The sequence below is a fragment of the Flavobacteriales bacterium genome (assembly GCA_025210295.1).
Taxonomy (GTDB): Bacteria; Bacteroidota; Bacteroidia; order Flavobacteriales_D; family Parvicellaceae; genus S010-51.
This window is the reverse complement of sequence record JAOASC010000046.1, coordinates 288,357-346,027: the sequence shown is the minus strand read 5'-3', so window position 1 is coordinate 346,027 and position 57,671 is coordinate 288,357. Positions and strand designations below refer to the sequence as shown.

At 35.0% G+C, this 57,671-nt stretch carries 50 protein-coding genes, 1 tRNA gene and 1 pseudogene (2 of these 52 cut by a window edge); 27 read left to right on the top strand and 25 right to left on the bottom strand.

Going from position 1 to position 57,671, the window contains the following annotated elements; translation table 11 throughout:
• Positions 1–924 carry the 5' portion of a hypothetical protein gene (locus tag N4A35_15295; GenBank protein ID MCT4582778.1) on the bottom strand. 21 nt of this gene lie to the left of the window's left edge, so 924 of the gene's 945 nt are visible here — the first part of the coding sequence; its start codon is at positions 922–924; the stop codon falls past the left edge of the window.
• A gap of 259 nt (positions 925–1,183) precedes the next feature.
• Between N4A35_15295 and N4A35_15290 the strand changes: the two genes are divergently transcribed.
• Both N4A35_15290 and N4A35_15285 read left to right on the top strand, forming a co-directional pair.
• Entirely contained in the window at positions 1,184–2,140 is a 957-nt protein-coding gene (locus N4A35_15290) for a hypothetical protein (GenBank protein MCT4582777.1), read from the top strand.
• A gap of 454 nt (positions 2,141–2,594) precedes the next feature.
• Complete coding sequence (locus tag N4A35_15285) at positions 2,595–3,839, top strand: site-specific integrase (protein ID MCT4582776.1); 1,245 nt, start codon at positions 2,595–2,597, stop codon at positions 3,837–3,839.
• Here N4A35_15285 and N4A35_15280 read toward each other — a convergent pair whose 3' ends face one another.
• The 12 genes from N4A35_15280 to N4A35_15225 all read right to left on the bottom strand — a co-directional run bounded on the left by N4A35_15280 (position 3,840) and on the right by N4A35_15225 (position 17,963).
• Entirely contained in the window at positions 3,840–4,115 is a 276-nt protein-coding gene (locus tag N4A35_15280; protein MCT4582775.1) for a hypothetical protein, read from the bottom strand.
• 82 nt (positions 4,116–4,197) lie between these two features.
• On the bottom strand, positions 4,198–4,539 hold the full coding sequence (locus N4A35_15275; GenBank protein MCT4582774.1) for a helix-turn-helix domain-containing protein: 342 nt from the start codon (positions 4,537–4,539) through the stop codon (positions 4,198–4,200).
• Between the two features lie 38 nt (positions 4,540–4,577).
• Entirely contained in the window at positions 4,578–5,459 is an 882-nt protein-coding gene (locus N4A35_15270) for a hypothetical protein (protein ID MCT4582773.1), read from the bottom strand.
• A gap of 4 nt (positions 5,460–5,463) precedes the next feature.
• Positions 5,464–7,548, bottom strand: a complete 2,085-nt coding sequence (locus tag N4A35_15265) for a hypothetical protein (GenBank protein ID MCT4582772.1) — start codon at positions 7,546–7,548, stop codon at positions 5,464–5,466.
• Positions 7,549–7,601: 53 nt separating this feature from the next.
• The gene (locus tag N4A35_15260; GenBank protein MCT4582771.1) at positions 7,602–10,631 is read right to left on the bottom strand and encodes a DEAD/DEAH box helicase family protein; all 3,030 of its coding nucleotides are present in this window, start codon (positions 10,629–10,631) and stop codon (positions 7,602–7,604) included.
• Position 10,632: 1 nt separating this feature from the next.
• A complete protein-coding gene (locus N4A35_15255) occupies positions 10,633–10,866 on the bottom strand; it encodes a hypothetical protein (protein ID MCT4582770.1) in 234 nt (77 codons plus the stop codon).
• Entirely contained in the window at positions 10,863–11,501 is a 639-nt protein-coding gene (locus N4A35_15250; GenBank protein ID MCT4582769.1) for a hypothetical protein, read from the bottom strand. Before N4A35_15250 ends, N4A35_15255 begins: the two co-directional genes overlap by 4 nt.
• Positions 11,502–11,512: 11 nt before the next feature.
• Complete coding sequence (locus N4A35_15245) at positions 11,513–13,561, bottom strand: ATP-binding protein (protein ID MCT4582768.1); 2,049 nt, start codon at positions 13,559–13,561, stop codon at positions 11,513–11,515.
• A gap of 2 nt (positions 13,562–13,563) precedes the next feature.
• Complete coding sequence (locus tag N4A35_15240; protein MCT4582767.1) at positions 13,564–14,838, bottom strand: restriction endonuclease subunit S; 1,275 nt, start codon at positions 14,836–14,838, stop codon at positions 13,564–13,566.
• The gene (locus tag N4A35_15235) at positions 14,835–16,037 is read right to left on the bottom strand and encodes a PD-(D/E)XK nuclease family protein (GenBank protein MCT4582766.1); all 1,203 of its coding nucleotides are present in this window, start codon (positions 16,035–16,037) and stop codon (positions 14,835–14,837) included. The genes N4A35_15240 and N4A35_15235 overlap by 4 nt, the downstream gene beginning before the upstream one ends.
• Entirely contained in the window at positions 16,037–17,755 is a 1,719-nt protein-coding gene (locus N4A35_15230; protein ID MCT4582765.1) for a type I restriction-modification system subunit M, read from the bottom strand. The genes N4A35_15235 and N4A35_15230 overlap by 1 nt, the downstream gene beginning before the upstream one ends.
• Positions 17,748–17,963, bottom strand: a complete 216-nt coding sequence (locus N4A35_15225) for a helix-turn-helix domain-containing protein (protein MCT4582764.1) — start codon at positions 17,961–17,963, stop codon at positions 17,748–17,750. The genes N4A35_15230 and N4A35_15225 overlap by 8 nt, the downstream gene beginning before the upstream one ends.
• 149 nt (positions 17,964–18,112) lie before the next feature.
• Between N4A35_15225 and N4A35_15220 the strand changes: the two genes are divergently transcribed.
• The 4 genes from N4A35_15220 to N4A35_15205 all read left to right on the top strand — a co-directional run bounded on the left by N4A35_15220 (position 18,113) and on the right by N4A35_15205 (position 20,485).
• Positions 18,113–18,610 carry a hypothetical protein gene (locus N4A35_15220; protein MCT4582763.1) on the top strand — a complete coding sequence of 166 codons (498 nt, stop codon included), beginning with the start codon at positions 18,113–18,115 and terminating at the stop codon, positions 18,608–18,610.
• 451 nt (positions 18,611–19,061) lie between these two features.
• Positions 19,062–19,424, top strand: a complete 363-nt coding sequence (locus tag N4A35_15215; GenBank protein MCT4582762.1) for a hypothetical protein — start codon at positions 19,062–19,064, stop codon at positions 19,422–19,424.
• A 4-nt stretch (positions 19,425–19,428) separates the two neighbouring features.
• Entirely contained in the window at positions 19,429–19,776 is a 348-nt protein-coding gene (locus N4A35_15210; protein MCT4582761.1) for a hypothetical protein, read from the top strand.
• 28 nt (positions 19,777–19,804) lie between these two features.
• A complete protein-coding gene (locus tag N4A35_15205) occupies positions 19,805–20,485 on the top strand; it encodes a hypothetical protein (protein MCT4582760.1) in 681 nt (226 codons plus the stop codon).
• On the opposite strand, the gene N4A35_15200 is transcribed toward N4A35_15205, so the two are convergent.
• The 8 genes from N4A35_15200 to N4A35_15165 form a co-directional block, all read right to left on the bottom strand.
• The gene (locus N4A35_15200; protein ID MCT4582759.1) at positions 20,486–20,941 is read right to left on the bottom strand and encodes a tyrosine-type recombinase/integrase; all 456 of its coding nucleotides are present in this window, start codon (positions 20,939–20,941) and stop codon (positions 20,486–20,488) included. It abuts the gene before it with no gap.
• Positions 20,942–21,200: 259 nt separating this feature from the next.
• Complete coding sequence (locus N4A35_15195) at positions 21,201–21,401, bottom strand: hypothetical protein (protein ID MCT4582758.1); 201 nt, start codon at positions 21,399–21,401, stop codon at positions 21,201–21,203.
• 184 nt (positions 21,402–21,585) lie between these two features.
• Entirely contained in the window at positions 21,586–21,867 is a 282-nt protein-coding gene (locus N4A35_15190; GenBank protein MCT4582757.1) for a hypothetical protein, read from the bottom strand.
• Between the two features lie 165 nt (positions 21,868–22,032).
• Positions 22,033–22,536, bottom strand: a complete 504-nt coding sequence (locus N4A35_15185; GenBank protein ID MCT4582756.1) for a hypothetical protein — start codon at positions 22,534–22,536, stop codon at positions 22,033–22,035.
• A complete protein-coding gene (locus N4A35_15180) occupies positions 22,518–22,835 on the bottom strand; it encodes a hypothetical protein (GenBank protein ID MCT4582755.1) in 318 nt (105 codons plus the stop codon). Before N4A35_15180 ends, N4A35_15185 begins: the two co-directional genes overlap by 19 nt.
• Positions 22,836–22,842: 7 nt before the next feature.
• Positions 22,843–23,382 carry a hypothetical protein gene (locus tag N4A35_15175; protein MCT4582754.1) on the bottom strand — a complete coding sequence of 180 codons (540 nt, stop codon included), beginning with the start codon at positions 23,380–23,382 and terminating at the stop codon, positions 22,843–22,845.
• Positions 23,382–23,573 carry a hypothetical protein gene (locus N4A35_15170; protein ID MCT4582753.1) on the bottom strand — a complete coding sequence of 64 codons (192 nt, stop codon included), beginning with the start codon at positions 23,571–23,573 and terminating at the stop codon, positions 23,382–23,384. Before N4A35_15170 ends, N4A35_15175 begins: the two co-directional genes overlap by 1 nt.
• A gap of 19 nt (positions 23,574–23,592) precedes the next feature.
• Positions 23,593–24,258, bottom strand: a complete 666-nt coding sequence (locus tag N4A35_15165; protein MCT4582752.1) for a hypothetical protein — start codon at positions 24,256–24,258, stop codon at positions 23,593–23,595.
• A 109-nt stretch (positions 24,259–24,367) separates the two neighbouring features.
• Between N4A35_15165 and N4A35_15160 the strand changes: the two genes are divergently transcribed.
• The 3 genes from N4A35_15160 (at position 24,368) to N4A35_15150 (ending at position 26,147) form a co-directional block, all read left to right on the top strand.
• On the top strand, positions 24,368–24,619 hold the full coding sequence (locus N4A35_15160) for a helix-turn-helix domain-containing protein (GenBank protein ID MCT4582751.1): 252 nt from the start codon (positions 24,368–24,370) through the stop codon (positions 24,617–24,619).
• A gap of 163 nt (positions 24,620–24,782) precedes the next feature.
• Positions 24,783–25,922, top strand: a complete 1,140-nt coding sequence (locus tag N4A35_15155; GenBank protein MCT4582750.1) for a hypothetical protein — start codon at positions 24,783–24,785, stop codon at positions 25,920–25,922.
• Between the two features lie 15 nt (positions 25,923–25,937).
• Positions 25,938–26,147, top strand: coding sequence for a hypothetical protein (locus N4A35_15150; GenBank protein ID MCT4582749.1), 210 nt, complete (start codon positions 25,938–25,940; stop codon positions 26,145–26,147).
• Positions 26,148–26,270: 123 nt separating this feature from the next.
• On the opposite strand, the gene N4A35_15145 is transcribed toward N4A35_15150, so the two are convergent.
• Positions 26,271–26,343, bottom strand: a tRNA-Gln gene (locus tag N4A35_15145).
• 210 nt (positions 26,344–26,553) lie between these two features.
• Between N4A35_15145 and N4A35_15140 the strand changes: the two genes are divergently transcribed.
• From N4A35_15140 to N4A35_15130, 3 genes are all read left to right on the top strand, one after another.
• The gene (locus N4A35_15140) at positions 26,554–30,321 is read left to right on the top strand and encodes a DUF2723 domain-containing protein (protein ID MCT4582748.1); all 3,768 of its coding nucleotides are present in this window, start codon (positions 26,554–26,556) and stop codon (positions 30,319–30,321) included.
• Between the two features lie 70 nt (positions 30,322–30,391).
• Positions 30,392–31,006, top strand: coding sequence for a polysaccharide deacetylase family protein (locus N4A35_15135; GenBank protein MCT4582747.1), 615 nt, complete (start codon positions 30,392–30,394; stop codon positions 31,004–31,006).
• Positions 30,996–32,015: an SDR family NAD(P)-dependent oxidoreductase gene (locus tag N4A35_15130; GenBank protein MCT4582746.1), complete on the top strand. Its 1,020-nt coding sequence runs from the start codon at positions 30,996–30,998 to the stop codon at positions 32,013–32,015. The genes N4A35_15135 and N4A35_15130 overlap by 11 nt, the downstream gene beginning before the upstream one ends.
• Here N4A35_15130 and N4A35_15125 read toward each other — a convergent pair.
• Genes N4A35_15125 through N4A35_15115 form a run of 3 tightly spaced genes read right to left on the bottom strand, consistent with a single transcriptional unit; the run spans position 31,998 to position 34,222 of the window.
• Positions 31,998–32,726 carry a PorT family protein gene (locus N4A35_15125; protein ID MCT4582745.1) on the bottom strand — a complete coding sequence of 243 codons (729 nt, stop codon included), beginning with the start codon at positions 32,724–32,726 and terminating at the stop codon, positions 31,998–32,000. The two genes, N4A35_15130 and N4A35_15125, sit on opposite strands and share 18 nt — an antisense overlap.
• Complete coding sequence (galE, locus tag N4A35_15120) at positions 32,719–33,729, bottom strand: UDP-glucose 4-epimerase GalE (protein ID MCT4582744.1); 1,011 nt, start codon at positions 33,727–33,729, stop codon at positions 32,719–32,721. The genes N4A35_15125 and galE overlap by 8 nt, the downstream gene beginning before the upstream one ends.
• Position 33,730: 1 nt before the next feature.
• Positions 33,731–34,222 (bottom strand): hypothetical protein, encoded by a 492-nt coding sequence (locus N4A35_15115; protein ID MCT4582743.1) that lies wholly within the window; start codon positions 34,220–34,222, stop codon positions 33,731–33,733.
• A gap of 268 nt (positions 34,223–34,490) precedes the next feature.
• On the opposite strand from N4A35_15115, the gene N4A35_15110 reads away from it, so the two are divergent.
• The 15 genes and pseudogenes from N4A35_15110 to N4A35_15040 form a co-directional block, all read left to right on the top strand.
• A complete protein-coding gene (locus N4A35_15110) occupies positions 34,491–35,831 on the top strand; it encodes a c-type cytochrome (GenBank protein ID MCT4582742.1) in 1,341 nt (446 codons plus the stop codon).
• A 30-nt stretch (positions 35,832–35,861) separates the two neighbouring features.
• On the top strand, positions 35,862–39,239 hold the full coding sequence (locus tag N4A35_15105) for a TAT-variant-translocated molybdopterin oxidoreductase (protein MCT4582741.1): 3,378 nt from the start codon (positions 35,862–35,864) through the stop codon (positions 39,237–39,239).
• 31 nt (positions 39,240–39,270) lie between these two features.
• Positions 39,271–40,632 (top strand): annotated as a pseudogene (gene nrfD, locus N4A35_15100) (polysulfide reductase NrfD).
• A 113-nt stretch (positions 40,633–40,745) separates the two neighbouring features.
• Complete coding sequence (locus tag N4A35_15095; protein ID MCT4582740.1) at positions 40,746–41,285, top strand: DUF3341 domain-containing protein; 540 nt, start codon at positions 40,746–40,748, stop codon at positions 41,283–41,285.
• Between the two features lie 30 nt (positions 41,286–41,315).
• On the top strand, positions 41,316–42,032 hold the full coding sequence (locus N4A35_15090) for a cytochrome c (GenBank protein MCT4582739.1): 717 nt from the start codon (positions 41,316–41,318) through the stop codon (positions 42,030–42,032).
• Positions 42,033–42,094: 62 nt separating this feature from the next.
• On the top strand, positions 42,095–43,663 hold the full coding sequence (locus N4A35_15085; GenBank protein ID MCT4582738.1) for a quinol:cytochrome C oxidoreductase: 1,569 nt from the start codon (positions 42,095–42,097) through the stop codon (positions 43,661–43,663).
• A gap of 143 nt (positions 43,664–43,806) precedes the next feature.
• Entirely contained in the window at positions 43,807–45,084 is a 1,278-nt protein-coding gene (locus N4A35_15080; protein MCT4582737.1) for a cytochrome c oxidase subunit II, read from the top strand.
• A 41-nt stretch (positions 45,085–45,125) separates the two neighbouring features.
• Positions 45,126–46,901, top strand: a complete 1,776-nt coding sequence (locus N4A35_15075) for a cbb3-type cytochrome c oxidase subunit I (GenBank protein ID MCT4582736.1) — start codon at positions 45,126–45,128, stop codon at positions 46,899–46,901.
• Positions 46,902–46,944: 43 nt separating this feature from the next.
• Entirely contained in the window at positions 46,945–47,565 is a 621-nt protein-coding gene (locus tag N4A35_15070) for a hypothetical protein (protein ID MCT4582735.1), read from the top strand.
• A gap of 21 nt (positions 47,566–47,586) precedes the next feature.
• Positions 47,587–48,606, top strand: a complete 1,020-nt coding sequence (gene ruvB / locus N4A35_15065) for a Holliday junction branch migration DNA helicase RuvB (GenBank protein MCT4582734.1) — start codon at positions 47,587–47,589, stop codon at positions 48,604–48,606.
• Positions 48,607–48,926: 320 nt separating this feature from the next.
• Complete coding sequence (locus N4A35_15060; GenBank protein ID MCT4582733.1) at positions 48,927–51,896, top strand: hypothetical protein; 2,970 nt, start codon at positions 48,927–48,929, stop codon at positions 51,894–51,896.
• 18 nt (positions 51,897–51,914) lie between these two features.
• Entirely contained in the window at positions 51,915–53,177 is a 1,263-nt protein-coding gene (locus N4A35_15055) for a gliding motility-associated C-terminal domain-containing protein (protein MCT4582732.1), read from the top strand.
• A 19-nt stretch (positions 53,178–53,196) separates the two neighbouring features.
• Complete coding sequence (locus tag N4A35_15050; protein MCT4582731.1) at positions 53,197–54,141, top strand: type IX secretion system membrane protein PorP/SprF; 945 nt, start codon at positions 53,197–53,199, stop codon at positions 54,139–54,141.
• A 33-nt stretch (positions 54,142–54,174) separates the two neighbouring features.
• Positions 54,175–56,376 carry an OmpA family protein gene (locus tag N4A35_15045; GenBank protein MCT4582730.1) on the top strand — a complete coding sequence of 734 codons (2,202 nt, stop codon included), beginning with the start codon at positions 54,175–54,177 and terminating at the stop codon, positions 56,374–56,376.
• Between the two features lie 72 nt (positions 56,377–56,448).
• Positions 56,449–57,671, top strand: partial view of a SpoIIE family protein phosphatase gene (locus tag N4A35_15040; GenBank protein ID MCT4582729.1) — the 5' portion only. It continues 793 nt past the right edge of the window; only the first 1,223 of its 2,016 coding nucleotides appear in the window; its start codon is at positions 56,449–56,451; its stop codon lies off the right edge, out of view.

Genomic DNA, 57,671 nt, shown 5'->3' with positions numbered 1-57,671 from the left:
TTTAGTAATGAGGTTTGTTTTGTTGAGTTCTTGGAATTTAGAATTAGATAATAAACCAATTTGTTTTCTTTTTTCTTTAAAATCATCTTGTTGGTATCTTTTGGGGTGATGTTTTAGTCCGTAATATCCCATGATTTCATGTTTGTTCTTCCCAAATTCGGCCTCAAAGTCACAAATAGTAGCAAAATGCTCGTTGTGGATGTGTCCATTGAATACCTCTTCTAATAAAATAAAGTCATAGGAGGAGTTGGGTTGACTATAGTGGTGAATAAAAAGAATAATTGGCATACCTGCTGAGAATTGAAAAGGATTAACTTTATGATGGTAGGTTGGGAGGTCAATTCCAATTAACTGCTCTCCAGGAAATCCATATTCTTTAGTAATTTCCATTATTCGATTGACTTGTTTTAGATTCGTTTTTTTCCATTTTCGATCAATTATAGGTCTAAATAAAAAGTTCCACCAATTATAATATTGCTTGCGTATTTCTTGGTCCAATGCAAACATCGTATTGATTTCATTGCGAATTTCTATGTTAATGCTAGCTTGGAATTCATTTTGGAAAAACAGGCTGTCTTTTTCTAGCCTTTCCCAGTGTTTTGTTGAGGTAGGGTTTTGCGTTTCTTGCTTGTTCCGAAAATAAGAGAATGGAACCCCTCTTCTTAGTGCTTGTTCCGCAAAATAAATCGTCAAAGAGTCTTCGCCAATAGCTAAAGCAATTTCAAAAGCATTAATGCAGTCTCGTGCGTATTCAAAATCAAATTCCTCAAAAGTTTCATAGTACAATAAGGCGGCATGTTGATAATTTGAATCAATGATTAAGCTTTTTGCGTGATTGATTTTTGAATAATATTCAAGGTAGTTTTGTCCAGGGATATAAAAGAGGTATATAAAGTAGACGATGATTGTAAGCAGTAGTTTCATAATGTGTTTTTAGCTGTCAGTTTTGGGGCTTGATCTCGAACGAATTACCTGAGGAAGCAACTTTACTATAAGGATCTTTGTTCAGTTCTTCTTTTATTTGATAAGATTTCTGCAAATATACATATTACACAGGCTTGTAAAGAATTAGCTATGGTTTGATAAAAAACCTTCCAACACTTTAAATGTAAAATAGTTGCTTTGTCTTGCTTTATGGCCTAATTTTAGGCGTTAACTATACTGTTGCTATAGTTGTAACTAAATGAACACTAATTTGAATCAAAAAAATACAATGGATATCATTATCTCAATTATTGGGTTTGGGAATGTAGGAAAACAAGTTTGTTCTAATTTATTGGATATAAAAGAACATAGGTTAATAATTAATGTGTTGGATATTTCTGATGCTGTAGAGGGAGCTGTTTTGGATCTCCAACATGCTTGTGAGTTAAATTCGTCCCATAAAATTTTATTGAATCAAAAAACGTTAATATCAAAATCTGAATTTGTCTTTCATTGTGCAGGGGCTTCCATACCTATTAATTCTAGTCGACTTGATGTGGTAAATGGAAGTATTTCAATAACAGAAGAGATTTTTAAGGCTCATCAATTTAATGAGGTTTGTAAGGTTATTGTAGTTAGTAATCCTGTAGAAATTATTACACATGTCACTCAAAAGCTCACCAATATCCCTAGTTGTAATGTCGTAGGAACGGGGACTTATTTAGATGCTGTGAGAATGAACTTTTATGCGAAAGAGAAGTTCTCTCAAGTTACTCAGGCTGATTTTGTATTGTTAGGTGAGCATGGAGCATCTGTTTATGTAAGTGAGCAACTTTCTAAGGTGAATGGAGGTGAGATTTCTTCCACCTTAAACGAACGTCAAATCAAAGAAGCTTTAGTGTTGACGAAAGGAGCTGCAAAAACAATTAAAGCAACTCAGGGAGCAACAATATATGGTGTTAGTTTGTGTGCAGTCGAATTGTTCAACGCTTTTTTAAAGGAGGAGTCTACATTTATTCCAGTCAGTATGCAGGTGCCACAATGGATGTGTGAGCAATTAAGCATAGAACCTATCTATTTGAGCTTGCCAGCAGCAATAAGTCGTAGGGGAGCATTTGTTAGCGAACAGTACCAGCTTGATGGTAAGGAGGTTAGTGGATTGGTAAAGTCTTACAGTAGTATTGTTCAGCATATTCCCGATGTGTATTTGGAGTAGACTTTTTATAAATGATTGAAATAGTGTTAAGAGCTTCAACATCCCCTCTGAATAAATTTAAAACTAAAAGAGTAGGTGACGATGAGTTAATTATTTCAGCTTATTAACACTGTTTTAATACAGGTTCGTGGACGGTCTCAATACTTTGAAAATAGAGTGTGTAATTATAGTGGGGCTGAGTAAAATTTAACCAATAAAAAAAGCTTACCAGAAATGATAAGCTTTTTTTCGTTGTCCCACTAGTACAAACGAAGTGAAACACTGTGAGACACTATGAGACTATTGGTTTCAAATTCAGTCTTTTGAACGAGTGTTTTCTATTCTGATTGTATCATAAAGTGTCTGTTGGTGTCATCAAAAACAGACAACAAATGCAGAAAAACAGACAACAAAAATTAAATCCAACTTTTTGCGAATTTGAAACTAGAAGTTGTAGAATATTAAATCTACAACTATGAAAATTCCAAACATTAGAATTTATCCTGCTAGGAAAAAAAGTAAGAAATCAGCTCTTGTTGCTAGAGCATATTTTAATGGTGAAACGTTTACAGATACTCTGGGTATCTCAATTACTCCAAGTGCGTGGATTGAGTCAAAAATGATGCTCAATAATCGAGACAAACTTGCATCCACGGTTAATGAAGAAGTGTTTAATTACAAGAGAAACCTTGAATCTATTGTTATTGAATTACAAAAGAAAAATCGACTAAGCGTTCAGAATGTAAAAAGAGCACTAAAGAAAGGTGTTGTCAAAGACAAGACGACAAAAAAATATGACTCTGATGATTATTTTCAGCTTGTCAAATATGAGTTGATTCCGAGTAAGAGAAAAATCAAGTCGAAAACAATTACTGCATACAATAGCACAAGTGTTCCATTAAAAGAATATGTCAAGTTCTATTATCCACATAATGACAATAATTTATCTATAATGGATATGAATAGCCCTGATTTCTATGATGAGTTTTTGGACTTCATGAAAAAAGGCATGAACTATGCCATTGGCACGATGGATAAACATATAAAAAACATAAAAATGGTATTAAGGTATGCATACAAGAAGGGGTATTTAACGACCAAAGAATTCGAAGACTTTGAACGATTAGATACCAAATCGGAACCTCTTTATTTAAGCATGGAAGAATTAAAAGAGATTGCAGACACTACGATGCCATCCGAGAGTCTAGAAAATGTGCAAGATTGGTTAATTATTAGCTGCTTCACAGGTTTGCGAATTTCAGACTTCATGAACTTACCGAAAGATTCAATTGACTTTAAAGACAATATGATTTCAACCGTAAATGAAAAAACTGGAGAATTTGTTAAAATCCCAATTCATATAAATGTGAAGAATATCTTCAAGAAAAGAAATTGGGAACTTCCACGTAAAATCAGCGACCAGAAATATAATCAGTATGCAAAAGAAGTATGTGAAATAGCTAAAATTAATACGAAGGTCTATACTTTAAGAAAGAACGGAAAAGAGTATTGTCCTAAATACAAATTAGTGAGTTCACATATTGGCAGAAGAAGTTTTGCTACCAACTGTTATATCAATAATTGGTTGGAGCCCGAAAAATTGAAGAAAGTAACAGGGCATTCTTCTGTAGAGATGTTAATGAAATACATTAGAATCGAAAAAACAATGGTAGCGAAAGAACTAGATTCGAAGTGGAATGATGCAAGGTTTATCTTTTAATCAATCAACTAGAATGGTGGTGATGTCAATTAAACGTTTACCACCTTTTGTTCTTTTGTACTTGATTGCTCCGGAGTTCATTAATCTGTAAAGAGTGCTTCTACTCATTTCGTATGTTTCCATAACATAGTTTATGTTTTTGTAATAGTCATGAGGGGAGATACTTCTTTTAAGCTCTTTAAGCTCATCAAGTACAGGTTGAAGCTCTTGTTTAACCTCTGCTTTAATTTCTTGTCTTAAATATCGCTCTAATGAATAATTATTTTGGTCTGACATTACTACTTATTTGTAGTTGTATTATTTTTTACATCAGAAGTTGATTTTATTTTCAGCTCACTTACTGAATTAAGTAAAACTCTCAGAGTTCCTTCTTTAAAAGATAGTCCGCTGCTTCTTGCTCAATTTCGTCCAGAGATTTAACTCTGTGCTTAAGTAACCATTCGTCTAATTCATTCCGTCTGAAGTAGTTTCTTTTTCCCGTTGGTTTATAAAACGGTACCTCACGGTTCATGGTCATTTTATATATAGTTGATTTTGATACTCCCAAGTAATTCATTGCTCCTTCGGTGTCCATGAAGTTCGGATAGATTTCATTTGGAGTGGATTTTGAATTTACGTTGGATAGTGATTTTTCAATAGTCTTCTTAATTAACGTTTCAAGCTCGGCAACAGACAGCTTGATGATTGTGTATTCATTCATGGTCTTTTGACCGAAATATACACCAGTTATAATTGTTATTAATTAAAGGCTAATTCTATTTCTTCTTTAATGAAGTCTTCTGCCAAATTACTTACACCTTCATCTTCTACGAAAAGGTGATTGCATACATGAATTAAATTTTCTTCAGTTAACGGTAGTGAATACTTACTGTTTAACAATGTTTTCATTAGCTCTTTACGATTAATCCGATGAAATTTTTTCAATACATCTTGGTTCCCGTTTAGGTATTCTTCTAAAGGTTTTGGAAGTTTGTCACCTCCCAATCGTACTCTGAATTGTGTTTTCAAAAGCCCTTCGACATTGCATTCTTTGTAATGTCTGTGAGACAGCTCATTAAATAACTGTAGCATCGAGAATTCACTCGTTTCTAAGGTAGCATAAATACCATTCAGATTTCGATTCAAGTCGTTGTGACCTTCCCAGTCTTGTTTACATTTATACCTTAAATCATGTTCAACTTCATGCCATCCTTCTGATAGTACTGTTCTTAGTTGAATTTCATACATTGTATCTATTACATCACTATCAGTGTCGATTATCGTAAGTACCTCAGACTTGTCGTTTTCCTCAAAATCAAATGTCAGATTACATCTGGTGGGCTGAAATTCGTATACCTCTTGGTTGTCTGTTGATTCATGGTTAAAGTTCGGTTTACTCTTAAGGTACTCGTAAACAACATCTACATCATCTTGAAAATATAAAGTGATTCTAATTCCAACTAAATCGGTCACTTTCTTGCCTTCTTCTTTGTAGTTCTTAGCTTCAATTTTTTTATTTATTGATAGTTGCGTTTTTACTCGGTAAAATAACCTGTACATTATTCCTGCTCTGTCCAATTCGTTTGAAATTGAATCAGAGATGTGACGGGCTATTGAGTCTAATCCTAATTCACTTTTCATAATCCTAGTTGCTTAAGTTTGTGTGTAACTGGATACCTGATTCCGTAAGGAATGCGTTATCACCATTCGACTTCAAGAACCCATTCTTTTTTAAGTTTTCAATTATTTTTATGGCATCAGACCTTTTGTCTGCGTCCATTTCTTTGATTAAGAAGGATATCTTCTTGTGTCTAGGTCTGTTTGAGTTCTTCTTAAAGAACTTAGATAAGACTATGCTTCTAAGAGGAGTTTCTTCATCGTTAGTGTCATCAACTTGACCTATTTTATTTATGAAACCAGAGTCATAGTCTTCACAACCTACTAGAAAGAATGTGTGGTCTCCATTTTCATTAATAATGTCACAATTATGAAATATACAATTTACAAAAGATGTATTATTGAAGGTGTTTGGGTCAAATAAGCATGATTCAAATGTGCAGTTTGCGAAAACACAAGTGTCGTATTGATTGTCTCTTAAAAAACTGATATGTGATATTGAAAAATCACTAAATGAAGCTTCTTTGAAGTCTGAAATAATTTCTTCTTTTAAAAGATACTCATTTATCAACCTTTCTTGCTTACTAAACCTTCCAATTTTCCCGAGTCTATTCCATAGTGAATCCTTGTTTTTCTTCGACTGGAATTGAAATGCTGTGGAAGCCAACTCGAACATATGAGTTGAAATTCTGTCGATTTTATTTTGCTCGAGCTCAATTATCCCTTTCCCTATAAATGTTCCAAATATAAAGTCATTTATGAACCCTATTTGGTCGCTGCTCCCCTTTCTGTCTAGCAAAGCATGATTAGAAAGAGTATTAGTCATTTCATCCAAGGTAGGTCTTTGGGCGGGCGGATAAAGTTTGCGTACACCTTCAAGTAAATCTTTGTTCTGCTCCTCAAGCAAGAACTTTATCCATTCTTTTGACTCGGAGGTAATATTGAGCTCCATCATGGCTATGGCAAGATTCTTAAATATTCGAAGCTGGTCATCTATTTGAATTCTTAACTCTTGTCGTTCTTGTTCTCTATCTAGTATGGAATTGAAATATCGATTTACTATTTCTTCAGGTTTTCTAATTACTTCTGCGAAGTTTTCTATGGATAAACTCCTCATAAATGCAAGTAGTACAGGGTTAGCAACGTCTTTTATTGGTATGCTATTTTGAGTGATTAGAGTTCTTTTTTCTTCCGTTAACCAATCTTCAATGCATGGAGGATTAATTAGAAATCTACTTACTCTAAAGTCATTCGGATTATTTTCTATCCATTCTTGAAACGAATCTCCTGCAAATATTGCTGTTTTCCTACCTGTTAGAATGATTTTAGCATTGTCAACTAACAACTCTCCGATTGTAGAGAGCATTGTCTCTACTTGCTCAAACTCATCTCCTCCCTTATCTTGCTCCTTACTCAATAATTCATCGAAACCATCAATGATTAATGGTATTTTACCTGTCTGAATTTCATGTATAACTAACTTTTCGTCAAGTAATGAATGAAATTCATTAATGATAACATCATTAAGAATATGTTTAAAGATTGCAGCCTTTCTATCTCTTGAAAGCTCTGTGAATATTGGGGCTAGTTTTTCTTTACTTATAGCAATATGATTTATCAGCTCATAAGATGTGCAGGTTTTCCCAAAACCCGCTGCAGCTTCAATTATTATGAGTTGAGCCCCCTTTTCATGTAGTTTATTTAGAACATTGTCGATGATGAATGTTTTCGATTTGAACTCTTCATTATCCACTATGTAAGATACTGGTACGTACTCGTATTTTACTTTTAACAGACTCGATTGATTCGCAGCAAATTTTTCATATTTATTACTAAGTCTTTCATTTAATTGAGTAGAATGAAAAAAAGATTCAAATAACAAATCTTCAGCATCCGAAGTATCATCGATTTTCACTTCACGACAAGCATACCCTGCTCTTGAGAGTTGCGAATGAATCATTTCAAAATCTTTCGTTTTCTTTTCAAAAACTATGTCTGCACCATAGTACACGCCTTTGTTCAAAGTGAAAACACGGATGTCGTTGTTCGATAGACTTTTCTTGAACTCATAACCATAGCGTTGATACAGTGAATCGATTTTTTGAATATTCATATCTCTATTTTATTAATTCTACTCCTAATAGTTGTTTTTGTATTTCTTTCCTATCATTTACTCAGTCTCTCGTAAACCTTCTTAAGCATGTAATTTTTTACTAATCCACCAAACTCTTTGTCATCCATCATCTTAGTGAAGATGTCTTGATTTTGGTCCATTCTTCCGATTAGTTTATCCAAGAAAACGTCTTCAAATCCGAATTTGAAATTCTCCATGGTATTGTTCTTGGCTTGCTCAGAAAGTTTCTCATCAGCAACGAGTTCCTCCTCTATTTGGTCAAAGAACAGCTTATCAGCATCATTGAATTCAGTAGCGAATCGCTTGTTCAACACTTCGATTATCTCAGATAAGGCAGCTTCTTCCTCTTTTACACCACGAATACCGGATTCATTAGTTCCATCCAATCCATATTCACCTTGGCTCTCTAGAGCAATATTCTGTTCAGAAATCTTTTGTAAGCGATAGTATTCTAACGCCACTTCATCTCCAAGTTGGAATCGGTCAGACTGATTCTTTCGTGGCAGCTTCTTCAATAAAAATCTACCGTATGTAAAAAGCTTCTCCAATTCTACGTCACTGAATGGCATTATTTGAGTCAAGAACGAATACAGGCGTGTAAATGACTGAAGAGCATGCTTAAAATTCTCCTGCGATATTTCATTGACAACATCTCCTTGATTAGTTTCTTCTGGCAATTGCTTATAACGCTCTACAGCTGGGTCAATAAATGCATTAAGCTTACCCTGTTCTTTTACTGATAGGGCTTTCATTGACTTGAAAAATATGTTGCAGAAGTTATCTACTTCTGATTGCCAAATAACCTGTGCCTTTTCAATTTCACCCTTTAAGTCATAGAGGTGATTCGGGTCGGTTGTTGATTCTATTGTAGTCAGCTCATAGTATGGCTGAAATGATTGTAAAATGTCTTCGGTATCATTTGCAAAATCTAACACAAACGTGTCTTCTTTACCTGCGCACATTCTGTTCAGTCTGGAAAGAGTTTGAACACATTTTACTCCTGAAAGCTTCTTATCAACATACATTGTATGAAGGAGTGGTTGGTCAAACCCTGTTTGGTATTTATCTGCTACCAATAACACTTGATACTCATCTGAAGCAAACTTCTTTGGCAGCTCTTTCTCTTTGAAACCATTCAATTCTACCTCAGTAACGCCTTCAGGATAGCCATCATGAATTACTTTTCCAGAGAACGCTACAACGGTTTTGATGTCGTTATAATCTTTCTCCTTGATGTATTTATCGAACTCTTCTTTATACCGAACAGCGTGAAGTCTAGAGCCAGTTACAACCATTGCTTTCGCTTTGCCACCAATCTTTTTTGAAACAACTTGACGGAAATGCTCTACCATTACTTCTGTTTTCTGAGCCAAGTTATGTGGGTGCAATGATAAGAATCTACCAATAGCCCTTGCTGCCTGCTTTTTGTTCACGTTTGGGTCTTCCTCAATCTCCTTAGAAACCTTGAAATATGTGTTGTATGTAGTGTAGTTTTTCAGCACATCTAGAATAAAGCCTTCTTCAATTGCCTGTTTCATTGAATATAGATGAAACGGTTTCGGAATACCTTGTGAATTTTGGGTGCCAAATACTTCTACAGTTTTAGCTTTGGGTGTTGCTGTGAATGCAAAGAAGCTTAAGTTGTCTTGACGACCTCTTGCTTCCATAGATTTTCTGATTTCGTCTTCCGCATCTTCATCCAAACCAGAATCTATATCCTCAACAACTGCTTCTTCCAAAGATTTAGCTGAAAGAACTTCTTTCATTTTCTTAGTAGCCTCTCCTCCTTGTGAGGAGTGAGCCTCATCAATAATAACAGCATACTTCTTTGATTCTAATTCCCCTATTTTATCGAGTATGAATGGGAACTTTTGAAGTGTTGTTATAATGATATTTGAACCAGCCGTGATTGCATCCGCTAATTGCTGAGAGTCTTTATCAATCTTCTGAACCACACCGTCTTTGTGGTCGAATTGATAAATCGTATTCTGTAGCTGACTATCAAGAACTCTTCTATCCGTAATAACTATTACCGAATCAAAGATACGCTCGTTGTTTTCATTATGTAAGCTTGACAAGCGGTATGATAACCACGCAATACTATTCGATTTTCCTGAACCTGCTGAATGTTGAATGAGGTAGTTTTTACCAGCTCCACTATTTCGAGCATCAGAAGTTAAAGAACGTACAACATCCATTTGATGATACCTAGGGAAAATCATTGTTTCCTTTTTCTTCTTGACTCCATTTATCTCAAACTCATCTACTTTGAGATGCAAGAATTTACTTATGATGTCCATGAAGCTATCCTTCATCCAAACACCAGTTTTACCATTCGATTGAGTCTCCCACAAATATGACGTTCTATAACCATCTTTGTTTGGTGGGTTTCCAGCTCCATTATTACAACCTAAATTGAAGGGTAAATACCTAGTATTCTTTCCAGCAAGTTGAGTAGTCATAAAACACTCATCAGTGTCTACCGCAAAGTGAACCAAAGCTCTTTTCTTAAACGCAAAGATTGGTTCATTCGGTTCTCGGTCATACACGTATTGTTTCTTAGCATTAGTAACATTCTGACCGGAGAATTGATTCTTTAGTTCAATTGTGGCAATTGGAAGTCCGTTTAAAGACAACACCATGTCCAAAGAATTGTTTCCGTTACGCTCATAGTACAACTGACGAGTAACAGATAAATGATTCTTGCTATAGAGTATTTCAGAATCAGGATTTAGAGTAGTTTCTGGTCGAAAATACGCCATTTTAAACTTAACTCCCAAATCGGTAAAGCCGTTTCGAATGACATCTAAAACCCCACGCAAATCAATCTCTTTAAGTAATCTTTGAATTACTTTTTCATTTACCTGAGAGCCGTTGTTTTTCACTGCTCGCTCCCACGCTTGCGGCTGAGTGATTTTTAAAAATTCAATGATGTAGTTAGGGAAGATTCCCAGTTGCGCATCAAAGTCTTCTGAGTGACCTTGAACGTAACCCCCATTCTCCAATAATGAAGCTTCAATAGCAGCTTCAAATGTTAATTCCGTATGTATTCCTTTAGCCATATTATAAGCCTGTTAAATATTTTTCTATTAAAGCATATTCTTCAGTTTCCTCATTCCATTCATGCTGTTCATTTCCAACACTTACTAGAGCTCTATCAGGATTTTTAAATAATTCAAAAACAATAGTTTTATCTCTGTAAGTAAAGACGTGTTTTGTGAACATTGTGATTTCTTGGTCTTCTGCTGGGATGTTATCAAGAACATCAATTAAGTTCTTTAATTCTTCTAGTGTCATATTTCAATGTTTTCTAGTATTAAAAAGTAATGACCTCCAACTTGGTTCCATTCAAAATCGTAGTTTCCACTGATTACAATATCAACTGGCTTACCTCCAATAGGAGTGTCAAATTGCTGCACACCCTTAATAGATGTGCCATTTGAAATGTCGTAATCCCATTTCTTACCTGTTTTGGAAGTTGGATAAACTAATCTCTTTAGGTCTGTCATTACCAATACAATCCCTGAGATAAAAAATGGATTCATTTGATAAGACTCAATTAATTCAATATCGACATGAACATCTTTCATGAAGATATCCGAAGCTCCTCTCTTACCGCCACTTGATGCAAATTCTCGATAGTATTTCATCTCAATTGGCAGGAAACATTTCTCATCACCTTTTTCAATTTCTAATACAATGTCACATTCTCTCATTCTACCAGCAACTGGGACACCTGTTTCAAGCTCTATCCTAACTTGCTCATCTGAATGATGAAGAGTCAACTCCATTGTATTCTTCAAGAGGTATGCAAATTGCAATTGCATAGATGCTTCTTTATTCACAGAAATAAGTCCACCACCAACTTTTGCAGAGAAGCTTTCCCAACAAGTATCAATAATGTTCCTGACTCTTTCTATGAATAATTCCATAAGTTGTTTTTTTATTCAATATTTAGTTTCTCGAATAAGATTCGATTTCTTTTTCTGGCATCTTGTAACACCTTTTCAAATGGCAGAACTTCGAAGTAGGCGGAGTAATACTTGCTTTTTACTTTAAAATACCCTTGACCATCAGGTGTTTTTTCAAACTCTCTATTTTTCAATATTTTCTCCAGAGTTGGAGTTACATCACACACAATGTAAATGTAGAATGGAGTATGAGAATTAACCTCGACTGGTCTTCCGTTTCTCCCTGTCACTTTTCCTTCCAACAGATTATCAATATACTTTTCTGATTGTTGAATTGGATTCTTTTCTTCGTTGTAATCCTTGTAATCATTTCGCATTGGTTTTTTAAACTCAACAATAGTAAATGAATTATGAGGAGCAGCTTTAGAATCAGAAAATGCAAATGCCTCGTTGTAAATCAATAAATCTGCTCTTTGCGTACTATCAGAACTTACCTCCTCCACACTTTTGAAAGATTTATCAGATGCCAAAAAAGAATGATAAGTTAGCCTTTCGTCAATCAACCATAGATTCTGCTTATCGGGTGTTACTTCATCAGAAGTAGTTCTCATTGGAAAAAACACGCTATGAATCAAATCTTCATTTTCGAATCTGTCTTCTTCGGTCTTCTCAATTAAACTTTCAAGGAGTTCAATAATTGTTTTTCTATGAACTACATATCTAGCTAAATCTGATTTCCCTATCTCATTAAAATCACTAACAAACTTTTCGTATCGTTCCTTGTACTCATCATGATTTGTGATATCTTGATTCTCATCAAGAAGTTTGATTTTCTCCTCCTTTACTTCAAGCCTCCATTTTGACTCAATCTTGTACAACTCAATATCCAGTTTGTCTTTAGGCAAATCTGGAGGTAGTTTCGATACTTCTTCTTTCCTATGCGTTAAGGTTCCTCTATATTGTGGCAATTCTTCATCAATAGTAGGTTTATAAGTTTCAACCTTGATGTTTCTGACTTGTTCAAGATAATCGGATAATAATTCTTCTATTCCTCTTATTGACGCTCTTCGAAGCTTGGCTAAGCTCATATCAAAGCTTTCATCATCATCATCATCATTCCCGTCTGGAAAATTAAAGCCTATTCTCTCAGTATCAACATGCTCATCAAGTAGGTCGCCAACAACATATGCTTGGTAATAAAATTTACTTCCATCAGTGTCTGCAATTGGTTTCCTACCTAAGTCCACAATTTTGGAATAGAGCCCTTCTCTAATAACACTCCTGTTGTGTGCGCAAAAGTTAATCTTATGACTTTGATTCTTCAGGGATTTGGTAAGATATAATTGAAAGTTCTCACCTTCGATTTCGAAGGGAGTTTCAAGAACATCACTTTTAAACTCAGTATTAAAAATTGTTGTAAGATTGAACTCAATATTATTCTGATTTCTCACTATAATTTTAGGTGCCTGGTTTCTAATGAAGTATAATTTGAAGTGTGCAACGATTTCGGACGCTACAGAATGTAAGGTAAAGTCTAGGTGTTTTTGGTATTCATCTTTGATTCTAGATAATTTCACACGAGTACCTAGTGTGCCTTCGGAACCGACATTCTCAATGTCTTCAAATCCAATTTTCGTAGCTCTAAAATTGAAGGTCAGACCTTTCTGTTTACCCTCTTCAATGAATTGACTTGATATGTTAAGTTCTCTGAATGCCTTAAGACATACAAATCTCCCAACACCTTTACCTCCAATTTCAATTTTGTGGTCGGTGTCAGCCTCAAAAAACGATGTCATATTCTCTTCGTTGAGTCCAATTCCATTATCTGTCACCTCAAAAGAATGAATTGGGTAATTATCAATTTCAGGTAACTGATTTAGCGTTTCTTCTGCACCATTCCTAATACACTTAACAACAATTACCCCTTCTCCTTTTTTTATCTGTTCTGATTTGATAGCCTCTTCTATCGAATGAATTGAGTTGCTAATTACTTCAAAAAGAGGCATTAGAGGTTTCGTTCTCGGTAAACGAGTGTTTCTAACCTTGTTAGCAATATTGGAGGTTGCAAATAATTGTTCCATAATTAATTTAAGCTCTCGTTTCTGACATCTACTTTGCCTGTTACCACCTCGGTTATTAAAGAGGCTTTGTATTCCTTAATCAACTCAATTTCTTTTTCGTACCTAGAAATCAAGGTATCTATTCGTATCTCCTGTTTTTCGATATGATTTACAATTTTTCTTTGTTCTTCGATAGAACCAAACGCAATTCTAAAGTTTTGAAACATAGGTCTTCGCAGCGAATCCACAGTTGATTTAGCTGATAGTTTTTTTACCTCTTTTACAAAATTATACTTCAAATAATAGAACATATACTTACCCATGACATCAGTAAAATCACTCATCCTGTAAACTCGTTGATGGTAGTCAAACTTCCCATCTATATAGTGCCAAACTTTACATACTCCAACACCATCTCCAGCAGTTAATATCGCTTCACCATCGAAGGTATATGTAGATATTCTTTCAACTGTTTGTGACCTAACAAAGAAAGGGTATGCTCCATCTTCTTCTCTGTTCTCTGTGTCTTTGTCACCGGTGCCAATATCACACAGATATCTCATCCTAATTAAACTCCAATGTTCTGGAATTTCTCCTAACCACTCAATACCTGAATCCTTCTTTGGTGCACTTTTATCTAGACCTTTGGTAACAGCCTGACTAATCATCGCTGTGCGTTCCTCTTTTAGTAACTCTATCAGCTTCTCTTTCTTATTGATGAGATTGTCCAATTGGGTGGTTTTGTAGTCGAGGTAATTGGCTATTTTCGTTTGTTCCTCAATTGGAGGAATAGCAAGAAATATGTTTTTAAGGTCGTTCGTGTTAAACCTGAAAACTTTTAATCCTTTTGCATATTTTTTGGACTCAACAGAAAAACATTGTGCATAGCGATAGAGATACTTGCCATTCAACGAATCTTCATTTGGCTTTAAAAGAATTTGTTCTCCTCCAATTAGACCAGTTTGCTCTTTGTCATAATAGCATGTATGACCCAAATCTTCAATTGTTTCAGATGTTGAGATTAGAATGGTGTCACCTCTTGAAACTACCTGACTTTGTTTATAAAACTCCTCGTTAACATAATAGTTAAACTTGTCATCTACAATATCTACTTTGTATGTTTTACCATACTGTAAAGCCACATAATCGCCATTATCAAGGAGTTCATCTTTTTTAAACCCAGTGTTTCCTCTGACAATTTTAGAAATCCAATCTATTCTATGACTTTCCCAATGTTCTGGAACTTTACCTAACCACAATGTGCCGGAATCTTTATATGACTCATATTTCTTCATCATGAGGCTACGATTATTTTATTCAACTCATTTTGAATGGTTTTTAAAAATGCATTTTGATGCAACCAAAAGTGTTCGTTCAAAGCATTTTCAAAGGCTTGCTTGTAGTTTTGGTTTTCATCAAAATCTTCTAATGGAATCCGAAGCTCATAGATATGATGATAAGTTGCTTTATCATTTCCACCAGTGCCTGGTTTGATATAATCAGTAAAAACCTTCAATTCGGTTAATGCAGATTTGAGTTTACTTCCGTATTTGGTGTTCTTCTTGTCGTATAATTCTAAATAGGCTGTGAACATATTTGAATAACGCAAGGAATCGATATCAACATAAAACCTAAACACTTTTTCATCTAAAACACAATTCGGCTTAGGGTAACAGTGTTTTCCTTTAGTTACGGACGTGGAGTTCGGAGTAAATAAGTTTGCTTCCATATTATCAAAAACAACCTTTGACACAAACTTCAATAACTCTCTGTCTTGCTTTTTAAAGGCTTGAATGTTCTTTTTGTTCTCATGAAATTGTTTGAGAATTATCTCATTGTCTTTATTCATGTTTTCTGAATTATAATAGTTGTTGGTGTTGGCAATAAACTCTTTCAGGTAGAGTAAGTGCCTATCATCAGAATCCAAGAAACATTGGTGCATTTTTTCTTGAACCTTATTAATCAAATCACGGTGCGAAACATGACGGTATTCAATTTTCTTTCCTTGAAGTTTGGTTTGCTCCTTTTCATTGAAATCAGAATCGTATTTGGATAATACTATTCCCAGCCTCTCTTCAGCTATAGTAGAACTCCAGTAATCACTCAAATCATTATTAAGAGAATGATTTACCTTATTCTCAATAATCAGAGCCCAGCTAGGTATTGACTTTGATTCCTCTTCTTGTGTTTCTTCTTCTGAGTATTGGCTAATTACAATATCAATTCGTTTGCCCTTTCTTGTTCGAACCTCTCTTGCAACTTGAAATTCAGTCTGACCAAAACTTGGACTTAATTCAACATCCACCAAGTCCAATAGGCTGTCAATAAACAAACTGCCAAAGCCATGCTCTTCCTCTTTATCGAAGTAGAAAGCAAGTAGATTGCTGTTTACATTTTCCCATGAGGGATATCCAGCGATATCAATCAGGTTTTTCCGAAGAACCGATTTCTTCGGTAAATCATCAATCAATTGATTAAGCCAGCTAAAATCCATCATCACGAAATCACTTCTTTTATCAATCCATCTGTTTCCTCTTCAAGTGCCAATATATCGGCTCTAATTTCATCTAAAGAACGTAGCGGCTTGTATTCATAGAAATACTTTGTAAAGTTGATTTCATATCCAATATTCGTTTTCTTTTCATCTATCCAAGCATCAGGGACATGAGGAAGTACTTCTCTCTCCATATACTCTTGAATATCCTCAGTCAACGGAATATTCTCAGAATCACGTAAACTTGAGTTTGGCTTAGGATTTCCTTTTTTATCTGTAACAATATTTCCTTTGTCATCTCTGTCGGGACGTTCTACGGTTACCTTAGAATATCCGAAATCAGCATTGTCAAATATCTTAACGTGTTTTGATTCTTTGAACTCACCGTATAAACTTGTTATTTCTTTGATGTGGTCATCTGAAAGCTCGTTACGTTTGTCACCTAACGACTTACTCATTTTCTTATAAAAGTCAACTGCATTAATCAATTGAACTTTACCTTTTCTATTCTTTGGCTTGTGGTTGCAAATAATCCAAATGTATGTGCTAATACCTGTGTTATAGAAAAGTTGATTAGGAAGAGCTATAATCGATTCTAAGAGGTCGTTTTCAATAATCCATTGGCGAATGCTACTTTCATTCTTCTTACTACTAGGAGAGCCAGAGAATAAAGGAGAGCCGTTAAACACAATAGCTAATCGAGAACCTTCTGGCTTCATCTTGCTCATCAAACTCATTAAAAACAAAAATGAACCGTCACTAACAGAAGGTAATCCAGCTCCAAATCGTCCGCCATGTCCAAGAGATTCATGTTCCTCTTTTACTTTCTTCTCTATCTTTTTCCATTTCACACCAAAAGGCGGATTGGTTATCAGGTAATCAAACTTCTCATTCTCGAATTGGTCATCTGAAATACTGTTCCCTTTCTTGATGTTAGTTGGGTTTTGACCTTTTATTAGCATGTCCGATTTACAGATAGCGTAGGACTCAGGATTTAATTCTTGTCCAAAAACTTCAAGACGTGCATCAGGGTTTAATTCCTGCAAATATTCTTCAGCTACAGAGAGCATACCGCCAGTTCCGGCACAGCAATCGAATATTGTCTTTACAATTCCTTTCTTGGTTAACGTCTCTCTGTCATCCATGAAGAGAAGATTAACCATTAGTTTAATTACTTCTCTCGGTGTAAAATGCTCCCCAGCAGTTTCATTAGAAATTTCAGCGAACTTTCTTATTAATTCTTCAAACATGTACCCCATCTCCATGCTGGAGATTTTGTTCGGATGAAGGTCTGCTTCTTGAAAACGCTTTAAAACCAAGAACAGAAGATTATTGTCATCTAGTTTGGTAATTTGATTATCGAACTCAAACTGTTCAATTATCTCTCTAGCATCTTCAGAAAATCCATTGATATAATTTCTTAAGTTGTCGGCAACATTGTTAGGGTCAGCCACCAGCTTATCAAAATCAAACTTGCTTCTGTTGTGAAAGTTATAGCCAGCGGTCTTGTTAAGAATCGGGTCTAGGTTTTGAACGTTCATGCTTTTCACTTGCTCGAACTTCTTCAACACCTTTTCTTTAGATTCTTCTAACACACAATCTAGTCGCCTTATCACAGTAAGCGGTAGAATGACTTTTCCATAGTCACTTTGTTTATAGTCACCTCTAAGCAGGTCAGCAATAGACCACAGGAAATTCGCTGATTCTTTTACGCTATTCATCCGGCTCAATTTCTTTCTTATCAATTAATAAATCTTGTACCTCTACATCAAGTATCTCAGCAATCTTGTAGAGGTTTTCTAAAGATGGTTGACGCTTATTATTACACCATTCATTTATCTGTTGGTAGGACATGCCTAGCTTATCAGCTATATACGTTTGCTTACGTCCAGATTCTTCAAGAATAGTTTTGATTTTATTTAGCTTCATCTATCTATTTTTGTTAGCGTTAAATCTAAGTTTTAATTATAAATATATCAAGTATTATTTGATATATTTTAATGACTTCCTTTGATATAAAAAACTAATATTTCTGGTTTTATTCAAGACGAATTGGTAGTTTTCCGAAAAGAATTATCATGAGCAAGGAAAGAACTAGAATGGATATGGATGCATTTACCAAAGCATTTAACCAATACTTTCTTCGTAAGTATAAAAGTAAAGCACATTCAGACAAAGACGCCAATCAAGCCGTTCGTGACTTTATTGAAGACGTATCGAATGTAGCCGGGAACCCACAAGTCTTTGAAAGTCTTATGAGACGTTATGAGCTTCTATTGAAAGAATATGTAACAGTATTTGCTAGAATGGAAAAATACTCTCCAACTTTCATGAAAGATTTAAATAGAATCGAAGAAGTTGAATATAAATACACCATTGGTGATGTTGTGGATATGACAGACCTAGAGAGTAGAACGGCTATAAGAAAAAGAGCCGCTGACGGAGATGTCGATTGTATAGGTAAGAAGTTGCCAGCAGGTGGAACAAAATACTATTTCTCTGAAAAAGGTGTTCATCAACTTTTACAATTAATCAAGCCTAGACCTGGAGCACAAAAGAAGAATAAGTCATCTTAAAACACATTTAGTCGTAAGTTTAACTAAATCCATTCTCTTACGACACTTTCCTTGCGTAAAAAGCGCATAAGGCTGTATAACAGCGTTTTATGTCTGGATTGAGGCTGAATCATGTCTAAATTTGTATTGTTGAATTGAAACAAATTTAGACATGAATAAAAAAATAATAATAACAAATTGCGAAAGCATATTTCAGAAGATAAAAGCTGTATTGTTGAGGCAAATTTTATCTGAAGTATGTCGCTCAGACCCGATAATAATATCTGTTCAATTTCATAATAGAAAGATTGAAGACTTGTCAAGTCTATAAAATGACAACAGACACAATCGTGTCGAATTAATCAAAAGCTTATTTCAGAAAATAGTCTGTTTTACGAATGATAAAAATTACTCGTACAGCCACTTCTATGTCCTGATTTGAGACAAATAAATAACCTTAAAAATGAAAATTATGAATAACGAAACGGTATTTACAAATAATGAAAGAGGAAAGCTTTTACAAAAGGCTTGGATTAATGAATTCATTCTTCAGATTGCAAAAGTGATTGACGAAGAAGAAGAGAAGATTGACTTCATTCTAGTATCACCAGATGGAGCAAAAAATGCAAGAGTTGGACTGTATAACCTGAAACAATTTCATCAATCCAAAGGAATGAGCAAGAATGACAAAAAACCAATTATCGATTGGGTTAAAAGTCATAATGTACCTGGTTTTCTTTCCGTGATTTTCGTGAACAATCACGGAAGAGTAAGCTTTTATGATGTCCCTCTAGATTTGATGAAAGGATTTGGTAGCCAAATCCTTGTTGCCTAAGACGATGAATCTAAAAGAATCAACTCGATTAGCAAAAGTAAAATTGGTTGAAAAACAGCTAAAAATTAAGCGTTATGACAATGCTCTTGAAATCATCTGTGAGTATCGATTAAAGAATTACACGATTACAAAATCTCGTGCAAAATCTGAATACAATTTGACAGATAAAGACTTCAAAGCATTGTCTTACGTAGCTGTTGACAATCCTTATTACAAAAGTGCTCCAAAAATGAAACTGTACTCGATTCAAGAACTAAAAGACAAATACAGTAAAGCAGCACGAAGAGAACGAAAAATTGACGAATTATTAATTGTTAAAACAAGAAAAAATGAAAACAGAAAATTTAAGTAAACTACAAGACTTTTTAGAAAAAAATATTGTGAATCACGTAGAAGGTGTGAGAGAGGAAGGAGACCTTACAAATGAAAACAAAAGATTTCCTGATACTTACTATTATTATAGTTTCGAACCCGAATATGATAAAGTAAACCAAGAGATTAGATTTAGTTCCGAAATGGTCGCTGATAAAGGTGAATATTGTGAAGATGGCTTTCCTGTATACCATGAGAACGCATACGTGCGTGTTGAATATGATATTATTAATGAATCAATCAGCGTAAAAGCTGAAAGTGAGTATTGTTATGATTATGAATCGGATGAGGATGCTGAGTATATGAAAGAAGTTCTATTCAATTTAGAATGTCGAATCGGTGAAGACGAAGAATTCATGGAACTTCTTAAAAAAGAGACAAGTCACCTTAGACCTAAGAAAGAGTTCAAAAAGACAGAAGAAAACCCAAATCTAATCTGGGATGGAACTAAAAGCTGTATTTGCGATTTTACCCTCGAAGTAAATAATTGGGGCTACCAATATCTTGTCAAATGCATTCCTTTATTTGATGATTTGCAAGATGATTTAGGAGCTGCTTGTTGGAGCGAAGAAAAGCTTATTCAGCAAACTCTAGAATTTACAGAAGCAGGATATGCATTTCAAGTGCAGAAGATTGATGACAACTATATTGATGAAGTTAAAAACAGTGTATGCGTAGCTGATAGATAGTTATAATCGCATGTAAACATCTTGAAGTTCTTCATCACGAAGACCTAAATACTTGCGCGTTATGGAAGTAGAAGAGTGCTGAAAAAGCTCTGATAGATATATCAGAGCTTTTTCACTTTCGTTATACACCTCCCATGTTCTGCGCCCCATCGATTTTCTTAGAGAATGTGATGAAATGTTGTGTGATTTGGCTTCACGAGCAAAAACCTGTTTTAATAGTCTATTGATTTGCTGCACACTATAAACAGACCCTTTCTGACTTTTGAAAATGTGTTCATCTCCCTGTTCTTCAAAATATGATAGAGCCTTTTTGATATTATCGTTTACCTGAATCGTTCGATGTTTTTTAGTCTTTTGTTCCTGAAGCATCAACTTATCGCCTTGTAAATCCGACCATCGAATTCGAAGAACATCTCCTATTCTTAATCCACTATTCAATGAGATTATTATGTACAAGCCAAATACTGCTTTCTTTTCTTCTTTGATAAGTTTGAATCCAACATTAAGAGCCCTATCGAAAGCTATGTAGTCAGATTTAGTTGAAATGTTCTTTTTTGCCATAAATGAGATTTTGTCAAAGGGAACGGATTAATCTTCATTTATACAAGGAAAATCTCATTTTCGAACGTTATTTAGGACGTGCCTAAATAGCGAAAACACGGGAATCTATATAGGGTAAGGATTTCGCTTGGTTGTGGTTGAGAAATGTTCGGATTTAAGAGAAGTGTGCATTTATTTTTTGACCCAATTCACTTTCATTTAATCCTTCAGAAATTCGGTTTGAAATTACACGATGTCGTTCGGCATGACAATCTCTGGATGTCAACTGTCCTTTTTTATTCAGATAACCATTATAGGCGTATCTAATTTCCGTATCATCGTTTTGATAAACCAATGAAATTTTAATCCAGTTCAATCCATTTTTAGAATAAAACGTCACCGGTGAATCTTGGAGGCTGAAATCACTGGTTAATACAGACTTGACAATGGTGGTTATTTCATTATTTAATAACATGCGATATATATAAAAGAGAGGACAGTATCTGAATCGTTGCTGCCCTCAGGCTTGTATCTAAATCGTTCGCCACCTTTATTTGAAATTATTTTTTCTTTTTATGATTTAATACCACTTGATGGTCTAAGTATCTCGAATTATCTCCAAGCACATCAATCATCCTCTGAGCATACTGAACTGGAGCCTCTTGAAGATATAATTCAGAATAGGCTTTTTCAAAACTGACGTAGTCAAAATCAGAAATTACTTTAGGCACTAGAACGTATTCAGATTCATTTACCAAGTTGGATGTGATATCAAAAGTTTTGACAACGAACTGAAGTATATTTTCTATGTCTGACAGAAGTTTACTTGTACACAGCATCATAACATACGATGTCTTGCTCTGTGCCAGTTGTTTCCATTTACCTTTCTCGAACAGCACTTTTTCTCTACATAGTGGTAATCTTGAATTGAATAGAACACGTGCTGAGCTCGCAGTTAGATGAGAGCTTATTTGAATTAGATATATTCGTTTCTCTTGATACTTCATTTACTTATGCAGATTATATGTCCTATTTCGAGCTACTTCATCTTTTAAAAAGTTGTTTTCATATTCTGTCAAACTATCTTCACCATTCTTGGAAATTTTATCAAGGATAGAATCCATAGTCACATTCTTTTCGAAGAATTGTTGGAACTGCTTCCCAAATTCATCAGACCTAAGCATTTTGAGAATTACTTCTTCAAGATTATCATGAGTCAATAATCTATATGTTATATCCTCGTGCTGGTCTATTATATCTTCTTCTTTACAGAAAGAAACAAATTCACTTAGTTTGATGTCTTCGAGAAAAACAATCATTGTGTCTTGACCGTTTTCATCCTCCTCAATTACAATAGCATCTTTTCCCGACTCTTCTAGAATTCTGCCAAAGTTGGGAAAGAGGTAATTCGTAAAATACGTATCCGATTCAGATTCAAGAGATTTGAATTTGATATAATACGCTCGATTGTATTGATAAAAGTCTTCCATAATCATTGCATTTTGAGCCATACTTGATAGCGTTCTTTTAGTATATACTTGGCAAAGAGAATTGCTTGATTTAACATCCTGTGAGCTTTAAATTCAATTTTTACTATTCGGTTACCATCAAAGTCAGTTTCTATATTACTTGCGGTCAATGTTGAAAGTTTGTAGCCTAATAAGGTCTTGGTATAGCTCTTAACCAAATATCTATTTTCGTATTTACCTTCGACAATCTTCTCTATTGTAATTCGATATTTACCATCGAAGTCATGAGTCTTCAAGACTTCAGTTTTTAATCTTTCATTATGTGCTACTAATTCACTCATCTATTTATTACATGCCTTTTTTCCAATTCAATACAAATTGCCTCTGTACTTCACGTTGTGGTGATGGTCTACGCCATGTCACATCTTCCTTTCGATAGTCTAAAAGAATATCAAACACATTGGACTTGTCGGCTTTCCCATGACGTATTAACCAACAACAAAAAAGAGTGCCGCCTCTTCCATAATTTCCAACACATCCTGCGTAAACAGGAATCTTTTTTTCAATGCAAGCATCAATAAAATCCAGCGTGTCCTTCATCTGCTCAACAGTCGTTACATTCATATCTTCTATGGGGAATCGCTTATGAAGTAACTTATCTTCTTTGTCTGAGTTGAATTCTTCTAAGACACTCTGATACTGCTCTAAGGGCGTTCCATCAACCTTAATCTCATCGGCTTCAGTTAGATTCACAATCTGTCTTATACCACAGTCGTATATCCTCTGAAGCTTTTCCAAAGTCCTTGCCTTGGTTGAACCACCAGGGTAATAGCCTTGGTAGTACAAGTTTGGAATTATCGTGTATGACCTGTCGAATGGTTTACTCATTAGGAAATCACAATAGTTGAACCGTTATCACTCTCGCTTACATGTCCTTCCCATATCTTTTTACCTTGATACGTAGCCTGTACATTTCCAGCTTCAATGGTAGCCTCTTTGGACTTTCCTGCATTCACATACGTACTTCCCAAATTGTACTTGAAATTGATATCTTTTCCCGTTGCGTTATCTAACGTCACTTTAACTTTTGCCATTACTTTAATTTTTAGCGTTTAACATTAATCTGTCTTCGTATTCTTCTATTGTTTCGTCATATTTACCAGCACCCTTCGTAGCAAAAATGTATTGCTGTAGCACCTCAAATGCTGACTTTTTACTTTCGATATTTTGTGCTTTTTTTATTAGGTCTAACAAGTACTCAATCAAGTAAGACCCATCGCCAGATAAGTCGATTATCTGATTGACCTCGGAACCATTTTCAAGCAAGTGAATCATGACATTCAGGCGTGGCTTTCTTCGCCAGTAGCACTTCTTGATTAGATAATAACTCAGAATTGAACCTTTGAACGGTATTTCGCATGAACGCTCAAATACATAATCGAACTCATAGTCTAATCCATGGTCATGCGGGTTCATTTCTTTCAAATTGCCTTTTTCAAGTACATCTAGGAATTCGTCAATTTCATTCTGATTCGATTTAAAGTATTTCCCAAGTATAAATGCGGATGATATGCTCGATTTATACAGAAAGTCTTCCTCTTCTTTGAGAATTCCCATTTCAACTAATCTTTCCAGTAACCTATTCGCACGTCTACCACCAACCGAAAACTCTTCACGTATTCGTGCTGCATTTACTGTTTTAGAGCGCACTGATAGCTTCGCTGCGGGTATTAATAGTGTGTCTTCATTGTAGAATTCTTCCATGTTTATATCAACTAATACTTGATAAGTAAATCATGGAAGATACGAAAAAAATATCAAATGCAGTAATATACGGTTACAGCATTCAGGTAGATAGCTCAGACTTTTGTGTATGTCTGTGCTGTCAAAAAAAGAAATAGAAAAAATCAAGAAAGAAGTTCCTGTTCAGGTTGGACTTCGAGTGGCGCATTTTAGGAAAGAAAAAGGTATTACTCAGCAACAATTAGGCGACCTGATTGGTAGTGACAGGCAATATGTTTCAAGAATCGAAAGAGCTGATGTCTCGGTGAGCATTCAAAAATTAGCAATAATAGCCAAAGCTCTAGATGTTGATTTAACACAGATTTGTAATATCAATTACTAAAAAAACGTGCCCTTCAAGGAGATACTAATAAAACAAATGGATTAGTAATCTCTCTCTCATCTATTTTTTCTCCCTTTCCATTAATTCTTGGCAAAATTTTAATTGTTTTCCTAAAACAAAACGTGCCCCGCTTAATATATAAGTCAAAAGAAATTGATTTAATATGTTAACCGTTAAGAATGTAAACAGACTAATTGAAAACCACCTAAAAAAGAATTATCACCCAAAAGTATTCGACAAGCATTTTGAATACTACCTGCTCGTCTTTGAAGAATTACTCAGATTGTACTCCTCAGATGTTGGATTGACTAATGAGCATGGTATTAAAAGAGCAAGTCAACACGGAACCAATTTTGGCTACTTAGAAAAATTTGATTTCAAGTTTCATTATAGAGACTACAAGAAGAAGTTCAAAAAACGAATTCGCACAAAGTTCTTAAATGAATACCATGATTATGACTGTGTTGATATTAACCTACTGAATGTAATTAAGCGTGACCTTATAGAGCTTGGTATTCTGGTTAAAACAAGAAGAAGTCAACCTATTTCTGAGAAAGTGTTTACAGGTGAACAATTCACGTTAGAATTGATGCCCGGAAAGCAATTATTTCAAAATGAAGAAGTAGAGTTTGAATATCGAGGGGATTTTAAGAGGAACTACAACTCTGAATTCACATTCGAGATTCAAGATTTGATGACTCTATCAAAAGGAAGTGACATAAAGCCACGTAGGTTTTTACAGAACTACTTTATGTTAATGAAGATGAATGATGAAGGGTTTAAAATAAAACATATTGAAAGCAATGGAAGAAAACATAATTCTCTAAGTAGAAGTGGTATTGAGTTTAGAAATATTGTGACTCCTCAAAACGGTAATTGGATGGAGAATTATGATATTAAGTCATCTCATCCGTTTTGGTTAGCAGTTCTATGCAAAAGTAAAGAGCTTTACAAGGATATAAAAGAAGGTAGATTATATAGCAAATACAAAAAAGAGACAATCCGAGAGTGGATGAACAGCCAGAATTTTGAAGCTCGGAAATACAATGGAATCAATGAATTATTCTTTGTGAGGTATGGTATAGACACCTCCCTATATCGAGACAAGAAGGGGTCTCTTTATGAGACCCTTGCAACTTTAGAAAGTGATTATGTACAAGGTATTTCAGAAGATATGTTGTATGCCAACTATACGATGCACGACCAGATTCATTTTGACCATCAAGGCAAGAAGGAATTCAATGAACTAGTTAAGAAGAGAAACCGAGAACTACAGTTTGAACCGATATGGGTAGCCAAGTAAATTGATATATAGAGTATGGATATTAATGATGATTTTGAGTTTCTATTCGATAGAGAGAGGTATGAATCTTATCATGAAAAAGAGGAAGAACTGAGCATCTGCCAAAGAATGATGATAGCTGAGGAAATGGGATGGTTAGATTTGGTAATGAACTTTCAAAAAAAGAAACTTGAAAAAGAGAGAGCAGAGCTAGAACAACGAATAAAAGACCTTGGACTTGACTAATGAGTCTTATAAAATGGGGATTCCGTTACTTTGTACTTGAACCTTGGTGACAAAGCAGACAACATACCAGACAACAAATAAACAAAAAACCCTGTCAATCAAATGATTAACAGGGTTTATCCGTTGTCCCACTAGGGCTCGAACCTAGACTCTTCTGTACCAAAAACAGACGTGTTGCCAGTTACACCATGGGACAATTGCGGTGGCAAATATAGAAAGTATTTTCGTTAAGTTCCAAATAAAAATGCAGAAAAAATTAAAAAAAAATATAAATCATTGATTATGAATTGATTTAAAAAGAGGAGTGACTTACAAAAAAATCATAAAAAAACGCAGGAAACCAATAAATGGATTGGTTAACCTATTTATTTTATTAAATTCGCGTCACTTTAAAACATTTATAAAAATGATGAACTATAAGAAAATTAATAACCTCACAGGTTGGTTTGTTTTTTTAATTGCAACAGCGGTTTATTTGATGACAATGGAAGAAACCACAAGTTTGTGGGATTGTGGAGAATATATTACAACTGCTAATAAACTGGAAGTAGGTCACCCTCCGGGAGCACCTTTTTGGATGATGATGGGAAGACTGTTCTCTGCATTTGCAAGCCCTGAGAATGCGGCAATGATGGTGAATGCAATGTCAGCTTTATCAAGTTCATTTACCATTTTGTTTATGTTTTGGACAATTACCATGCTTGTTAAGAAAATGGTGGTAAGTGGTTCGGAAGAGTTGAATAAAGCCAACATCTTCGCAATAATGGGAGCAGGATTTGTAGGAAGTCTAGTTTATACTTTCTCTGATTCTTTTTGGTTCTCAGCAGTAGAAGGAGAGGTGTATGCAATGTCTTCACTGTTTACAGCAATTGTGTTTTGGGCGATTCTAAAATGGGAAGTCGAAGTCGATAAATTTGATGCAGCTGTAGCTGAAGGTACAGGTTTTAGAGGAAATCCAGATCGTTGGATTGTTTTTATTGCTTATATGGTAGGATTGTCTATAGGAGTCCATCTGTTGAACTTATTGGCAATACCAGCTATCGGATTTGTTATTTATTTCAAGAAATATAAGAAAGTAGAACCGTTAGCATTTGTTATAACAGGTGTCGTGTCTATTGTAACTTTAGGCTTTGTACAATCGGTTTTGATCCCAAAATCTGTAAGTATTGCAGATTGGTTTGAGCGTTTATTTGTCAATTCATTAGGGATGCCTTTCAATACAGGGTTTTATATTTTTGTGATCATAGTAGTACTAGGATTAGGATATGGGCTATACGCAACAGCAAAAGCAGGAAAAACATTGTTGAATACCATTATCTTGTCTTTAGCAGTATTGCTGATTGGTTATTCTTCGTTTGTTATGATCCCTGTAAGGTCTGCAGCAAATACACCATTAGATGAAAATAATCCAGAGTCATTAGCTTCATTGGTTTCTTATTTGAATCGTGATCAATATGGAGCTTGGCCATTGTTGAAAGGGCAGTATTGGCATTCACCAACTTATGGAAGTTGTGATGCAGATAAGTTAAAAGCTCCTAAAAGTAATTTTATGAAAGCTTATGCAATTAAGAGTATCTCTTTAAATAAGCAAATGTCAAAACAAGACGCCATAAAACTAAAGGGAGAACTTTATCTTTTAGGAGTTAACATGAATTTTAGTAGTGTAAAAGGAAAAGCGCACTTAGTTAATTTCTCTTTGCCTGAAAGAGAGTATTCATTTATGAATCTGTGGGAGAAAGATGCTTTCTTAGCTGAGGTAGCCGAGGTAAATGCAGCAATTGCAAAAGCAGGACTAAAGGTTCAGATTCAATTTAACGATGAAGTGGAAACTAAGTATATCGATACTTATGAGGGGAAAGCAGGTGATAAAAAGTATGATCCTGAGTATACAACGATTTTCCCACGTATGTACCGCCAAGGATATGGAAGTAAATATATTGCTTGGTCTGATTATGAGGGGAATCAAGATAAACCAATGCCTTATGATGGGCGTTATAACAAGGAACAGGTAAGAGATATGTTGAGAAGTCAAAACAGATTTCAAGATGCATTAAAATTAGAGTCTGAAGGGATTTATATGCCAACCATGGGAGAAAACATTAATTATATGTTTAAGTATCAGTTGGGATGGATGTACTGGAGGTATTTTATGTGGAACTTTTCTGGGCGTCAAACTGATATACAAGGAAATGGTATAACTGGAAATTCGCAATTTTTAGAGGGGAATTGGATTAGTGGTGTAAGTTTTATTGATGAGCCAAGAATAGGAAGTCAAGATAATTTGCCTGTTTACCTAAAAGATAACAAAGGAAGAAATGTGTATTACATGTTACCATTAATATTGTGTTTGATAGGTTTTGTATATCACTTAATTAAAGCACCAAAAGATTGGTTTACAGTATTATTGTTGTTTTTGTTAACAGGAATAGCAATTGTAATGTATCTAAACCAAAAGCCAAATGAACCAAGGGAAAGAGATTACGCCTTTGCAGCTTCGTTTTATGCTTTTGCAATTTGGGCTGGCGTTGGAGTGTATGCTTTATTTAAAGCCGCTGTTGTAGCTAAATTTAAAGAGGTGAATCCTGTTGTTTATGTTGGTGTCGCAGGAACAGTTCTTATGCTAGCAATTATTACAGACTTTAACTCAGCTATTTATGTTGCTGTAGTTGGAGGAGCATTATTTGGGTTAATGATGTTGATTGGAAAAGCAAGTGCTAATCGAACCATGCATGCAGGGTTGGTTACTATTTTAACATTAGTGATCCCAGTGCTCATGGCTGCAGAAAACTGGGACGATCACGATCGTTCAAATAGAACTACAGCTAGAGATTTAGCATATAATTATTTAGCTTCATGTGATAAAAACGAAAATGGAGGAGCAATCCTATTTACAAATGGAGATAATGATACATTCCCATTGTGGTACATTCAAGAGGTTGAAGGAGTGAGAACAGATGTTCGTGTTGCAAATATGAGTCTGTTGAGTACTGATTGGCATATCAATCAGATGAAGAGACAAGCTTATGAATCAAAGCCGCTTCCAATCAAAATGAAAGAATTTAGTTATAGATCGGGAACAAGAGATTACGTTGTGGTAGATGCCGAAAAAGCAAGTGATAAATGGGTTTCAGCTAAGGAAGCAATGGCTTATATCTTAGACGATTCGCATAAAAAGCACTATGATTTTTCTTGTCAAGATGAAAGCTATACAGTTTACAAAAATATCTACATTACAGTAGACAAAGATGCAGCTATTGCAAATGGGATTTTAAGAGAAGAAGACAGAGCAAAAGCAGTAGACACTATCAGATGGAGAATTAATTCACAGATGCTTTATAAAGCAGATCTAGCAGTGTTAGATATGTTGGCAAACTATAAATGGGATCGTCCAATATATTTTGCTAGTTTGGCAGGAATGCAGGCTAACTCTGGATTAAAACCTTACATGCAAAGTGAAGGGTTGACCTATAAATTAACTCCAATCAGACATGGTGCCAACGGAGGAACAAATTCTGATAAAATGTATGAGTTGATGATGGATTCAGAAAATGGATTCAAATGGGGGAACATGAAAGGGAAAGGAGTCTATGTAGATTATTATACAATGAGAATGGTTTATGGAATCCGTGTACAAATGATGTTCTTGGTTAATGATTTAATAGCCCAAGGAGAAAAAGAAAAGGCTGTGGCAATTTTGGATAAAGTGTTTGAAGAGATGCCGATAGACAATAACCAAGTGCCTGCTGATGATATCTGTGTACGTTTATGTGCAAGTTATTACCAGGCTGGAGCAAAAGAGAAAGGAGATGCTTTAGCCAAGAAGTTAGTAGAACTAGAACTGGGTGAAGTAGCTTATTACCTATCTCTTGATAGAGATATATTCTTCCCAGATGTGAGGCATGAATATGGAAAAGCAATGAATAACCTAGAGGTTTTAAGAGAGGCTTCACTAGAAGGTTTAGGACAGAGTGAAATGTTTAAGCCAGATGAGTCGTTGGTAGGATTTGCTGAGATGGGAATATTAGAAGGAACGAATTATAAAGAGGTCTTTATAGAAGCGAAGCAGTTGTTTAATGCTACTTCAGGAAAGTATCAAAACCTTTATTCAGATCCGCAGCGATTCCCAGTGAATTTGATCAGAGCTGTTTGGTTAGATGGTTTAAGAAATCAATAAATAAATGAAACGTCTACTGTATACAGTAGACGTTTTTTTTATGGTTTAGCTTTGTGCTTTTTAAGTTGGTATGATTAGGATTCCTAAAATAGTTCGTGTGTTCTTTCCGTCAGTGTTGTGGAAAGTAGATACAACCGATCAGGTGGTTTATTTTACATTTGATGATGGTCCAACACCCAAAGTTACTGAAGACGTGCTGTCAATTTTAGCATCGTATAATGCAAAAGCTACTTTTTTTTGTTTGGGTAATAGGGTAGAGCAATATCCAGCTGTGTATCAGAAAATAGTAGATGCTGGCCATACTGTGGGTAATCATACCCAGCAACATTTGAAAGGATGGCGTTCAATCAATCAAGTCTATTTTGAAGATGTAGAAAAAGCTTCTGAAAAGATAGCTTCTAAGTTGTTTCGACCTCCTTATGGAAAGATGAGGTGGAGTCAGTATAGGTTTTTGAAAAAGAACTATCGCGTGGTTTTGTGGGATGTAATCCCAGAAGATTATTTAAAATCGATGACTGTTCAGAAGTTAGTTTCAAACATAGTTAATCACGTCAGTGCTGGTTCTATTGTAGTTTTACATGATAGTGAAAAATGTGCAAGCGTGATGCTAGAGGCACTTCCTGAAGTGTTGAAGCAGTTAAGTGAAAAAGGGTTTGAATTTAAAGCTATAGAAGATGAAATCTAAGGTTTTTGTAACAGGTGCTTCAGGATTGTTGGGAAGTCATTTTTTGATTCAGTTTTCTCAAGAATATGAGGAGGTAATCGCTTTATATCGCTCAGAGGAAGGTAGAGTATTGGTGGAGGAGTTATTTAGGTATTATGGTAAATTAGCTTGTTTTGCTAAGGTAAAATGGGTGAGAGGTGATGTGACAGATCTAAAGCTGCTTCAGTCTATTGTGAAAAACGTTGATTTAGTTGTTCATTCAGCAGCATTGGTAAGTTTTGAAAAAGAAGATGTCCAAGAGTTGTATCAGGTAAATGTTCAAGGTACTAAAAATGTCTTAAAAGCAATTAGTGGTTCTCAGGTTGAACAATTGGTTTTTATAAGTTCGGTAGCAACAATTAGAAATAAGAATCTTAAAGGTTTTTTTGTAGAAGATGGAGAGGTAGAAGGTGGACGTTCATGGAGTGATTATGCTAGGTCTAAGACGCAGTCAGAAGAGCTAGTGTTAGCGGCTAGAGAAAATGGTTTAGATGTTTTGGTTATTAATCCAGGAGTGATACTTGGTCCTGGAAATATTAATAATAGTAGTACGGCAATTTTTAAAACGGTAAAAGATGGCTTGATGTTTTACACTTCAGGAGTAAATGGTGTTATAGATGTTAGGGATGTAGTCGATTCAGTGGTTGGGTTGTTAGAGTTAAAGCATAGAAGTAAACGGTATGTTTGTGTTTCACATAATATTTCGTTTAAGCACCTGTTTGATCAAATAGCTATAGCTTTTGATGTTAGGGCACCTAAATTGAAAGTGAATGCTTTAGTGTTGTCAGTAGCTTGTAGGTTAGAGTCGGTCGTAGCGAAGTTGTTGAAAAGGAAGCCGAGAATAACAAAAGAGAATACCGCAGCTGCTTTTTTGAAAATGCAATACGATTCAAGTCTTTTAGTTCAAGAAACAGGAATTGAGTTTAGGAAATTGAGCGATACAATCGAAAATGCAGTTCTTTTTTTTAAGAAATTAGAATCTAAGCCATGAAACTCCCACAGAAAAAGTGTTTAATTCACTGCCTTTACCCTCTTCAAAAATCCCCGTTAATGAATAGAAAGCAATAAAAGAAATCTTATTAAATCCAATCCTTAAAGTTGGACCATATCTATAGAAAAGTGTGTTGGGTGTACGGTAGACTTTTATTTTGCTTTGATCCGATACGAATTTCGTGTGATTTCCCATTAAATAACCAGCTTTAAAACCTGGGTAAAGTCTAAAGTTGAACCTTCTTCTTTCTTCAAGACTTTTGTTCATCGTTCTAAACCTTAGCTCAAAAGGTATTTCGATATAGTTTAAGGTAATCTTGTTAATACGATACTTTAAACCATTATAAGGAGTAAGCTCAGTGAAGCTATTGTTGTTTGGGGTATTAGTTGAAGTAATAAAAGTTCCGTTGTGATGGATGTTGTCAGAAGAAAGTCCAATACCATAGGCAATTGAAAAATTACTTTTTTTGGAAAGAGGAATGTCTTTGTACAAGTAGGCTGAGATTCCTATTGAGTATAGTTCAGATTCTATACCAGAAGGAGTTTCGAGCCAGTGATCTGTTTTTAGATCGATTGCAACTCTATCAAATCGTTCTTTGTCAGCATCATCAGCTCTTATTTTAACTTGGTCGATTATCCTCCCTTGAGCATAATTTAGTCCAATTAAAAAGCATATAAATGAATATGTTAGTAAGGCCCTTTTTTTAATCATTTTGCATTTTCTTTTGCCAATTCCAAGCATCTTTAAGGGCGTCACGTAGTGTATACTTGGGTGTCCAGTTTAGTTCTTTTACAATTTTGGTGTTGTCAGAATAAATCTCAACGACATCTCCAGGGCGTCTATTTCCAATTGTGTAGTTAAGTTTCTTTTGAGTCACATCTTCAAAAGTTTCGACAACTTCTAATACAGTTGTTCCTATTCCTACTCCAACATTATAGATGTCTAGTTGTTTGTTTTGTTTTGCGATTTTCTCGATAGCGTAGATATGTGCAGTAGCTAAATCCACCACATGGATATAATCTCTGATACAAGTGCCATCTTTAGTAGGGTAGTCATCTCCAAATACACTTAGTTCTTCTCGAATACCAGCGGCTGTTTGGGTGATATAAGGAACTAAGTTGTTGGGAGTGCCAATAGGAAGTTCTCCAATTAGTCCACTAGGATGAGCCCCAATTGGGTTAAAGTATCTGAGAATCGTTACATTTTTATCGTTTTCGCTTTTAAAGAAATCAGTTAAAATGTCTTCTCCAATTTGTTTGGTGTTTCCATAGGGAGATTCAGCAGTTTTTCTGGGGGTTTGTTCTGTAACTGGAATTTTATCAGCAGTTCCATATACAGTACAAGAAGAGGAAAAAACGATGTTTTTTACATGATGTTTTTTCATCAATTCCAAGATGTTGGTTAAGGAATTGAGGTTGTTGTTGTAGTATTTAAGGGGTTCGTTGACAGATTCACCAACAGCTTTGTATGCAGCAAAATGGATAATTCCATCAGGTTTTTCATTGATAAAAACATCGGCTAATAGCTGTAGGTTACAACAGTCAATTTCATAAGTCTTTATTGATTGTTGAGTGATCTTTTCAATTTTTTCAATGATGAATTTCTTTGAGTTTCTAAAGTCATCAACAATAATAGGGGTATGTCCTCTTTCAATGAGTTCAACAACGGTATGAGAGCCAATAAATCCGGCACCTCCAGTTACAATTATTTTCATTTTATTTTGTTTTTTCTAACGGGGGAAGATTCATTTTTTTAGCTATAACGATAGCATTAGGAAAATAATTCTTTATTTCGTTTTTAAATTCATAAGCGTCAGTTCTTGTGTAAAATGCACCTCCATAAAGGTAGGTGTTAGGAGCGAGGTATTTTTCTTCTATAGGTGCGTTAGGTTGTATTTTCAGAAGCTTATAGCGCGCATCTCTTATTTTTGAGGTTTGCTGACTGACTTCAAGTTGGACAGTATACCCTAAAATGTACGGCGTTCTACTAATTTTATTGGTTAGTGAATCAATTTCTCTAGTCTGGTGTATCGTTACAGTTCCTTCAGGTTGGTTAAAATCAAGTGTTTTTTTAGTTGAATCTATCTTGTGAGAAGTGTTTTTGTTGCTTATTTCTTCCTTGCCTGGATAGAGTCTCCAGTTTTGTTTTTCTTGACTATATGCACTAAAAGTTAAGGAAAATAACAAGATTAAATTAAGTAATTTCATTGGTTTAATACGGTTTGGTTTTACAAAGTAATATAAAAGAATAATATAAACCATAAAAATTGTTCCAGTTTTTAAATGTAGAAGTATTCTGCTTTTTGTCGAGGAATAATTGTGGTAGGCGAATTATATTTTTATTTATGTTATTTAGAATAATTCTAAAATAGTGAATTTGTAGACAATTTTATGACAAAACGCTGTGAAATAAAGAGGCAAGTGTTACTTTTGCGGATGTTAAAAAAGCTTAAAAATCGACCTTAAAGGTAAAAGCATGAAGATTAATTGGAGAAATAAAATTAAAACTCTTGGAGTAACTTTAGCAATATTTGCTGCTGTTCCAAGTGGTTTCGCTGCTGAAGATGGTGCCGCTTTGTTTAAAGCAAATTGTGCTGCTTGTCATAAGTTAGATAAGAATTCAACTGGACCAAAGTTGCAAGGTGCGAGAGCACTTTGGGAAGAGGCTGGCGAAGGAGAAATGATTTATGAATGGATAGCTGACCCTGTTGGTTTGGCTGAAAGTGGTAAGTCGAAAAGAGCAGCTGAAGTAATCAATTTTAGTAAGTCTCAGATGACTCCACAGTCAGTTACCAAAGAGCAAGTGGATGCTATTTTAGATTATGCTGATGCTTATGTGGCTCCTGTAAAGAAGAAAGATACAGGTGGTGAGGTTGCCGTGAAAGAGCCAACTACAAATTATGTGTTGTGGTTGATTGTTTCGTTATTGGTAGCAGGTGTTGTAGCATATGCTGCATTGTCTGTGAAGAGGTTGCTTTCTGTAGCTGTTGCTGAAAGAAAAGGAGAAGAAGTTGTTACTTACGATAGCACTAAGGATCGAGTTAATTCTTGGATATACAGAAACTGGTTGTTTGCATTGTTGTTGTTTTTAGTGGTAGCAATAACAGCTGGTGTAGAGTTATTTGCTCGTGGGTACGAAGTAAATGTTATTTCTGATTACCAACCATCTCAACCTGTGAAATATTCGCATAAGTTGCATGCTGGAGATATGGGGATTGACTGTAAGTATTGTCATAATTCAGCTGAAAAGTCTAAGCATGCTGGAATTCCAACGACCAATGTTTGTATGAACTGTCATAGAATGGTGCCAGAGGGTACAGAAACAGGAACAAAAGAAATTGCTAAACTATATGCTGCTGCAGGTTATGATCCTGAGAAAAGCGATTATAACTACGATGAGTATGGGAATGTGATTGAGGGAACTCCAATAGTTTGGAATAAAGCCCACAATATGCCTGATCATGTGTTCTTTAGTCATGCTCAGCACGTAAATGCTAATACAGGGAATATCGATTGTCGTCAATGTCACGGAGATGTTAAAACTTACACGTTGGGTAGAGTTTCAACTAATGAAGAAATCAATGAGTTGGCAAAAACTGATGATAAAATTATTCCTTTGGAAAAACCAATCTTAACAATGGGATGGTGTATCGAATGTCATAATGAAAAGACTGTTGATTTGACGAAAAGTGATTATTATGAAGAAGTTCATAATAGATTAAAGAATCGTCCAGATGCAATGAGAAGAATATTAGAGGACGAGAAAGTTACTGTGAGAGAGCTTGGAGGATGGGAATGTGCTAAGTGTCATTATTAATTATTACGTAAAGAATCAAAAAACATGAGTATGAATAAAACATACTGGAAAGGGTTAGATGAGAAACATCAAACACCTGAGTTTATTGAAAAGAGCCAGAAAGAATTCAAAGAAGATTTGCCTGTAGGTGAGTTTATTGGAGACGAAGGAGCTTCTGAATTTAAAACGGGTAGAAGAGATTTCTTGAAGTTTTTAGGTTTTGGTGTTGCTGCTGCAACATTAGCTTCATGTGAGGCACCTGTTATTAAGTCTATTCCTTACGTTAACAAACCAGAAGATATTACTCCTGGTGTAGCGAATTGGTACGCAAGTACATTCTATGATGGGAATGATTTTGCTAATGTTTTAGTAAAAGCTAGAGAAGGACGTCCAATTTGGGTTAAAGGAAACAAAAGTTTTGGATTAACAAAAGGTGGATTAACACCTAGAGTTGCAGCTTCTGTTCTTAATTTATATAATGGGGAACGTCTAAAAGGAGCTTATAAAGGAGATGCTGAAATTACTTGGGCTGACTTGGATAAGGAAGTTGGAGCAAAATTGAAAGCAATAGCGAGTAAAGGAGGTAAAGTAAGGTTGTTGACAAATTCAATCATCAGCCCTTCAACGCAGTTAGTTGTTGGAGATTTTATTGCTTCTTTAGGAGGTGGTGAAACACCTGTTCTTGATGAAGCGGGAATGCCAGTTTTAAACGAAGATGGAACACCTGCAATGACTTCTAACGGTAATGCAGATGTGAAACATGTTCAGTATGATGCGGTTTCATATTCAGCATTAAGAAAAGCCAATAACGAGTCGTTTGGGAAAAATGTAATTCCAGATTATGATTTTTCTAAAGCAAAAGTTGTTGTAGGTATTGATGCAGATTTCTTAGCAAACTGGTTAATGCCAACAAAATTTAATGTTGATTTTGCTGAAACAAGAAAACCAGAAAGTGGTTGGATGTCTAAGCACTATCATTTTGATGCGGTATTTAGTTTAACTGGAGCAAATGCTGACGTTAGAACTCCAATCAAACCATCAGAAGAAGGAGTGGTTGCTGCAGCAATTTTGAAAGAAGTAACAGGAAAAGATTTAGGAGTTGCTATTCCAGAAAATATAGCAGCTGTTGCTAAGAAAATAGGAAAAGACTTAAAAGCAGCGAAAGGAGAATCTATCGTTGTAGCAGGTGCAAATAATAAAGCAATTCAAGTTATTGTTAATGCAATTAATAGTGCATTGGGTAACTATGGAAAGACAATTGATTTAGATAATCCATTGAACGTTAAACAAGCTGATGATGCTAAAGTTGAAGCGCTTGTAAAAGAAGTAGAGGCTGGAAAAGTTGATGCTTTGTTAATGTATGGAGTAAATCCTGTTTATACTTTACCTAACGGTCAGAAATTTGCTGAAGGTATGGCTAAAATAGGATTAACAGTTTCTTTCTCAGAATATAAAGATGAAACAGGAGCATTGTGTACGTACAACGCACCAACACATAATTATTTAGAGGCATGGAATGATTTAAATCCTAAAATGGGAGAGTATTCAATCCAACAGCCAATTATCAGACCAATGTATGATACACGCCAAATGCAAGATACGTTGCTAGTATGGGCGGGGAAAGCAGAAAGAGCTGATAGAGAAAGTAAAGCTTTCTATAACTATATGAGAGAGGCATGGAATAAATATGGTTTCTCACAACAAACAAAATATTTAACTTTTGATGAATACTGGAACTGGGCAGTACATAATGGGTCAGCAGAAAGCTCATTAATCCCAGCAACAGCCGTTTCATTTAATGATACAACTTCTTCAGCTGCAAAAACGATAAAAGATATTGTTGCTAAAGCACCAGAATTAGAGGTGGTAATGTATCAAAAAGTTGAGATGGGAGAAGGACAATATGCTGCTAACCCATGGTTACAAGAGTTACCTGATGCAATGACAAAGGTAACTTGGGATAACTATATTACAATGGCTCCAGCAGATTGTTACGTTAAGTTTGGATTAAACGGAACTGCAAAATCTCAATGGGATGGAGTTCATTTAGGACAAGAAGATAAAGCTTATGTTGCAACTGTTACAGTTGGAGATCATAAACTTAAATTACCAGTAGTTCCAACACCAGGTCAAAAAGTAGGTACAATAGGTATCGCTTTAGGATATGGTCGTGGAGCAAATGAAGAACAAATTGGAAAAGCAGCTTACCAAGTTACTTTAGACCAAACAGGTGAATATTTGTTGGACGAAAATGGTAAGAAAACACCAATTGGAGGGAATGCATACCCATTCACAAGTTTTGTAAATGGAGAATTAACATACAATGCTCCAGCTACTTTCGATTTGTCTGTAGGAGAACGTTACTACATGGCATGTACTCAAACACATCACACGGTGATGGGAAGAGATTCTATTGTTAAAGAAACGACATTAGATACGTTCATTAATGGAAGTAAACACGATTATAATCATATTCATGAATTACATATTCACCGTAAAGGACATAGTGAACATGTAAACCCTAATGAAATGTCTTTATGGGATGAACATCCAGTAGAGCATGTAGGTCACAGATGGGGGATGTCTATTGACTTAACTTCATGTAATGGATGTGGTGTTTGTATCGTAGCTTGTCACTCTGAAAATAATGTTCCTGTTGTTGGGAAAGACGAAATCAGAAGAGCAAGAGATATGCACTGGTTAAGAATGGATAGGTATTTCTCTTCAGCTGAAGAAGAAAAGAACAAAGCCTATGACTTAGATCCTTTAACCAACGATTTTGACTATGGATTAATGGAGATTCCTGAAGAAAATCCTTCAGTTGTTTTCATGCCAATGATGTGCCAACACTGTAACCATGCTCCATGTGAGACAGTTTGTCCAGTGGCAGCTACAACACATAGTAACGAGGGGTTAAATATGATGGCTTACAACAGATGTATTGGAACACGTTATTGTGGAAATAACTGTCCTTACAAAGTAAGACGATTCAACTGGTTTAACTATAGAGATTATAAGAAGTTTGATAAAGTTAACCCAACGCATGATGCTACAGCAAGAATGGTATTAAATCCAGATGTAGTTGTTCGTTCAAGAGGGGTAATGGAAAAATGTTCATTCTGTGTTCAAAGAATCCAAGAAGGTAAATTAAATGCCAAAAAAGAAGGTAGAATCCTTGTAGATGGAGATGTGATGCCTGCTTGTGGTGATGCTTGTCCAAGTGATTGTATTACTTTTGGAGATTGGAACAATGAAGAGTCTGCTGTTAGAGCAAAAACTGAAGGCGACAGAGCATACCAAGCTTTAGAAGAAGTAGGTATTAAACCAAACGTTTGGTATCAGGTTAAAGTAAATAATGTAGAAGAGACTGTAGCTCATCATGCGGAAGCAACACATGCAGATGAGGGACATGAAAGTCACGGTCATTAATATAGTAATTGCAATTAAAAAGATAATTTAGATGCACAAAGAATCAGACATTAGGATTCCCCTTATTTTGGGAGACAAGTCTTACAGAGACATTACGGATGATATTATTCGTCCAATTGAGAGTAAGGCGCCAAAAGGATGGTATATTTTAATTACAATATCTGCAATCTTCGGATTGTGGGGAGTAGGATGTATCGTATACCTTTTAGGAACAGGTATTGGTGTATGGGGACTAAACAAGACCGTTGAATGGGCTTGGGATATTACCAACTTCGTATGGTGGGTAGGTATCGGTCACGCTGGAACACTGATCTCTGCTGTACTATTACTGTTTAGACAGAAATGGAGAATGGCGATTAACAGAGCTGCTGAGGCGATGACAATCTTTGCCGTAATGATGGCAGGACTTTTTCCATTAATTCACATGGGACGTCTTTGGGTAGGTTATTGGGTGTTCCCATTACCAAATCAATTTGGATCTTTATGGGTAAACTTTAATTCACCATTATTATGGGATGTATTTGCGATCTCTACCTACTTCTCTGTAGGTTTAGTATTCTGGTATATCGGATTAATTCCAGATTTCGCAACGATTAGAGATAGAGTTACTAGTCCAGTGGCTAAAAGAGCTTACGGTGTATTGAGCTTTGGATGGAGTGGAAATGCAAAAGCATGGAACCGTTTCGAATTAGTATCCTTAGTATTAGCTGGTTTAGCAACACCATTAGTATTCTCAGTACACTCTATTGTATCTTTTGACTTTGCTACATCAGTTATTCCTGGTTGGCATACAACAATTTTCCCTCCTTACTTCGTTTCTGGAGCGGTATTCTCAGGGTTTGCAATGGTACAAACATTAATGCTTATCTTAAGAAAAGCATTTAAATTAGAAGCTTACTTACATACCAAACATATAGAGTACATGAATATCGTAATCATGGTTACAGGATCTATAGTAGGGGTAGCTTATATTACAGAGCTATTTATCTCATGGTATTCAGGAGTAGAATATGAAGCTTATGCATTCTTGAACAGAGCAACAGGACCATATTGGTGGTCTTATTGGGCAATGATGACTTGTAACGTGTTATCTCCTCAGTTCTTCTGGTTCAAAAAATTAAGAACAAGTTTAACTTTTACATTTATTTTATCGATTGTGGTGAATATCGGGATGTGGTTCGAACGTTTTGTAATTATTGTAACTTCAATCCATAGAGATTATTTACCATCAGCTTGGTCATATTTCCACCCTACTTGGGTAGATATAGGAGTCTATGTAGGGACAATGGGATTATTCTTTGTATTATACCTATTGTTTGCTAGATATTTCCCAGTAATGCCTATTGCTGAGTTAAAGACAATCTTAAAATCATCAGGTCAAAACTTTAAAGAAGGTTTCGGAAACGGAGCAGGGTATTATGATGGACATGGTCACGATGATCACCATGCTGAAGAAGCTAATGACGCTGAATCAACTAATAACACGAACGAAAATAACTAATGGATATGGCAGATAAAGTTATATATGCAATGTACGATGATGATGATGTGACAAAAGACGCAGCTAAAAAGATGATAGCTAAGGGCGTACACATCGCAGATGTTTTTTCACCATTTCCAATACACGGTATTGATCCTATTATAGGGGTAAAAGAAACACGTTTAGGTATTGTTTCTTTTATGTTCGGAATTACTGGATTAACACTAGCTATGCTTACAATCAGATATATGATGATTGTTGATTGGGGAGGAATTAATATCGGAGGTAAACCTAATTTCGATTTCTTAGGTAACATGCCATCATTTGTTCCGATTATGTTTGAATTTACTGTACTTTGTGCAGCTCATGGAATGGCATTTGTTTACTTCTTGAGAAATGGAATTTTACCAGGAATGCCATCAAGAAATCCAGATCCAAGAACTACTGATGATCGTTTTGTGGTTGAAATAAGACCAGAAGAAAATACGCAGTTTTCAATGGATGAGTTAAATGCAATTGTTAAATCAACACCTATTGTTGAGCTAGAAGAAAAAGTAATTAAATAATTTTTGATCTGGCTTTTAATATTAAAGAAAATGAAAATTAATTTAAAATATATATCGATTTTTACAATAGGAGGAGCGCTAATGCTTTCGTCTTGTATAAAAAGCGAAGATAGCCCAGGATATGAATATGTCCCAGATATGTATCGTTCTCAAGCAATTGAAGCATACGTAGATTATGGTTTAGTTAAGGATGATGAATACAGTGAAGAAGCTCAAGTTAGAAAAAATACAATTTCTGCAAGAACTCCTGCTGAAGGAACAATTCCATTTACTGCTAATCCAGAAAAAGCGGCTATATTAATGCCTTACGGTTATGAGAATACTCCTGAAGGTTATGAAGCAGCAGCAAACAATAATATTCCAGCTGTTTTCTTAGAAGATGTGGATGGAAATGTTAAAGAAGGAAAGCGTCTATATAACATCATGTGTCAACATTGTCATGGAATGAAAGGACAAGGAGATGGAGGTGTTGTAGAAGTAGGAGGGTTCAACCCACCGAGTCCTTATGATGGAGCCTATAAAGATAGACCTCTAGGAAAAATATTTCATGTCATTACTTATGGTAAAGGAGCAATGGGACCACATGCCTCTCAATTAAATAAAGAGGAAAGATGGAAAGTTGCTATGTATGTAAGAACCTTACAACATGGAGGAGATTTTAAATTAAACGAATTAAAACCAGTTTCAGATTCAACTGCTGTCGTAATGGATTCAGTAGCTGTTGTTGAACCAGGTGCAGGTCATTAAGAAATAAGACTAGATTAATTTAGTTCGAAAAAAAAGAAGTTAATAAAGAATAATTATACGCAATGGAATATCAAATTTCTGATAAAGCAAAAAAAGTAACGCTAGGACTAGCTATTGTTGGTTTAGTTTTAATGATTATTGGATTTTTCTCACAAAAAGAATATGTTTTTGCTGAGAAAATAGACGAACATTCGGTGAATATCGAATATTGGGGAAATGCAGAACAAGCTAAAATTGATGCATTAAAAACCGATTTGGTTGCAACAATGGAGGCTAAAGGATATCAGTTAGATATTCACGATGCTGGACACGGACATGCAGATCATCATGGAGAGAGTCATGATGCACACGCAGATCACGATGGACATGGAGAACATGCTGAGCATGGAGATGAACATGAAGCTCACGGAAGTCATCATGCAAGTCCAACTTTCTTGTGGAGTGTGCATATTAAGCATGCCGAAGGTCATGAAGCTCACGGTGGTCATCACGAAGATGCAGCTCAAACAATCGTTGAATTGTGTGAATCTGGGACTATTGCTTTTTCTGATTCTAAATTCAGAAGATTTTGGTCAAACCTTTTAATCAATGGATTCTTCTTCTTTGGTATAGCATTAGGAGCTCTATTTTATTTAGCATTGCATTATGCAACTGAGTCTGGATGGGGAGTTGTATTATTAAGAGTATTTGAAGGGGTATCTCAAGCATTACCAATTGGTATTATTGTTTTAGTTATTGTTTTTGCTACTGGAGCAATGGGCTTACACGATATTTATTCATGGATGGACCCAGAAAACGTAAAAGCTGATCACTTAATTTGGAGAAAGTCAGGTTACTTTAACCAAATTTTCTTCTGGATTAGAGTTGTCGCGTATTTTGGGATATTTATCTATTTCATGAAATGGTTTAGAAAAATGTCGATGAGAGAAGACGAAGAAGGAGGTACAGTGCTACACTTTACTATGTTTAGAAGAGCAGCATTATTCTTAGTTTTCTTTGCTGTTTTCTCTTCAACAATGTCTTGGGATTTTATCATGTCAATTGATATTCACTGGTATAGTACACTATTTGGATGGTATACATTCTCAGGAATTTGGTTGTCAGGAATCATTATGGTTTTAATGATTACTGGGTACTTAAAGAGTTTAGGATATTTAGAGTTTGTTAAACAATCACATATTCACGATTTAGCAAAATGGATGTTTGCTTTAAGTTTCTTATGGAGTTATTTATGGTTCTCTCAATTCATGTTAATCTGGTATTCAAATATCGGTGAAGAAACTATTTACTATTGGGAAAGAATCATGGAGTACAAATACCTATACTTCACAATGTTTGGATTAAACTTTGTTTTACCAATGGTATTCTTAATGGCAAGAGATGTAAAGAGATCTTGGGGATTCATTGTAGTGATTGGATCGATCATCTTCGTTGGACACTGGTTTGATGTATTTATGATGGTTATGCCTGGTACTCTTCACGATGAGTGGTCATTTGGATTGTTAGATGTTGGAATGTTTGCATTATTCTTAGGAGGATTCTTATTCACTGTATTGAAATCAATGGGGAATGCTTCATTAGTACAAAAGAATCACCCATTCTTAGAGGAAAGTAAACACCACGAATTTTAAAATTATGATTATTTTAAGCGGTTTATTATTTTGTGTTGCTTCAATAGCAATACTAGAGTTGAAAAACGTAAGACAGCAAGCTGTATTACTGAAAAAAAGTTTAATAAATAAAAATAACTAAGCGTACAAAGAGGTAATAAAAAATGGAAAAGTTATTAATATTTTTAGTCATAGCAATAGTTGCTATCGCTGTAGTACAAATTGTAAGAGTTTACGAATTAGCATCTAAAGTCAAAGGTGGTGGTGTTGAAGAAACAGTTACAAAAGGAGAAAATGCATTAAATGCAAACTTATTTATTCTGTTTATGGTAGCTTTCTTTGGATCTATCATTTGGATGATGTTTGTATATGGAGACGGGGGAATGGGAGAAGCTGCTTCTGTTCACGGTCAAGAAATAGATTCATTATTAACCTTAAACTGGTGGATTATTTTACCAGTGTTCTTTATTACAAATACTTTGTTGTTTGTTTTTGTAAGAATGTATCTGTATAATCCAAATAGAAGAGCATTATATTTTGCACACAGTAATAAATTAGAAATGATTTGGACTGTATTCCCATCAATGGCTTTGGCAGTAATCATCATTTTTGGATTGAAAACTTGGAATTCAGTAATGAATCCTGAACAAAAAGGTACAGTAATCGAAATTTATGCACAACAATTTGGTTGGACAGCAAGATATGCTGGAGAAGACAATAAATTAGGAAGAGCTGATTATAAATTGATTACTAATGATAATCCTCTAGGAGTTATCTCTAAAGAAGGAATCGAAGGATCTTATGCTTATTTAGATAAAAAGATCGAAGGGTTAGAAACAAAATTAGCAGAAAATAAGGTAGGTGATGAGTACCTTTTACCTGATGCTAAGATTAAGGAAATGACCAATAAGCTAGAAAGCTTAAAACGTCAAAAATATAGAATCAAAGGAGGAATCGATAAAGGAATTGAGCCAGGTGTTTTCGAAATGGCAAATAATGATGTCCTTACAAAAGAGTTACACCTTATCAAAGGAGAAACTTATACTTTCCAATTTAGATCAAAAGATATCATTCACAGTGCTTGGTTCCCACACTTTAGAGCACAAATGAACTGTGTTCCTGGGATGATAACTAACTTTACATTTACACCTAATAAAACAACATTAGAAGTAAGAGCTGATGAGTTTACCAAAGAACACTATAAAAAGATCAACGAATTTCACAATGAGCGAATGAGAAAAATTGGTGAGCCAGAAGAAGAAGTTGAGTTTGATTTTGTTTTAATGTGTAACAAAATATGTGGAGCAAGCCACTATAATATGCAAATGAAAGTTATTGTTGAGACAGAAGAAGAGTTTAAAGCTTGGATTGAATCTCAAAAGCAAATCGACGGAAAAACTCCAAAATATTGGGGATCTCAATCAGTAGCTGAAGCGAAGTAATTTTGTTAATAAAGAAGTAAAGAAAAAGAAAGAAGAAGAATATGTCTGCAAATCACGAACATGCACATCACCATCACGAAAAAGAAAGCTTTTTATCAAAGTATATCTTTACGATGGATCATAAAATGATTGGTAAACAATACTTAGTTACCGCTATAATAATGGGAATCATAGGTATTGGATTATCAGGGTTATTTAGGTTAAAATTAGGTTGGCCAGATACAAAGTTCCCAATACTAGAAGCTATTTTAGGTTCAGATTGGGCGCCAGATGGAGTATTGGATAGTAACATGTACTTAGGTTTAGTTACTATGCATGGTACAATCATGGTATTCTTTGTACTAACAGGTGGATTGTCTGGTACATTCTCAAATTTATTAATTCCATTGCAAATTGGAGCAAGAGATATGGCTTCAGGTTTGTTGAATATGATCTCATTTTGGTTATTCTTTTTATCAAGTATAATCATGACCTTCTCATTATTCATAGAAACTGGACCAGCAATGGCAGGGTGGACAATTTATCCTCCTTTAAGTGCGCTAGAAGAAGCTCAGTCTGGTAGTGGTCTAGGAATGACATTGTGGTTATTCTCTATGGCTATATTTATTGCCTCTTCTTTATTAGGAGGTATTAACTATATTGTTACAGTTCTAAATTTAAGAACTAAAGGAATGAAAATGACAAGATTGCCTTTAACAATATGGGCGTTCTTTGTTACAGCTATTATTGGTTTATTATCATTCCCAGTTTTATTGTCAGCTGCAGTTCTATTAATCATGGATAGAATGGGAGGAACAAGCTTTTACTTAAGTGATATTACATTATCATCAGGAGCTTTAGACCAAACAGGAGGTAGTCCAATATTATATGAACACTTATTCTGGTTCTTAGGTCACCCTGAGGTATATATCGTATTATTACCTGCACTAGGAATTTCATCAGAGGTAGTAGCGACAAACGCAAGAAAACCAATTTTTGGATATAGAGCAATGATTGGTTCAATCTTAGCTATTGGATTCTTATCATTTATCGTATGGGGACACCACATGTTCGTTACGGGAATGAACCCATTCTTAGGAGGGGTATTTACATTTACAACATTATTAATTGCTATTCCATCTGCTGTTAAAGTATTTAACTATTTAACAACATTATGGAAAGGTAATATCATCCTAACACCTGCTATGGTCTTTTCTGTAGGAATGGTATCAACATTTATTACTGGTGGTATCACAGGGATTATCTTAGCAGATTCAGCATTAGATATCAGTCAACACGATACTTACTTTGTGGTTGGTCACTTCCATATCGTTATGGGAATGTCAGCTATTCTTGCAATGTTTGCAGGTATCTATCATTGGTTCCCTAAAATGTATGGTAAAATGATGAATAAGAAATTAGGTTATATTCACTTCTGGATCACTATTGTTTGTGGATATGGAGTGTTCTTACCAATGCATTTCCTAGGTGAAGGAGGAATGCCTCGTAGATACTATGAAAATACAGCATTCCCAATGTTTGATCACTTCTTAGATTTAAATACAATTATTAGTGTGTTTGCCATTGTAGGAGTTTTAGGACAATTAGTATTCTTCTTTAACTTCTTCTGGAGTGCGTTTAGAGGACCTAGAGCATCTAAAAATCCTTGGAAATCTACAACACTAGAGTGGACAACACCAATAGATCATGTACATGGTAACTGGGATGGTCCTATTCCAGAAGTTCATAGATGGCCTTACGATTATAGTAAACCAGGTCAAGAAGAAGATTTTGTGATGCAAGATGTTCCTTTAGGAGAAAATGAGGAAGAGCATTAACGATATTAAATACAAAAAATATAAAAGTCCATACATTAAAAGTATGGACTTTTTTGTGTTTATATTATTGTGTTCTCCTATTAGCTTCTTTTCACAAGTTAACCATTTAGACTCCCTTAAAGAAGCGATGAATACACCTCCTAAATTTTTGATGAAATTAGATTCTAAGTTCTCGTTTGTAAGTAATCAGTTAGTGACGATGAATGGGGTAAAAGCAGGATTGAATTTTAAAAGTAAAATAAAGTTAGGCCTAGGCTATAGCTGGATGAAAAATAATTTTACTTTCGACAACCCTAATGCAATCGTTAATAATGAAAATTATGACCTAAGATATTCCTATGTCTCAGTATTTGGTGACTATAATTTTTATAAAAAAAATAAATGGTCTTACTTACTGAATACAGATTTAGCTATCGTAAAACTTGGGTATAAAAACAGGCAAACAAAACAGTTTGACTATCAGTCTTTTGGGAGCGTTTTAGAACCGTCTTTAATAGGTGAATATAACCTGATTAAGTACTTGGTAATAGGTAGCGGTATTGGATATAGATTTGTTTTTAGAGAATCGAATAATATTACAGAAAAATTTTCAGCACCAATAGTTATCTTAAGGCTAAAAGTCGATTTCGTTAAAATCTATAAAGAGGAAGTTCTAAATAAATAATTTAAGAATTATATTTGTTACGTGATAGAAGAATTTGACATACACGGAGATGATTTTGGTTCAGATAAAGAAATCGAACAGGTTTTAAGGCCAAAGTTATTTGATGATTTTGCTGGGCAAGATAAAATAGTAGATAATTTGTCAGTATTTGTAGAGGCAGCAAAATTAAGAGGGGAATCTTTAGATCATGTATTGCTACATGGTCCTCCTGGTCTAGGAAAAACAACTTTGGCCAATATCATAGCCAATGAACTTGGTGTAGGTTTTAAAGTAACCTCAGGACCAGTGTTAGATAAACCAGGTGATTTAGCAGGTTTGTTGACCAATCTTGAAGAAGGTGATGTTTTGTTTATAGATGAAATCCATCGATTAAGTCCTGTCATAGAAGAGTACCTGTACTCAGCGATGGAAGACTATAAGATTGACATTTTGATAGATAGTGGACCAAATGCTCGTACAGTTCAAATTGACCTAAACGCTTTTACCCTAATAGGAGCTACAACTCGATCAGGAATGCTTACAGCACCTTTAAGAGCAAGATTTGGTATACATAGTCGTTTGGAATATTATGAAGCTAAAGTTTTAACAGATATTGTAGAACGTTCAGCAGGCATTCTAGATGTCCCAATTGAGTATGAAGCAGCATACGAAATAGCAAGTAGAAGTAGAGGTACGCCTCGAATCGCCAATGCCTTATTAAGAAGAGTAAGGGACTTTGCCCAAATAAAAGGAAATGGGACAATAACCCCTAAAATTACGACATTCTCACTAGAAGCATTAAACGTTGATCAACACGGATTGGATGAGATGGATAATCGTATCTTATCAGCGATTATAGAAAAGTTTAATGGTGGGCCAGTAGGATTATCAACGATAGCAACAGCTGTAGGCGAACAAGCGGGAACAATAGAAGAGGTTTATGAACCTTTCTTAATTAAAGAAGGCTATATACAACGAACTTCAAGAGGAAGAATCGTAACAGACTTAGCCTATAATCACTTAGGGAAAAATAAAAACCCTTTTCAAGGAGGACTGTTTTGATAAAACAAATGAGGATTAATAAGGCTTTTTAGTAGAAATCGTATTCAACAATCCACTAAAATTTGACCATAGCAATCAAAAGGCTTGAAGCAAGTAAAGAGACTATTGGGTAATAATAGAATAATATAGGGAAGAAAATTATTGATTTTATTGAAGGTATGGCAATTGCCAGCCGTACATGAACTAATTTAACTACAGTAGTAAACGACTAATCATAGAAGAGGCTAATTTTAACAAAAAAATAAGTTTAGGTTTGTTTATGACCAAAAAAAGGTGTAATTATGTAAACATTAAGAACCGTTTTTAATCTAGCTTCAACTATGAGAAAACTTCTACTTTCGATTTTTGTAATTAGTTCCTCATACACTTTTTCACAAAGTGTTGGTATTAATACTGCTACCCCGAACCCTATGGCAGCGTTAGATATAGAGTCAACAGATAAAGGAATTTTAATTCCAAGAATGACAACTGTTCAGAGAAATTCTTTAGGAACGTCTCTAGGAACATTGCATGAATCGTTGATGGTTTATGATGTTGATGATTCACAATTCTATTTTTGGGATGGCACAGCTTGGTCAGCAATTGGAACTGGAACGGGGGGAGACGATTGGGGAGCCCAAACGGTGGTGACTACTGGAACAAATATCTCAGGGAATGGTACCATAGCATCTCCTTTAAGTGTGGATGTCAATTTAGATAATGATCCAACAAATGAGATGGAATTACCAACATCTGCAATTAATGGTCAGGTTGCCACTTGGGATGGAACAAGTTGGGTTGCACAAAACCCTGGATCAGGAGCAGATAACTGGGGAGCTCAAACAGTAGTGACTACTGGAACAAATATTTCTGGTAACGGAACCATTGGTTCGCCGCTTTCGGTAGCAATAAACTTAGATAACGACCCCAATAATGAAATTGAATTGCCAGCTAGTGCAATAAATGGACAAGTTCTAACATGGAATGGAACAAGTTGGGTCGCACAAAACCCAGTTTCAGGAGCAGATAATTGGGGAACAGATGTCGTAAATGTTTCTGGTAGTAATATCTCAGGAAACGGAACAGTGGGATCACCAATTGTTGTTACAGATGGAGATAGCGACCCCAACAACGAAATTGAATTACCAGCAACTGCAAATAATGGACAAGTACTAACATGGAATGGAACAGGTTGGGTTGCGCAAAACTCAGTGGCAGGAGCAGACAATTGGGGAACAGATGTCGTGAATACATCAGGTTCAAATATTTCAGGGGACGGAACTTCAGGATCGCCATTAACAGTAACTGAAGTCGATGGAGATGTCACTAATGAGATCCAAAACTTAACATTAACAGGAAATACCTTGTCAATCTCAGGAGCTAATTCAGTAACCTTGCCTTCAGGAGCAGACAATTGGGGAACAGATGTCGTGAATACATCAGGTTCAAATATTTCAGGAAATGGTACTTCAGGTTCGCCATTAACAGTAACCGAAGTCGATGGAGATGTCACCAATGAGATTCAAAACTTAACATTAACAGGAAATACCTTGTCTATCTCAGGAGCTAATTCAGTAACCTTACCTTCAGGAGCAGACAATTGGGGAACAGATGTCGTGAATACATCAGGTTCAAATATTTCAGGGAACGGAACTTCAGGATCACCATTAACAGTAACCGAAGTTGATGGAAGTGTCACCAATGAGATTCAAAACTTAACATTAACAGGAAATACCTTGTCGATATCAGGAGCTAATTCAGTAACACTTACAGATACTGATCCAACAAATGAGTTGCAGGATATAAGCCTAAATGGAACGAACCTAAGTATAACAAGTGGATCAACAATTGATTTGTCATCTATCGGAAGTGGAGGGAACAGTAATACTGCTAATACAACTCCAACTGTCGGAGCTTCAGGTGTTCAAATGATTAAGCTTGTTGAAGCTCAATGTCAAAACGATATCTTGGGTACAGCATACATTGGTGCAGATGATAATATTTGGGCACATGGACATGGTGCTCAATATCAATATGGAGTTCCAGGGTTAACAGATAACTCTTTTCAACCTCATATTGAACCAGTAGATCCCGTGAATGGAGATCGAAGAGGAAAGTGGAAACATGTTTTTACTGATAGAAATACCTTATGGGCTATTACTGATAGTGGAGAAGTCTACAGAAGAGGTCAAGATTATAATGGTCAGTTAGGGAATGGTACTGGAGCTGGAGCACTATTATATTTGACCAAAATGGCATATTTTGAAAATAATAACATTAGAGTTAAATATTTATACATTTCTCCAACAACACCAAATACTAATGAAGGTAAGGCTGTATATGCATTAACAGATAATGGAGATGTATATGCGTGGGGAAGAAATGGAGTAGGACAATTAGGTATAGGAAATACAACAGATCAACAAACACCATTAATTATTACTACACTACAAGGTCGAAACATTGTTAAAATGACGCAGTCTGGAGGTGGTGGAACAGGAGTCTCTGTTGCTGCAATTAGTGCAACAGGTTCTTTATACACATGGGGGTATAACGGATACGGACAACTGGGAACAGGAAGTACTTCTAATTTTAATAGTCCACAATTCATCTCAGGAATAACAGCACAAGATATAGTCATGAGAAGATGGTCGTATGGTTCAACATTGTTGATCAATGCAGCTGGAAATGTCTTAGGTGCAGGTTATAATGGATTAGGAGTTATAGGAGATGGTACTACAACCAATAGAAATACATTTACACAAACCAGCAATGTTTTTACCAATGCTAAAGAGGTACACATGGGAGTTAATAACCACGCTGCCGCAATAGTCACTAATAGTGGAGATTTATATGTAGCAGGATATAATGCGCATTATGGATTAGGTTTAGGAACAGTAGGGACAACAGTTACCAATTATACCATGCCATCAGCACCTTTCCAAGGAATGGTGAAGAAAGTAGTATTACAAGCTTGGGGGAGTTATAAATCAATTCATGTGTTAGATACTCTAGGCAGAATATGGGCTTGTGGAGATAATGTTGGAGGACAGCTAGGTACTGGAGGAACTCATGACGCTGATCCAAATGGATTATTTGCAAGAGCAATGGATGAATTAAGCGGTGCAGTGAAATTTGTAGATATTCAACCAATAGGACATTATAGAAACGATTATATGAGTATGGTCGCTTTAACTGAAGATGGAAGAGTGATGACGACTGGAGCTCCACATTATGGGCAGTTAGGTAATGGAACAAATAACGCTCAAGGACCTTGGCATCGCTATTATAAATTAATTAATTTCCAATAAAATAAAACAATTAAGATTATGAAAAAAAACACATATATATTAGGAATTTTTGCAACCCTATCTATGCAAGTGTTCGCACAGGATGTTTTAGTTGTGGATGGAGGAAGTATACATGTCACAAATAATGGATTGTTGACTGTTAAAGGTGGTGTTGTTAATCAGAATTCTGGAACAATTGATAATTCTGGAGATATTAATGTGTCTGGAGATTGGACCAATAATGGAAATAATACCATGTTGGTTAATAATAGTCCTGGAAATGTTACACTAGATGGAAATAACCAGGCAATAAAAGGAAGTTCAATTACGGATTTTTATAACTTAAAACTCTCTGGAGGGACAACTGTAAAAACTTTAGAATTAGATGCTAATGTTGCTAATGAATTAGATTTAGGAAATGAGGAATTACAAACAAATTCCAATACAATGCATGTAAATAATCCAGCTGTTGGAGCTATCGTTTGGAATACAGGATATGTAAAAAGCGATAGTTTAGGTGGATACCTTGCAAGAGCAACAAACTCAACAGGAACTTATACATTTCCAGTTGGATCAGGATTGTTATCTGATACTTATAGACCTGTTTTTTTAACACCAGCTTCATCAAATGCAAATGTTTATGGAGTAAGATTGTCTGATGAAAATCCTGATTCAGATAATACAGGAACATCTAACTCAGGAGCAGTAGGACCTTTCCCAGTAGCCAATAAAGAAGCGCAAGTAAGAGCAATTAATACAGATTATTACTTTAATATCGCTAGACTTTCGGGAACAGATGCTGTAGATGTTCAAGTTGATTTCTTTAATGCTGATGGAGCATACCAAACATTAGCACAATGGGATGGAACAAATTCACAGTGGAAAGGATTAGATTTTAATTATGCACCGTCAACAACTGGAGCAACATTAAACAGTCCAGATGTTTCATTAACTAAAACAGCTATCAATGACTTTAATCATGACGTTTTTGCATTGGCAGAATTAGAGTTTGAAATTGAAGTTCCAGGAGGGGTTTCTCCAAATGGTGATGGGTTTAACGATAATTTCGTTGTTGAAAATTTAGAGTATTTCCCAGAAAATGAATTAGTGATTTTTAACAGATGGGGAGATGTGGTTTATGAGGCTAGTCCATACATGAACGATTGGAATGGGCAAGTTAATGGAGCGATGATCCTAACAGGAACAGAAGTCTCTGATGGAACATATTTTTATGTTTTAAAATTATCACAAGATCAAGAAACCGATCCACTTAAAGGATCTTTTGAATTAAGAAGAAAGTAAAATGATTAGTCGAATTAGTATGAATAAAATAGTATCTACTTTAATAGTTGCAATTGGGGTATTAACATATTCTGGAACGTTGAAAGCTCAAGATTATTTTCATATATCACAATATATGATGCACCAACCATTTGTTAACCCAGCTGCAATAGGTAGCTATGGGTCATTAAATGGAGCAGGTTTATTTAAACAACAATGGGTAGGCCTTGAAGGGGCACCATCAATCCAAGCAATCAATGTAAATTCACCTATTGGTACGACTAATGGTAATGCTGGATTTTCAGTAGTAAGAGACCAAATTGGAGTCAATAATAGAATCGATATAACAGGGACATATGCTTATAACCTTGCATTGGGTACAAATTCTAAATTAGCTTTAGGGTTATCTGGTATGGCTGTTTTAAATCAAAGTAACTTTTCTCAAGCAACTGTAAATGATGCGAATGATCCGTTATTTGCCAATGATACTAGAATGCATGTCTTGCCTAACTTTCAGTATGGAATGTATTATTACACCAATAAATTTTATGTAGGACTGTCGCTACCTAAATTGTTATTAAATTCTGTAACGTCTGATTCTACAGGTACTGATAACGCTTCTACATCATTTGATTTTTCTCAAATGCACTATTACTTGAATGCAGGGTATACCTTTGAACTTTCAGAAAGCATGGACTTAAATGCTTCTACATTATTGAAGCAAATTTCAGGAGCTCCATTTCAATTTGATTTAAATGCCCAAGTTGTATTTAATGATAGGTTAGGAGTAGGAGTCTCTTATCGTTCTAGTAAAGAATTGGTTGGTTTGTTGTCATTCCAAATTAATGAAATGTTCAAATTAGCTTATTCGTATGATTTCTCTTTATCAAAATTAGGAACATATCATACAGGTTCTCATGAGATTATGTTGTTGTTTCAAATGCCAACAAAAGAGCCCCTACTAATTGAACCACCAAGATTTTAAATAAAAAATATTATACAAGGAATATATATACAAATGAGGAAGTTAATTTTTAGTGTAAGCACCGCTTTACTTGTGGCATTAAACTTAAATGCACAGCAAAAAGAGCTTACTGTAGGTGTTGAAAAACAAAAAGGAGGATATTATAGAGAAGCTATAGCAAACTTCGAGCAAGCTTTAAATAACCCAAAAATTAGTGACGAACAAAAAGTACTTGTCTATAAAGGGTTGGCAGAATGTAATGAGAAGACTCATAATTATAATAAAGCGTCTGATTATTACGGAAAATACCTTGCGGCAAATCCAAACGATATCGATAAATTCTTAAACTATAGTTCTATGTTAAGAACTGTAGGAAAAACTGAAGAGGCTAAGATTTTCTTTTTAAAATATGCAGAAAAAAAAGGAGATGCTAAATTGAAAAAGGATTTCAATAAAATGATCGATTGGGCAGAAGCTCATGGAGATGATGCAACACCTTATTTAGTGGATGTAACTAATATTGCTACCAATGGAATTAGTATGGGAACTTCTGAATATAAAGAAGGTGTCTTAACAGGTTTAGCACAATCTACTGATGAAGGAAAAACGATATTCTATAACTTAGGATATAGTAAAAAATCAGGAGAAAATTCTTTTGAAGCACCTACTGTTTTAGCTAAAAATTTAACAAGTCAATACTACTCAGGTTATCCATCTGTCTCAAAAGATGGTAATACCATTTATTTTACATCTAATTCTTCAGGGAAAAATAAATACAGTCCATCTAAAACTAAAAAAATGGATTATAGCTCTAAAGGTGTAAACGTTCTTAAAATTTTTAGAACAGAGTTTAAAGATGGTTCTTGGACTGAAAAAGAAGAATTGTCGTTTAATAGCAATGAATATAGTTGTGCTCATCCTTTTATTACTGAAGATGGTAATACATTATATTTTGTATCTAACATGGAAGGAACTATGGGAGGTTATGATGTCTATAAAGCAACTAAAAATAATGATGGTACATTTTCAAAACCTGTTAACTTAGGTCCAAGTGTCAATACGAAGTTAGATGAAATGACACCATCTTTTGTAAATAACAGCTTGTATTTCTCTTCAAGAGGACACTTTGGATTTGGAGGATCAGATATCTTTAAAGCTGAAATGGATAAAGATGAATTGTTTAAAAAAGCTGAAAATGTCGGAAAGCCGTTAAACTCAACATTTGATGATTTTGCATTTTCTCCAAATAAAGACCAAGTAACAGGATTTTTATCTTCTAATAGAGATAGTGAAGATGGATCAGATAAGATCTATTCATTTAAGTTAATTCCAGCTGAGTATAAAGTTATTGATAAGGAGACAGGAGAACCTATCTCAGAAACGAAAATTATCGTTTACGAAAAAGTTGACGGAGAATGGGTAGAGTCTTCAGTTAATATTACTGATGAAAACGGTGTGTGGGGAACTAATTTTGCCAAAAATAAAGATTACAAAATCGTTTATGATAACCCTTATTATGAAGTAAAAGAAATCGAATTATTACAAAACGATAAACGTAGAGATAAAAAGTTAGCTCAAATTAAAAGTGGAGTTAAGTTAGAAAAGGCTGTTTTATTTGGGCAAATGATTGACGCGATTACCAACAAAGCTGTAGAAGGAGCTGTAGTAGATCTTTACGAAAAAAATGAAAACGGGGAATACGTAAAAGTCGCAAGTGTTCTTACTGATAAATATGGATCTTGGAAGCACAATATTCGTAGAGATAAAGAATACAGAGTGAACATCAATAGAGAAGGCTATGATGAAAAAGCCTTTGAAATTCCTTCTGTAGTGAGTAATGATCCAAATAGATCAAGCATTATAGAGTCGATGAACCCACTTAAGTTTAACCCAACGGCTAAAAAAGATGTTAAGCTTAAAATTAATAATATTTACTTCTATTTTGATAAAGGAAAGATTAAAGAAGAATCTTACCCAATTTTAGATAATATTGTAGAGTATCTGAATGAAAATGCAGATGTAAAAATCGAATTGAGTGCTCATACAGATTGTATCGGTAAAGATTCTTATAACTTAGCACTGTCTAAAAAGAGAGCCAAGGCTTGTGTTGAGTACATTGTTAAACATGGAATATCAAGCTCAAGATTAAAAGGGGTAGGATATGGAGAGAAATATATACTTAACGATTGTAAGTTGCAGCGTTCTAATGAGAAAGAGGCAGAGAAAAATCGACGAGTGGAAATAAAAATACTATAACATTTAACTAATTGTGAAAAATTCCTGTATAACGCCAGTTGTATAGGATTTTTCATTTATACAAACATAATTATGAACTATATCAAGATTGTTTTAATAGCCTTGTTAAGTTTTTTAGCATCAGTGTCTTATAGTCAGGATAAGGTAACGCTGTTGAAAGAAAAACTAGAAGCGTCTCCTAAAGAAGAAAAACCACATGTTTTAAATATGCTCTCTAAAACCTTATTAAGAAAGAACAGAAAAGAGAGTTTAGCTTATGCAGAAGAAGCAATAAAGTTAAGTCAGGACTTAGGTGATGTTGCTGAAGAAATGGATGGATACTTGAATAAAGGAAAGGCATTGTCAGCATTAAGAAAGCACACTGAAGCAATTCAAGCAATCGAAAAAGTTTTAAAAGTTGATCAAGAATTTGGTAATGAACCAAGTGCTGCGTATGATTTAAGTCTCTTAGGAAAAGAATATACTTCGCTAAAGAAGTTTAGTGATGCAAGAAACAGTTTTCAGGAGTCTTATGATATCTACACTAAACTAAAAGATGAAAGAGCATTAGGGTATGTGGCAGGTGATTATGCTAACATGGAAAAAAAAGCGAACGATAGAAAAAAAGCAATTAAATGGTTTGAAGTAAGTTTAGCCCATCACCAAAAATCAAAAAATAAGCAAGGAGAGGTTCAAGCAATGATGGCTATTGGAGCTCTTAATGCTAATAGAGGTGATTATGAAAAAGCCATTAAGCAATTGCAAGAGGCTAAAGATAAAGCTAAACAATATGGTCTAAATTCCCTTGAGAAAAGTGCCGCTAAAAATCTTTCGATAGTCCAAGAAAATCAAGAGAAAAAAGCGAGTAGTGTAACAGATGTTGATATTGAGAATCAAAATGATATTGCAAGAAGAATGAATGATTATGAGGATATGATTATTTTATCTGATGAGAAAATAAGTGAGTTGAGTGAAACCATGCAGATCCTTGAGCTTAAAAAACGATTAGAGAAAGAGGCGTATGACAGGGAAATTAAAGAAAAAGAAGAAGAAAAATTAAAGTTAGAACAAGCTAAGAAATTAGCCGAAACAGTTGCTTCAGCAGCTAAAGCTGAAGAAGAGAAAGTAGCTGCAAAAAATGACTTGTTAGCAGCTCAAAATGCCAAGCAAACAACAATGATAATTGGCGGTGGAATTGGATTAGCTTTGTTAGCAATTTTAATTCTTTTTGTTTTAAAAAGTAATAGAGAAAGAAAGAAAGCAAATGAAGCCCTGGTCGCTAAGAATGAGTTGATTGAAGAGCAGAAAAATTCTCT

Bases quoted from the DNA above. Each gene is read 5' to 3' on its own strand.
- N4A35_15255 (MCT4582770.1), bottom strand. From the start codon at position 10,866: ATGACACTAGAAGAATTAAAGAACTTAATTGATGTTCTTGATAACATC.
- N4A35_15240 (MCT4582767.1), bottom strand. From the start codon at position 14,838: ATGATGAAGAAATATGAGTCATATAAAGATTCCGGCACATTGTGGTTA.
- N4A35_15050 (MCT4582731.1), top strand. From the start codon at position 53,197: ATGAATAAAATAGTATCTACTTTAATAGTTGCAATTGGGGTATTAACA.
- N4A35_15275 (MCT4582774.1), bottom strand. From the start codon at position 4,539: ATGAATGAATACACAATCATCAAGCTGTCTGTTGCCGAGCTTGAAACG.
- N4A35_15135 (MCT4582747.1), top strand. From the start codon at position 30,392: ATGATTAGGATTCCTAAAATAGTTCGTGTGTTCTTTCCGTCAGTGTTG.
- N4A35_15105 (MCT4582741.1), top strand. From the start codon at position 35,862: ATGAATAAAACATACTGGAAAGGGTTAGATGAGAAACATCAAACACCT.
- N4A35_15045 (MCT4582730.1), top strand. From the start codon at position 54,175: ATGAGGAAGTTAATTTTTAGTGTAAGCACCGCTTTACTTGTGGCATTA.
- N4A35_15090 (MCT4582739.1), top strand. From the start codon at position 41,316: ATGAAAATTAATTTAAAATATATATCGATTTTTACAATAGGAGGAGCG.
- N4A35_15180 (MCT4582755.1), bottom strand. From the start codon at position 22,835: ATGAGTGAATTAGTAGCACATAATGAAAGATTAAAAACTGAAGTCTTG.
- N4A35_15210 (MCT4582761.1), top strand. From the start codon at position 19,429: ATGAATCTAAAAGAATCAACTCGATTAGCAAAAGTAAAATTGGTTGAA.
- N4A35_15130 (MCT4582746.1), top strand. From the start codon at position 30,996: ATGAAATCTAAGGTTTTTGTAACAGGTGCTTCAGGATTGTTGGGAAGT.
- galE (MCT4582744.1), bottom strand. From the start codon at position 33,729: ATGAAAATAATTGTAACTGGAGGTGCCGGATTTATTGGCTCTCATACC.
- N4A35_15175 (MCT4582754.1), bottom strand. From the start codon at position 23,382: ATGAGTAAACCATTCGACAGGTCATACACGATAATTCCAAACTTGTAC.
- N4A35_15250 (MCT4582769.1), bottom strand. From the start codon at position 11,501: ATGGAATTATTCATAGAAAGAGTCAGGAACATTATTGATACTTGTTGG.
- N4A35_15285 (MCT4582776.1), top strand. From the start codon at position 2,595: ATGAAAATTCCAAACATTAGAATTTATCCTGCTAGGAAAAAAAGTAAG.
- N4A35_15290 (MCT4582777.1), top strand. From the start codon at position 1,184: ATGAACACTAATTTGAATCAAAAAAATACAATGGATATCATTATCTCA.
- N4A35_15260 (MCT4582771.1), bottom strand. From the start codon at position 10,631: ATGGCTAAAGGAATACATACGGAATTAACATTTGAAGCTGCTATTGAA.
- N4A35_15070 (MCT4582735.1), top strand. From the start codon at position 46,945: ATGGACTTTTTTGTGTTTATATTATTGTGTTCTCCTATTAGCTTCTTT.
- N4A35_15115 (MCT4582743.1), bottom strand. From the start codon at position 34,222: ATGAAATTACTTAATTTAATCTTGTTATTTTCCTTAACTTTTAGTGCA.
- N4A35_15150 (MCT4582749.1), top strand. From the start codon at position 25,938: ATGGATATTAATGATGATTTTGAGTTTCTATTCGATAGAGAGAGGTAT.
- N4A35_15165 (MCT4582752.1), bottom strand. From the start codon at position 24,258: ATGGAAGAATTCTACAATGAAGACACACTATTAATACCCGCAGCGAAG.
- N4A35_15085 (MCT4582738.1), top strand. From the start codon at position 42,095: ATGGAATATCAAATTTCTGATAAAGCAAAAAAAGTAACGCTAGGACTA.
- N4A35_15055 (MCT4582732.1), top strand. From the start codon at position 51,915: ATGAAAAAAAACACATATATATTAGGAATTTTTGCAACCCTATCTATG.
- N4A35_15095 (MCT4582740.1), top strand. From the start codon at position 40,746: ATGGCAGATAAAGTTATATATGCAATGTACGATGATGATGATGTGACA.
- N4A35_15225 (MCT4582764.1), bottom strand. From the start codon at position 17,963: ATGAAGCTAAATAAAATCAAAACTATTCTTGAAGAATCTGGACGTAAG.
- N4A35_15280 (MCT4582775.1), bottom strand. From the start codon at position 4,115: ATGTCAGACCAAAATAATTATTCATTAGAGCGATATTTAAGACAAGAA.
- N4A35_15160 (MCT4582751.1), top strand. From the start codon at position 24,368: ATGTCTGTGCTGTCAAAAAAAGAAATAGAAAAAATCAAGAAAGAAGTT.
- N4A35_15125 (MCT4582745.1), bottom strand. From the start codon at position 32,726: ATGATTAAAAAAAGGGCCTTACTAACATATTCATTTATATGCTTTTTA.
- N4A35_15155 (MCT4582750.1), top strand. From the start codon at position 24,783: ATGTTAACCGTTAAGAATGTAAACAGACTAATTGAAAACCACCTAAAA.
- N4A35_15060 (MCT4582733.1), top strand. From the start codon at position 48,927: ATGAGAAAACTTCTACTTTCGATTTTTGTAATTAGTTCCTCATACACT.
- N4A35_15140 (MCT4582748.1), top strand. From the start codon at position 26,554: ATGATGAACTATAAGAAAATTAATAACCTCACAGGTTGGTTTGTTTTT.
- N4A35_15110 (MCT4582742.1), top strand. From the start codon at position 34,491: ATGAAGATTAATTGGAGAAATAAAATTAAAACTCTTGGAGTAACTTTA.
- N4A35_15190 (MCT4582757.1), bottom strand. From the start codon at position 21,867: ATGATGCTGTGTACAAGTAAACTTCTGTCAGACATAGAAAATATACTT.
- N4A35_15185 (MCT4582756.1), bottom strand. From the start codon at position 22,536: ATGGCTCAAAATGCAATGATTATGGAAGACTTTTATCAATACAATCGA.
- N4A35_15230 (MCT4582765.1), bottom strand. From the start codon at position 17,755: ATGAATAGCGTAAAAGAATCAGCGAATTTCCTGTGGTCTATTGCTGAC.
- N4A35_15265 (MCT4582772.1), bottom strand. From the start codon at position 7,548: ATGAATATTCAAAAAATCGATTCACTGTATCAACGCTATGGTTATGAG.
- N4A35_15215 (MCT4582762.1), top strand. From the start codon at position 19,062: ATGAATAACGAAACGGTATTTACAAATAATGAAAGAGGAAAGCTTTTA.
- N4A35_15270 (MCT4582773.1), bottom strand. From the start codon at position 5,459: ATGAAAAGTGAATTAGGATTAGACTCAATAGCCCGTCACATCTCTGAT.
- N4A35_15235 (MCT4582766.1), bottom strand. From the start codon at position 16,037: ATGATGGATTTTAGCTGGCTTAATCAATTGATTGATGATTTACCGAAG.
- N4A35_15075 (MCT4582736.1), top strand. From the start codon at position 45,126: ATGTCTGCAAATCACGAACATGCACATCACCATCACGAAAAAGAAAGC.
- N4A35_15080 (MCT4582737.1), top strand. From the start codon at position 43,807: ATGGAAAAGTTATTAATATTTTTAGTCATAGCAATAGTTGCTATCGCT.
- N4A35_15220 (MCT4582763.1), top strand. From the start codon at position 18,113: ATGAGCAAGGAAAGAACTAGAATGGATATGGATGCATTTACCAAAGCA.
- N4A35_15245 (MCT4582768.1), bottom strand. From the start codon at position 13,561: ATGGAACAATTATTTGCAACCTCCAATATTGCTAACAAGGTTAGAAAC.